Here is a 57671-nt window from a genome sequence, read left to right on the forward strand (position 1 = left end):
TCCCTATGCAACTGTCTTTGGATTACCGTTAGCGTTGTATGGATTTTTAGCTTACGTCAGCATGATCGGGTTTGCGATCTCGCCCTTGCTAGTCAATCCCGAAAAAGATAAAACGTTGCGCTCAAAACTCGAAAACTGGACAGGGTTGCTTCTATTTATGGGTGCAACGGCGATGGTAATTTTTAGCGGCTACTTAATGTATCTGATTGCATTCGAGATCAAAGCCGTTTGCGTTTACTGTGTGGGTTCTGCTTTACTATCATTTAGTTTGTTTGTGTTGTCGATCGTCGGTCGTGATTGGCAAGATCTAGGACAACTCTTTTTCAGTGGAATTGTCGTCGCAATGGTTGTCTTAATTGGAACGATGGGCGTTTATGCAGGAGTGAAGAATCCTGAAATTGCCGATCGTGCCATTCCTGGAGAAGCAGGTTTACCGATTACGACTTCATCGGGTGCGGCTGAACTGGCGTTAGCGACTCATCTCAAACAGGTGGGAGCGAAAATGTATGGCGCATTTTGGTGTCCTCACTGTCATGACCAGAAACAGCTTTTTGGCAAAGAAGCATTTAAACAGATTGATTACGTCGAATGCGATCCGAAAGGGAAAAATCCGCAGCCTGATGTTTGTCAAGCAGAAGGTGTGAAAGGATATCCAACCTGGAAAGTAAATGGTCAGACGGTTTCTGGAACACAATCTTTAGAAGAACTGGCACGGCTGTCAGGCTATCAAGGCGCACGGAATTTTCAGAACGTAAAGCCATCGCCTCAGTGAGAACATTGAATACTCTAAACACACCTCAAGCTCAGCAGCAAAAGATAAAACGCCTCTGGTGGGTGCTTGGGTTACGCAGTGGGCTTTTTCTGGTCGAACTAGGAACCGGACTTTGGAGCAATAGTCTTTCGCTGTTAGCAGGATCAGGGCATCTATTCTCAGATTTGATTACGCTAGGAGTCACGCTACTAGCGACTTGGTTCACACAACGCCGCACTGCAACCCAAACTGCAATCAGCCAAAATAGACGGCTCGAAGCTGGAATTGCTTTGCTCAATGGAGTGAGTTTAGCGATCGTTGCGATCCTTCTCGGACGAGAAGCGATCGAGCATTTACAAAGCCCTGAACCAGTACTGGGCTTACCATTACTCGGCGCAGCAGGACTAAGTTTGATCATCAACGGTTTGAGTGTTTATCTATTGCACAATGATCATCATCACGATCTGAATTTACGCGGTGTGTTCTTGCATGGGGTCGCGGATGCGGCAAGTTCCATCGGGGTAATGGTCGCAGCTTTAGCGGTGTATTTCTTCAATTGGGTTTGGGTCGATGCTGCGATCAGTTTACTTGTTGTCTTGCTAATTTGCCTTAGCACGATTTCTTTGGTAGGAGATAGTTTACGAGTTTTGAGGGGTCGCTCTTGATGGACGTTGCCGTCTACGTCGAATACTAGACCCAACCAGTAGACCCACAGCAATCAGACTCGTGAAATAAACTAATCCGGTCAATCGAACTTGAAGCGGGGGTGCGACTCCTTCAACGTCGATCGTTTGCTCAACTTGGAAAGGTTGGAACTTCCGAACCGCATCAGAACTAGGGGAAATTTCCACCTCGACTTTGTGCGGCGCACCATCAAAAAATTGCTGCTGCCAGCTAAATTGTCCAGCAGTTCGCCCTTCATAAGCAAAAGCAATCCAGTTATTTTCAAGTTGAGTTGCTGTCACCTTTAGCTTTACATCTGAGACAGGCTGCTTAGTTTGAGCATCAATGACATTCACTTGCAATCGAGCAGGCTGACCGACGATCGCGCTTTTGTCTCCAGTTAATCGCATCTCAAGTCCTTGAACTTGTTTGACGGCTGGAGCATCTGATTTCGGGGCAGATTCAGTCATGTGTGACATTGGCATCGACATCTCGGACTGAGCCATTTCTGCGCTGACGTTGACATATAGAAGCGCTGCGATCGCAACTATCACCGCTCCACTCAGCAATAATCGAACTCGCTGTGGCGCAATTTCTCCAGGCTGAATCGATTGCCGTCCACCGATAATCCAGCCACCGACTAAGCCAACTGCAAGTAAGACAGCAGCTAAAATCGCGAAATTCCGGTACTTAATCCAGTTCTCAGGAATCGAGAGCGTTAGAGTTTGCTGAAAAGGGGTGAAAGCATTGGTGCTTTGTGGAGTCACATCGACCAATAATTGGTAAGTTCCGCGAATTGGAAAGGTCTGCTGAAGCTGCAATTTGCCTTGAGGCGAGATCGCATCAATGTCGAGTAGCTTTGTGCCTTCCACGATCGGGAAGTCGGTTGTAAACCAGGGAGTTTTAGACGGTGTGAGAATCTGTACGCGGATTTTGGCATTGGTCAAAGGTTGCCCCGCTGCATCAACCGCTTCAAGCGTCAGACGTGCAGGCGGTTCGTTGATCTCTGCTTCTGCCTCAAATGGAACGAGTTGATTGAGTGGCGGATCAGTCGTGAGGCGAATCGTCGATCGTGGAGTTTGAGAAAATCCCATCACTCCATAGAACATCAAACTCATTAGGCAGATCGCGCTAATGAACGCAGAAAGCTTTAATTTTGGCATTACGACCTCACAAGTGTTATTAGTGACAAGAAACCATCAACGTGTGATGTCGAAGCGAATGTACCTTGTCGTGAGCCGCTGGATAAGTCGTAAAGTAAATCGTCCAGAGAATTAAAGCACAGAGCGAAACGTAAAGCGTCGATTGTACGGGCGTAGAAAGCGTGAAACGAACAGCTTGTTGAGAAAAAGACGGATTCGATCGAGTAATCATTCTGTACCTCGCAGATGAATAGGAACCTTGAGAAATCGGCGGGCATCCTGGCTGATCAATCTGAAATTGACTTACAGTTGCGGGACAGCGTTGGACTTGCACCAAACTTTCCCCTTTACTTCTGACGGCTGCTTCCCATCAGAACCGATCGTGTTTGTCACTTTACCGCGTTTTTGACGATCGCCTCGCTTTTTTAACCATTTTTACGGTGGACGATTGCGATCGCTCCTATCTCTCTCAAAGGGCAAGCCGCCATCTCCATCATTCAACTCTTTAGAAGCATGAAACTCGATCGCGCTGTACTTATATTTTCAAGCAGTGCCGTTAAAAAATGAAAGAAAAATGAAAGGCTTTGACTTGAGATGGTACTGTTAAAAAATGAAAGAAAAATGAAAGGCTCAATTTATGTCACTTTCTGAACATCGCCCTAGTTTGCCAGAGGTGCATCGCAGCATTCCAGTTCCAAACGCTAAAGGTTTTTGGCGTAAATTATTAGCCTTTGCGGGACCAGGGTATCTCGTTTCCGTTGGCTATATGGACCCTGGCAACTGGGCAACTGACATCGCAGGCGGTTCAAAATTTGGCTACACGCTGTTGAGCGTCGTTTTACTCTCAAACTTGATGGCGATTTTGCTGCAATCGCTTTGTGTGCGGTTAGGAGTCGCAACGGGAAAGGATTTAGCTCAAGCGTGTCGAGACTACTTTTCTCCTCGAATCAGCTTTGTTCTCTGGGTGTTGTGTGAGATTGCGATCGCGGCCTGCGATTTAGCCGAATTGCTTGGAAGTGCGATCGCGCTTCAACTTCTATTTGGATTGCCTTTGCTTTGGGGCGTATGTATCACGGCATTCGATGTTTTGGCGCTGCTCTTCCTACAAGGCAAAGGCTTTCGATATGTGGAAGGGTTAATTATTCTATTAGTTGCAACCGTTGGGATTTGCTTCGGTGCAGAAATTCTGTTTTCTCGTCCTGATGTCGGTGGAATCTTACAAGGCTATATGCCAAATCGTGAAATTCTGCGGAATCCTCAAATGCTTTATTTAGCGGTCGGGATTCTTGGCGCTACGGTAATGCCACACAATTTGTATCTTCATTCTTCGATCGTTCAAACCCGCAATTGGCAATCGACTCCAAAGAAGCGTTGGGAAGCCATTAAGTTTGGAACCATTGATTCAACCGTTGCCCTTTCGTTTGCGTTGTTCATCAATAGCGCGATTTTGATTGTTGCTGCCGCAACCTTTCACAGTTCTGGAAATCAGGATGTTGCAGAAATTCAAGATGCCTACCAACTTCTTTCACCGTTATTAGGGGTCAGTGCTGCGAGTGCTATTTTTGGGGTTGCATTACTGGCTTCTGGACAAAGTTCGACTTTGACTGCAACGCTGGCGGGTCAGATCGTGATGGAAGGCTTTCTACAAATCAAGCTGCCACCGTGGGTACGCCGTTTAGCCACTCGCTTGATTGCGATTATTCCAGCTTTGATCGCGATCGTCTTTTTCGGTGAACAGAGTACTGGCGGATTATTAGTTTTTAGCCAAGTCATTCTCAGTTTACAGCTATCGTTTGCGGTGATTCCGCTGGTGATGTTTACCAGCGATCGCAAACTAATGGGCGAGTTTGTCAATCCGCGTTGGCTTAAAGTTACAGCCTGGGCAGTTGCAATTCTAATTGCCGGATTAAACGCTTGGTTATTGATTCAAACCGTAGCGAACTGGATACAGTAATCTTTGTGGTAATTGCTACCTCAGTAGGGTTTCACGCGAATCATTTAAGTTTTAACCAGCCGGAATCAATATTTCATCCTGATTTCATCTTCGAGTGAAACGATAGAAGTAAGCTTCTCGATTGAACTGAGCGATCTGAATTACAGTCTTAATTTATGGGATGTGAGTGCAGGTTACGCCTAATTCAAACAGAATTTTACTCTGATGAAATATGAAAATTGCCTGTGTATCTATCTATGACCCCAAGCGGGAGAAAGATTTTGGCGTTTACACCCATCACTGGATTCCAACGCTCGAATCGCAGTTTGAATCCGTTGACTACATTCACAACTTCAGGCATCCGCTGACCTATCCGACGATCGTTGCGAGAGCAGTCTACTATAAAAAACTGTTAAAGAAGTACTACAGCCCTCGTACTGATGCGATTTTGGTTCGGGATCAAGGACGACAACTTAGCCGCAAACTCTCGAAACTGAACATCGACGCAGTTCTGAGTTTAGAAAGTCCAGCGGCACAACCGATCGCCTACGTTGACACAGACAAGCCGATCGTCTTTTGGGAGTCTGGCACATTTGCGGCACTGGTCGATTTCTACCCGTACTACCGCAGAAGTACCATGTGCGATCGAACCTTCGAGGATGGTCTAGCAAACGAGAAATCTGCCCTCGAACGCTGTCGGTTGGCGGTGTATCATTCCGAATGGGCAGCACAAAGCGCGATTCAAACTTACGGCATTGATCCCCAAAAGATCAGAATTGTTGCACCTGGCGGGAATTTTGAATCGAATTTCTCGATCGACGATGTAGATGCCGTAATTAATGCAAGACCGAGCGATCGCTGTAAGCTCCTCTTCCTTGGAGTCGATTGGGAGCGCAAAGGTGGAGCTTTAGCCGTACAGGTTGCACAACAGCTAAATGATGCAGGACTGCCAACTGAGTTATCGATCGTTGGTTGCGATCCCCCAGCAGATGAACCCATCCCCGACTTTGTAAAGCCACTCGGATTTATCTACAAGTGGAGTCCAGAAGGGCGTGAGAAGATGGTGAAACTACTATCTGAGTCACATTTTCTGATCTTGCCGACGATCGCAGATTGTTTCCCACTCGTATTTGGCGAAGTGAGCGCATTCGGACTACCCTCACTCAGCACAAAAGTTGGCGGCGTTCCCTATGCTATCAAAGACGATTGGAATGGGAAAACCTTTGCGCTAGAAGCCAACGCGGATGAGTACTGTGCTTACATCATGAACTTATTCATGAACTATCAAGCTTATAAGGAGTTAGCACGATCGACCTTTCAGGAACATGAGACTCGCCTGAATTGGCGAGTCGCAACGAAAATGGTGAAGCAACTGATATCAGAGCTTGTCTAACCGATCAGTTTCATCGGAATTAGCCAGTTCTGATGTTTGAGAAATAGAATCATCGCAATGCTCAGAATCCAGCCGAGTAGGGTTAGTTGAAGGGGGCGATCGCTCAGTAGAATCTCTTCGGGTCGCTCTGCTTGGTCTTCTGAGCGAGGTTCACTCAGGTATTGATAGCGGAACACGCCATACAGCACAAACGGAACAGTTAAGAGCATCCAAGCCGTTGTTGCCCCGCGCACTTGCTGTCCTGAACTCCAGAGCGTGTAAGCCATTACAGTCCCAACAGTAACTAAATTCTCCATCCGTTTGAGTAAATCGATCGAATAAAATTGCAGCACTGATCGCGTCTGTCGGGTTGATTTTCGCAGTTCTGCTTTACGTTTTTCAATTGCCAGAAACAGCGCTAACATTCCGGTGCAGATCAAGAACCAAGGAGAGAGAATAACGAAAGTACTCGCGGCTCCAGCAAATGCGCGAAGGATGAACCCACCTGCGATCGCAAAAATATCGAGAATCACAACGCGCTTGAGTTTGAGATTGTACGCAACTTGAAGCAAAGCATAAGCCACAATCGCACCTCCCAAGCCTCGACTATGCGACCAGCCGATAATCAACGAAATTGAGATCAATACGATCGCGCTTAAGACCGCCAATGGAACCGAAACAAATCCTGATGCTATCGGGCGATGACGTTTAACTGGATGCAGTCGATCCGCTTTGATGTCAATCACATCATTGAGCAAGTAGAAGCTACTAGAGACACAGCAGAAGAGAATGAAAGCGAGAGAGCTTCCTGCGACCGCATCAACTTGCACCCGAAACGCAAACAATGGAGCCGCAAATACAATCAGATTCTTTGTCCATTGGCGAGGGCGTAAAGCTGTGAGAAAAGCAGTCCCCCAAGCAAGAGAATAGACTTTCATAAGTTACTTTGAAACGTGACGATAAAGGTAACGGGGATAGTCGAGTGTGTAGTGTTTGGGTAGCGTTCTTAGTGCTTGAAAGCGGGTTCCGAGATCTGCTTCTAGCTTGTAGTTCTGCTGTAAAAAGCTCAGCCGCCCGTCTTGCTCTAAAGGAAGATTGTGAAGTAAGTAAGCCTTTCCTTTCGGTTGCACCACAGATTGAAGCAACTTTTCTAGAGGTGGATGTTTTGTTGGGTCTGAGTTTTTTCCTCGTACCAAGTCATCCAATGGAACCCAATGCAATGAAGGTGAGAATACTTTCTGGTCTTGAAGCTGCCCAATCCACGGCGCGTAGACTGTTCCGGGTAGCGTCTTGAGATAGCTCACAAAGTCTTGATAGACAGTTTGACTTTGCCCAGACACGATAACAGACATCGGATTGTAAGCAAACAAAGCAAATGAGAGAGCGATCGCAAAAAAGTGCAGCCCGAATTGTTTCAATCGCGGCATCATGCGATCAAGTGCCATCACTCCGACCACAATGAACCAAGTTCCCATCGGAATGTAGACGTTATTGTTAGAACCTGGTGTCATGGTTGCTAGAATTCCGCTCAGTCCTGCGATCGGGAACATAAAGTACCAAATGTTATGCCGGAGTTTCTGAACTTGGGTGAGAACGACGATCAAACTCACTCCTGCCAAGACTGGATAAGAGAATAGAATCAGCTTGAGAAAACGAATCACTTCCCAATACTGAATTTCGACCCATTGACGCGGAACTGTCCAAGTAAAGTAGTGAAAGCGGCTACCCAAGACCCAATCAGGCATTGCAGCATAAAGTCCTGCTCCCAGTCCACCTGAAATCATCCAATAAGCCCAAGCCTTTCTGAAACCACTGCGCCAAGTCAAGAAAATCAGCGCTGCGATCGCAAAAATCGCTCCCTGTTGCTTAAACCAGAATGCAGCAACAAACATTAACATCGCAAAGCATTCGATCATCCAGTTTCTGGATCGATCAATCAGGTAGCAACCCAGTAAAATCGAGAACAACAGCAGCGATTCTGCATGAGCATTATCGAGATAGGTATCCATCACGCGGTATGCTGCTGCAAACAGTCCTACCGCAATCATTCCCCACCAATTTGACTGAATTTGCCGACGAACTGCTAAGAAAATAACAATGCCTGCACCTGCCATTCCTAGAATTGCAACAAGCCGCATGGTAAACAGATTTGCACCAAAGACGATCGCAAACGGAACGGTCAACACATAAGAAAGCGGATTATAAGCTAATGCAACAAAATCAGATGAGGGTTCTGGATAGAGAGGAAGTCCTTGCATTAGTCGCTGGAGATGCTGAACTCGCAGCAGTTCCATTGCTTCGAGATTCAACGGAAAATTGATGTGATTGAACCACAAGAAGACAATGAACAGAATTTGCGCGATTGCATATCCAGCCAATATTGCGCGGATCAAATTCGTGGAAATTGAGTATCCTGCTTTCTTACTAAAAAGGTAAACAAGCGCGGCGATCGCTATCAGAATTAATAAATTAGAGCGAATAGCACTATCCGGTGTAGGTATGCTACCAAGCGAAAGATAGGGAATCATCAGTTTCTCAAGTCGATCGTAAATTCAGTCAGATGAATATCTGAACTGTTGACTGATTCACGAAACCGAGCCTACTCAACGAAAATCAGAAAAACTGTAAGGAGCGTACTATCTTGAGCCGTTTAATTTAAGCATAATCGATCAAAATGAAATCATGATGAAATTAATTTCAAACATGGTTTTAGCTGCGTAAATTTCTAAGTGGGAATTGAACTGTAAATCGGCTACCTCGACCTAATTGGCTTTGAACTTGAATCTTTCCGTGATGCGCTTCTACAATGGCTTGCGCGATCGCCAGTCCCAGTCCTGCACCGCCTGTATGCCGAGAGCGATCCGAACTGACGCGGTAAAAGCGATCGAACACACGCGCCTGATTTTCTGCATCAATTCCAATTCCCGTGTCTTGCACTTGAATCAGTGCATTCTGATCTTCAGTCAATAATCGAACTGTTACTGTTCCTTCTGAAGGAGTGTACTGAATCGCGTTTGTGATTAAGTTCGTGACAAGCCGATAAAGCTGCTCCTCGTCGCCCATTATCTTCACGATTTGCTGGTCATTTAGTTCTAATTGCAATGTGACGCGAGCCGAGAGCGAAAGGGCTGCTAACTCTTCGACTAGATCCTGCACAATATCATTGAGACAGACGACCTGCCGCTTGATCGGAAAGACCTTGAGATCCATACGGGATAACATGAGTAAGTCTTGCACAAGTTGAGACAGCCTTGCGTTTTGCCGTTCGATCGTTTGAAGTGTTCCTTGTGCTTCAGATAAGCTCAGTGGCGTTGCACCCAGTGTTGCTTCGACATTCGCCTGAATTGCTGCAAGCGGTGTTCTCAATTCATGAGCAGCATCGGCGGTAAACTGTTGAATTTGTTGATAAGAGTCATACACCGGACGCATGGCGATTCCTGCAAGTCCCCAGCTTGCTGCACCAATCACCAGAATCGCGATCGGCATTCCGAACAAAAAGAAGATTTTGAGGGATTGAAGATGCTCATCATAACCTTCGAGCGATCGCCCTAGCTGCAAATATCCCCAAGGCTGTCCGCTTGCTGTTTTTAATAACAGCGAAACCTGATGATAGCGCTGTCCCTGGTTATCGACTACCGTTCGCCAAGGCTGGGTTTGAACTTGAGGTGTGACTTGCGGGGGTGTGTTAACGGTTCCCAAGCGTTGCAACGAGAGATCAAGAAACTGAACATAGTATAAATCTTGGGTACTCACGCCTAACACATGAACGTGCGATGACGGCGGTGGCGTTTTGCATAATGTTTGACGGCGGCATAGACCTGGCAAAATCTGCTCTACATGATCGCTGAGTTCTCCAGGCTTGTCTAAAACTGGCTCTAAACTATCATGCAGCGTTCCAGCTAATGTTTCGATTTCACCGTCGATCGCTTTCCAATGTGCCTGTGCTAAATGTAAGTAGACCGCGATCCCGCACCCGCCCAAAATCAGCCCCATCACGCCCGCATACCAGGTTGCCAGCTTCAGACGAGTTCGATTAAACAGTTGACTGCGGTGCATGAGATTGAACGAGTACTGGTCAAATCATAGCTTGATTCTGATGTGAAGGTTGCGAATACGATAATCAGGGTTGAAGACAAAGCTGGAGTTTCACTTCAAAGCTCATGCAGGAGAAAAAGCGTGAAACCTTGGAACATTGGGCTTCACGCTGCATATGGTACATTGCTAGAACTGCACAAGCACCTGAAACAGCCTAGCTGTTCCTAATCTCGATGCTATCAACGCAAAATGAAATTACGATGAAATAGTGCTGGCTTAGAATGAACAGTAAAGACATAATTCAACGTCTACAACAAACAAGATCGCTGTAGTAACTGGAATACCACTCGACTGTTTTTGCGAGTCCCTGATCTAGAGAAATTTTCGGCTGCCATCCGAGCTTTTGGGCTGAAGCTTCAATATTGGCGGTGCGAACTTGTTCCATGGGTCGATCGGGCAATGCTCCAAACAAAGGGCGAATGCTAGGATCAACTAACTGATTGATGCGCTGCACAACGCTAGAAATAGATGTTAACGTCCCCGATCCCAATTCAAACACTTCGCCTTCTACTCCTGGAGTCTGTGCTGCTGCGATCAGACCTTCAACGACATCCTCGACATAAATCCAATCGATCTGACGTTGACCGCTACCGATCTGCGGGGCTTCTCCCTTGAGTAAAGAAAGTGTGACGTGGGGAATCAACTTCTTAAAATCCATTTGTGCTGGACCGTATACCAGAAACGGGCGCGTTCTGACGATCGGTAACTGATACAAATGCTGAAACATTTGAGCATAAGCACTGCTTGCCCATTTTGCTGCCGCGTAAGGTGAAGACGGAATTGAGTCTTCGCCTGCGTCTGGTTCTTCTAATGACCCCACTAGCACAATTCGCCGACCCCCAAATTCAGCCATCAGTGTCAGCAAGTTTACCGTACTGACTAAGTTCCCCTGCAACGTTGAGACGACTGTATCAATGCCGCGTGTTCCAGTGACATGACCTGCTAAATGAAAAATCACATCGGGTTTAACCTGAATGATGATTCGCCGCATATCATCAAAGCTAGCAACGTCTCCCTGCAACCATTGAATAATTGAGTCAGACTCTCGCTGAACACGGGAAACGCCATAGATTTCGGTTTGGTATTGTTGAAGCTTTTGGCAGAGATGATGACCGATAAAACCACTTGCTCCAGTCACTAGAACCTTTGCACCTGAGAAAGGAATCGATAAAGCAGACATAGGAAGACTTAAAATTTTGTTTTTGGAATTAATACACGATCGATAAAGAAGATAAAAGCATGATCGGCTCGATTCAGAGTCTCTGAAATACGATCGCAACTAAGCTAACTCCGAGTTGTTCCCATAGTTCTTAGTTTAGAAGGTCAAGATGAAAACTAGATGAAATTTAGAAAGTAAAAGGATTCACGATTTTGCTTGTATATAAAACAGCTACAAGCGAAGTCACTTTCACTGCATCAGTCCAAATAAGTAAAAATTAGCGCTTGATCAAACGTTAATTTTGCACAGCAATATTTAAACGATAGCCAAGTCCATAAACAGTCTCGATCGCATCATTCACGCCTTGATCTGCCAACTTACGACGCAGTAACCGCATTTGGGCGGCAACGACATTGCTCGCAGATTCTGAATTTACTGTCCACAGATGATTCCGAATTTGCTCAGTGTTCACAATCTGATTCGCGTGTTTCATCAAATATTCCAGTAGCTGAAATTCCTTCGCGGTCAGAATCACTTTTGTCGCACTCGTTTGTGGATGTAATACTAAGCTAGATGAACCGTAATCGAGCATGAGAGAACCGACTTGAAGATTTTGGGGTTGAAACTGAGGCGATCGACGTTGTAGGGCGCGTAATCGGGCAAGCAGTTCGACCATGCCAAAGGGTTTGACCAGGTAATCATCGGCTCCCGCATCGAGTCCGGTGACGCGATCGTTCAAACTATCCCGCGCCGTTAACATCAATACGGGAAGCGAACTGCCTTCCGCGCGAAGCCGTTTACATAGCTCAATTCCAGACAGTCCCGGCAGCATCCAATCAATCACGGCAACCGTATACTGTGTTTGGGGCTGCGTCAGATAGCTCCAAGCTTCCTTGCCGTCTTGTATCCAATCGACGATGTAGCGATTTCGAGTGAGCGTTTTCTCGATCGCACGTCCTAAATCGGGTTCATCTTCAACCAGCAGAATCCGCATCGCCTTAATTATTTGTAGGTTTGAATTCGCGCTGTGCCTAGAGGAATTTCTTCAGCCGTCCCCACTGTTTTACCATAGATTGAAAATTGCCAAGCACGTCCGATTAAATCAGAAGTTCTAACGTTGTTCAGGTCGATTTCGAGTGTTTCTCCAGCGGCGACAGGTGGGTTAAACGCGATCGTGACTCCTTTCTCACTCGATGAGGAATTTGCATTAATTGCTTTTCCAGTAGCATCGGTCACTGTGGCTTGACCAAACCGAATTTGTGCGGGTGCATTCTCAGGAACTTCTACACGGATTTCAGATAAAGGAACGTTTCTGACTTGAACACCGATATGATAAGTTGCACGGGTAACTTTAACTCGATTCGGATAGGCAGCACTATGAATCACAGTCTTTTCTTTTGAGATCGGTATTTGTGCTAGTGCAGAGGAAATAGTAGCGGTCAGCAATACTGTGACTGCCGATATTAGAGTGAATCGTTGCATCTGTGTTCTCCTAACTCGATCGTAGAAACTCGAAGGCTTCTGTTTTCTAACATGGCACTTGAAAATGAAATGAGGATGAAATGAAGAGATGTGAGAGTCCGATTTGTAAAGAAAAAGCCTGAATTCGTGCATTCAGGCGTAACTTCGGGCAATACCACCTCTGCCAAGTTGCGTCACTTCACGGCATCTAGACAAATTACTACTAACTACTGCGCTCTTCTCTGACAAGCTAGCAAGGCTGCAAACGCTCTTTGTGCCATCGCTCCAGCCGTAACAGGTTTAAGCTGACACGCTTCGCGGGCGGATTCTGTGACTGTCGATCGCTGTTCCACTAAAATTTGCGAACTGTTCGAGCTAGGCGGTTGAGGCGCAGGCAGTTCTCCGTCTCGATTATGCTGTTGAATGACTTCCAATCGTCGCGTCGCTGCTTCTCCAGTAGTTCCATTCTGGGGGACAGGCTCTTTCGCGTAAGCCGCAGAACTCACCGAAGCGATCGCTAAAGCAAACGCAGTTCTAAAAATCAATGCTTTCATCACCATACCCCAAAATAATTGTGTCTAAAGTAGCAGTGCTTAGATCGTGTTTATCACTTTGCTACTAATTGTTTTAGTCCTATTGTTATGCTGACAGGTAATGATGAAACTACGATGAAAAGGATCAGAGATTTTGTCTTCCCAAAAAAGCTGTTGGTAACAAGAATTATGTTTTACCTAAATCGTGGACGTTGCTTTATTCACTCTAAAGTTGAAAATAGTTGTCGTATGCTAAATCGCTGGCTCAATTTACCAGAATGGAACATTGGCATTTTCTCATTTCTGCTGAATTTCGTTTGGGAAATTCAACAAATGCCGTTTTATCAAATTCCGGCTGAGTTCTCTCATTCAGAGATGATCAACAACTGTACGCTTGCGACCGTTGGGGATATTGGGATTTCGGTCGCAGCTTTTTGGGCAGTTGCAGCGATCGCAAAATCCCGTCAGTGGTTTCATCAACCGAGTCGCTGGCAGATTAGCGGCTTTATCCTAGTCGGTGTTGTAATTACGCTTATCTTTGAAGCTTTGGCAACCGGAGTGCTTAACAAATGGCAATATAGTACTCTGATGCCGACACTTCCATTCCTGGGAACTGGACTGCTGCCGCTACTTCAGTGGGCGCTACTTCCGCCGATCGTAATCTGGTTTGTCAAGCGTCAGCTTTCTAATGTTAGACGTGGACGCTTGAGCAAAATTCCCACTTAGCCTGATTTCATTCTCTAAATGACAAAGTGTTCGGCTTGTAAAATTTGATAGAGACTAATTTTTGGCTCAACTAGGCAGGTATGACCACTGTGCGGCAGGACAACCACCTGAGCGGTAGGGAAAATCTTGCTCAGGCGCTGAGCTTCTGAAACAGACGGCAGCAATCGATCTGCCTGACTCGCAATCAGCAAAACAGGATGAGAGAAACAACGGAGGTGAGATTCATCGATCCGGAACTCGCTTAATTGCGATAGACGGTACTCAGCCGTTTTCTTTGGCGCAGATTGGGCGGCTTTCCAGAGAATTTGCAGCCTTGCAAGCGGAATGCGGGTCAGCGCAGAGGTTAGCCACAGAATGACGATTGGAGAAAGCTTATAAAGCACTGGCGGTATCCAAGCCAGCAGTCGCGAACTTCGATTCAGCCAGACGACTCGATGAAACGAAGAAGCAGAGTTGACCAAAATCAACCGTTTGAAGAGGTAGGGAGCGCGTTCGATCAATTTCAAGGCAAGACACCCTCCTAATGATTCACCACAGAGATAAACGGTCTGTTGCAATGATTTTTCTAGCTCGACTTGAATTAATGCGATCGTGCTTTCTGTCAGTTGCTCCCAGGTCATGAAATTGTTCGGTGGAATCACGAGACACCGAACATCGAAGTCTGCCTCCAAGCTTTTGGTTTCGAGGGAAAGTAACTCTTTGCCCGTCTCATCCATTCCAGGCAAAAATACCATCAATGGAAGGTTTGGGCTTGAGCGATGAGGAATCAGGAAATGGAGATCACTGCTAAATTCAATCATCTAGTTTTGATATTACTCAAGTCAGGGCGATCGAAAAAGCTTCGTCTTTGATGCGGTTTGCAGCATTAAGAAACCTTACACCTACAGCAGAAGTTGACACCCGCAAATCAAAAACACCTGCAAAGTTAGCATTCCGATGAAAGTGTCACTCTACAGATGTTTTGGGAACAGATAGATCTAGTCATCGTTGCCCTACTGCTTAAAGGTATAGCGAGCGTTTACTTTTTCGCTACCAATCTCAGACTGAACGGCTACTTTATATTCCCCTGCCGCAACGGTGGGCAATTTGGCGGTGTAATGCTTTCCATCCGCATCGTAAGACATTGGGACAGATTGCTGACTGCCATCAGGAAGTTGCACTTGTGCCGTGACTTTTGCATTCGGAATTGTCTCGTGATTATCTCCCTTCTGCACATAAAGGTCGAGGTGAGTGGCATCTGCCTGTTTCTCTGGCATCAGTTCTAGATGGTAAGCACCGGACTCAACAACAATTCCGCCTGCGGATTTATTCTCAGGCTTGGCGGCTGTAGGTGATTGCGCTGCGGGTGAACTTGCAACAGGGCTGTTTGCTGGCGCACTCGCTTGATTGCCGCCACACGCACCGAGAAAGAGCAGGCTTGCACTACCTGTCACGAGTAAAAGGGATTTGAGCGTTTTCATTGTTATCTCCTGAATTGTTTTAGTGTTCTATAGCATTGAGATTAGAAATACGATCGTCGATCGGGTCAATCCTGTCAGACTGCTTTGGAATCATATATTTTCCAAACAGTGAGTACAAAGCAGGTAGCACGAGCAGTGTCAATGCAGTAGACGTAAATAATCCGCCCAGTACAACCACAGCTAAGGGCTGCAAAATTTCCTTGCCTGCCCCAGATCCAATCACTAGTGGAACCATGCCTAATGCTGATGCCAAGGCGGTTAATAGAATCGCAACTAACCGCTCCATTGAGCCTTCGACAATCACTTGTTTTAGCGGAATGCCTTGAGCTAACTGCTGGTTGTAGTTATCGACTAGCAATAATCCATTTCGAGTTGCCACACCAAACAGGGTAATAAAACCTACCATTGATGCAACCGAAATGATGCCACCGCTAATCGCAACCGAAATCACGCCTCCGATCAGCGCGAGTGGTAAGTTAACCATAATCATGATGGTTGCCGGAATCGATTTTACAGCAAAATACAGCAAAACTGAAATGACTGCAAAAGCTGCGAGTCCAGCGATGATTAAAGTTTGAGTTGCTTTTTCCTGGGCTTGGAACTGTCCCCCAAATTCGACGTAGTAACCGCTTGGTAATTTAACTTGTTTAACGCGATCGCGCACTTCTTGAATCACTGAACCTAAATCTCGCCCGGACACATTCGCCGAAACTACAATCAAGCGCGAAACGTTCTCTCGATTAATCGTACTCGGACCTTCACCATAAACGACTTTGGCAACTTGAGAAAGCGGAATCTTTTGATTGTTAGGGGTATCAACTAGCAAGTTACCAATCACATCCAAGCTGTTCCGATATTGCGCTTGCAACCAAACAACTAAGTTAAAGGTTTGCTGTTTCTCTAGGACTTGTGAAACAGTACGCCCGTTTAATCCCGTCTCGATCGTTTCTGCCAGTTCTCCGATGCTCAAACCATAGCGAGCGGCAGCCTCTCGATCGAACTGAATTTGTATCTGTTTAACGGGCACTTGTGGTTCAAGCTGTAAATCAACTAAGCCCGGAATCCCATTCATAGCCGATTGAACTTGCTGCCCGATCGTGCGAAGTTGTTCGAGTTCAGCGCCATAGATTTTGACAGCGATCGCGCTTCTCACCCCCGATAAAATGTCGTCCATTCGGTGAGAAATAAAGCCACCGATGTTCATCACGACTCCTGGAATCTTTTCGCCTTCTTTTCGCAATGCTTCAATCACTTTGTCTCGTTCTTTCGCACCTTCTTCGCTAATCTCGACATCCATCTCACCAAAGTTCACGCCTGCGACATCGGGATCACCTTGAGCAAAGCCAGACCGGAACTGCATTGACTCAATTCGCTTGTCATTCTTGAACACTTCTTGAAAATCCAAAGCTGCCTGATCTGTTGCTTCTAAGGATTCTCCAGGAAACAGAATAACTGAGTTCACTAACTGACGATCTTGAAATTCTGGGAGAAAGACTTTGCCCAAATTCGGGAGGATAACGAGCGATGCAATAAACCCTGCGATCGCTGCCGTGAGAATGACTTTAGGACAGCGAATCGAGAATCTTAAAGCAGGGCGATAAATCTGATGGACTTTGCGTTCAAGCCAAGTTTCAGCACTGGGTAAACGACGATTCGCAAGTAAAAGCGCACATAAAGCGGGTGTTAGCGTTAATGCGACAACCGTCGATGCCAAAATCGATAAAAGATAAGCGAGTCCCATCGGTGCAAAAATTCGCCCTTCAACGCCAGATAATGCAAAGATCGGCGCGAAGATCACGACAATGATAATGGTTGCGAATAGCACACTGGTTCGCACTTCGATCGAGCCATCAAACACAACCTGCAATGCTGGTTTAGGATTTTCTGCAAGCTGATTCTCTCGCAACCGACGATACACGTTTTCCATATCCACGATCGCATCGTCAACGACTGAGCCGATCGCAACGACTAATCCCCCTAATGTCATTGTATTAATCCCCTGTCCTGTCCAGTTCAGCGCGATCATGCCAACTAACAATGAGACAGGCAATGCACTCAAGCTGATAATCACGGTGCGCCAGTTCATCAAAAATGCAATCAACACAACCGAAACGATGATCACCCCTTCTCGTAGTGCAGCAACAACATTCTCGATCGACAATCCAATGAACAAGTTCTGATCAAACGTCTTAAAAAATTTCACATCCGGCGGCAGTCCCCCTTTGAGATCTTCCATTGCGGCATCGACGGCTTTCACAACAGTGGGCGTATCTGCATTCGGTTGTTTCGTTACGGTTAGAATGACCGATCTCTGACCGCGAAATAGTCCATCGCCTCGTCTCAGTGCGGCTCCAATCTTCACTTCTGCAACTTGTTCAAGTAAGATTGGTGTTCCGTTCAGCGATTTGATCACCGATCGCTTAAGCGGTTCGATCGATTCAATACGTCCAATCCCCCGCACTAAGAATTCCTGATCTGGCGTTGTTAAAAAGCCACCTGGAACATTCACGTTTGCATTCTGAGCCGCTTTCACTACATCATTGAGCGACACATTAAACGCTTTTAGCTTATCGGGATTAATCAGTACTTGATACTGTCGTTCGTCCCCTCCATAAATAAAAGCGTTACTGACTCCCGGAACTGCTAGTAATCGGTTTTTGATATCCCATCCTACTAAGCGTGTCACCTCCATCAACGGCGTTGTGTCTGAAGTGAAGGCATATTTTACTGTCCAGCCCAAAGGTGAACTCACAGGCAAAATTTCTGGCTGATTTACCCCTTGCGGCAAAATGCTCTGTGTTCGCCCTAGTCGTTCGGTGACTAGCTGCCGCGCTCGATAAACATCCGTGTCCCAACTGAAAACCGCTTTGACTGAGGAGATTCCGACGGCAGATGCGGATCGTAAAGAAACCAGTCCAGGCGTTCCATTAATCGCGCTTTCGATCGGGCGAGTGACAAGTGATTCGACTTCTTCGGGTGCGAGTCCGGCAGCTTCGGTTTGAATTTCGACTTGGGGTGGAGCAAACGCCGGAAATACATCTAAGGGCATCTGCGTCATCACTCGCAGTCCCCAAAGGGAGAGGAGAATTGCGGCAAGGACAACCAACCACCGTTGCGCGATCGACCCTCTAACAATCGAATTGAGCATCGGCGAACCACTCCCTAGAAAAATCGTGCTTGTATCCACCCATAACTCATGATCTCAGGAGAATATGAAACAGAGATGAAACCGGGCGCATCTATGAATTGAGAGATTACAAGCGTTTCGATCAGTCTCAACAGCATGACTTGGTGAAATGTTGCACTAGATTATGTAACGGCTCTTGATTGCGCTAGAAATTGGTGAAGCACGGGCGAAGAGTTTGCACTTCGCCAAACCATTGCCAGCTCGACATCGAGCGTTTGGCCTTCAAGCGGTTTGTAGACGACCCCGGCTCGTTGCAAAGTCTGGAGCGAAGCTGGAACAAGCGCAACCCCTAATTCCGCTGCCACTAAGCTAAGGATCGTTTGCATCTGAATCGCTTCTTGAGTGACTTGGGGCATAAATCCTACTTGCTGACATAACCGGATAATCTGATCATGAAAGCCGCTTCCTAGATGACGTGGAGATAAGATGAAGGACTCCTCGGCAAGTGATGCTAATGACAGTTGGGTTTGAGTCGCAAGCGGATGTACCTCTGGCAAGACCGCCACGAACGATTCTTGTAAAACCGTTTCCACGCTGAGTTCAGCATCATTGATGGGCGGACAGAGAAAGCCAATCTGAATGCGATCGTCGTGCAGTGCTTCAAGTTGCTCGCTCGTGGTCATTTCATGCAGCAGCAACCGAACATCAGGAAACTGACGGCGAAATGACCGCACGACATCAGGTAGTAGGCTACATGTGGCAGATCCCACAAATCCGATCGCTAACCGACCCACTTCACCGCGACTGGCACGCTGGGCAACCTCGATCGCTTGCTCAGATTGCACGAGAATCTGTCGTGCCTGCTGTAAGAAGGCTTGTCCTGCTTCAGTCAGTCGAACGGTTCGCTTCGTTCGATACAGCAACTCGACACCGAGTTCTTGTTCGAGTTGACGAATTTGTTGACTGAGCGGCGGCTGAGCGATTTGGAGTCGTTGGGCGGCGTGACCAAAATGAAGTTCCTCAGCGACCGCCACGAAGTACCGCAAGTGTCGAAGTTCCATTGCTGATTAATAGGTTTTAAGTCTTAGTCTAAGACAAAAATCGTATTGGACATATTTATTGGAGCTGCTTAACGTGGAAAGTAAGTTACAGAATCACAGTTGCGCTTTAACTGTATTGGAGGAAACAAATGAACTTAGATAAAAATCGCGTCGCTTCTAAAGTTTGGTTAATTACCGGATGTTCAACAGGGTTCGGACGTGCCTTGGCAGAAGCGGTGTTGAAGCAGGGCGACTTCCTGCTGGCGACTGCTCGCAAACCAGAGCAACTTCACGCTTTGATTAAGCACTATCCAGAAACCGCAAAGGCGATTCGGCTGGATGTCACAGCATCTCAAGACATCCAAGCAGCAGTTGATGCCGCAATCGCTACCTTTGGTCGAATTGATGTGCTAGTCAACAATGCGGGTCATGGATTGATTGCCGCACTTGAAGAAGTTAGCGATGATCAGATTCACCAATTTTTTGAAACCAACTTCTTTGGGGCACTCCGTCTGATGCGAGCGGTCTTGCCTGTGATGCGTCAGCAAGGCAGCGGTCACATTGTGAATCTGTCCTCCACAGCAGGATTCGTCGGATTCGGTGGAAGCAGCCTCTACTGTGGTGCTAAATTTGCTCTGGAAGGTACGTCTGAAGCTCTAGCTAGAGAGGTTGAATCCTTTGGAATCAGAGTTACCTTAATTGAACCTGGAGCATTTCGCACCGATTTTAACGGACGTTCTCTGGCAGCAGCCGAACACTCCATTGATGCCTATGCTGGGGTAAGCGGTGCGTCATTGCAGTGGTTCAAGAAGATGGATGGTCAGCAAACTGGCAATCCAACGAAAGCGGCGCAAGCGATCATTCAAGCTGTGGAAAGTCCTCGTCCTCCAATGCGACTGGCATTAGGCATAGATGCCATGAAGCTGATTCAGGAGAAACTAGAGCAGGTGAAAACGGATTTGGAGGCTTGGCAGGGGGTAACTGTCAGTACTGATTACACAGATAGCAGCAGTGAGGTCATCATTGGTGTAGCTAAGCTCTGAGCTAATTATTCGATCATTACGGTGCATTCTTTGTACTCCCCTGATCAGCAGATCACCCCGTCATCGCTTCGCATAAGCAACTAAGGAAACGCCCAAGACAACGAACACGACTCCGGCAATTCGAGTTGGACTGGCAGCATATTTCGTCAGATCGATAGCTTCGCTACGCGGGTACGCGCTCGCACCGTAATGATCGAGAAACAGAGCCGCAATCATCTGACCTACAATCGTTAACCCTAATGCAAATGCCACTCCAATTCTCGGTGTCGCGAAAATCGTTGACCAAACGTACAACGTGCCCAAGCACCCACCCATTCACATCCGCCATGAGGTTTGGGCTAGAGCAGTGGTTGCAGGAAATGAGTACCACGACAGCAAGCAAATGACAAGCGAGGCTGCTCTGCCATAGCAGCTTGACCAACAAATTAGCAAGTGCAGCATAGATAGTTGCAGAACTCGTTTGAAAGAACCGTTGCACCATTTGAGGATGCTGTGATACCACACTCATCATTAATCGATTAAACTGAATCACCTCTGAGCAACTGATGAAATCGAGAAACATCATGCCAAACTCTGAATCAATGTCAGAGGGATTACACAGAAGTTAGTTCTGATGAGGATTATGATCAGTATCTAAAATCTCTACTTGAGGCTGGATTGCGCTTGACTTCGAGCCACTACCGTTGGAATGAAAGTAAATTTCAGCCTCATGAGGAGTTGCATTTTCTACAGCAGGCTGAAGCCGACGCTGACGACGCGACGACCAGACCGTACCTGCCCAGAAGGTTCCTACTGCGATCGCACCCCCCGCAGGTAAGATTAGCCACCAAGGTAAAGAATTTGAGGCTTGAGCGGTTGTAGTAGGCGTTTCGCTGTGTCCTGCGTCCGCCTTGGTATCTCCTCGTAAGGATTGCGTGTACAGTTGCGGAGCGCGTTGTGTTACAACCTTATCTCCATCGAATAACCCGTTCGTGACTTCAACAAAGTCGCTAGATTCTCGTCCAAGTGTGACATCTGTGGCTTGAAAAGCATTGCCATTCTGCACAAAGACAATTTTCTTTTTATCGTTGGTTTCGACGATCGCTGATTTCGGAACGGCTAACACAGACACCGGAGTACGATCGGTCAGTACTTCGATCTCCGCAAACATTCCCGGCTTTAACGCGCCATCTGCGTTGTCTAGTTCCACTTTCACAGGCACAACACGAGTTTCACCTTGTACGGTTGAACCGACCACGCTAATTCGCCCATTGAAACTGCGATCGGCTAACCCATTGACTTTAACTCGCACAGACTGCCCGACTCGGATCTGATTCAGATCTTTTTCGTAGATGTTGCCGGATGCTTGCACACTGCTGCCATTGACGATCGTTAAAATTCTCTTTCCCGCATCCTGTCCCGATTCTCCGGGAGTCGCTTCTCGATCGGCAATCGCACCGGAAATCGGAGCCGTAATCGTAATCGTGCCATCTTCGTTAGCGTTGGCTCCGAGTTGGCGCAGACGAGTTTCATAAGCCTGTCCGCTCAGTTGCACCCTTGATCGTGCCACCTCTAATGCGGATTGCGCCCGCTTTAATTGTGCCTGAGCTTCCGATACAGCTAAGCGACTTTCTGCCTTTGATAAATTGGCGCGAGCTTCTGCCAGTTTCGTGCCCGATTCGAGCGCTGTCCGTCGCGGCAGTGCGCCTGTTTGAGCCAACTGCTGATCTTTAGTGGATGCTTCTTGAGCGAAATCAAACGCCGATTTTGCCTGTCGAACTTCTTGATCAGTGATGGTACGTTGTCGATCAAGGTTTTCTTGAGCCAGTTGTAAATCTGCCTCTGCTTGTTGAACTGCGCCAGTTGCCTCACTGCGTCGATCGAACGCTGTGGTTCTTAACTGAGCTAAATCTGGACTGGTCATCACTGCTAACGGTTGCCCTGCTGCGACGATATCACCGGGCTTAACGAGCAGCCGTAACAGGGTTCCACCCACTGGAGTTGTGACTTCAACTTGGCGATTTGGCAGCGTTTCGATTTGTCCAGTTGTTTTGATGCCAAATGCCAATCGCTGCCGCATCACAGATTCTACCTTGAAGCCGAGTCGCTGGGCTGTTGCTGCATCGACTTGAACGCTGCCTGATGATTGCGTTGATCCACCCTTAAATTCGTTACCGTGCCCACCATGCGCGAACACAAGCGCAGGACTTCCTACTAACGCTCCTAGTGTCAGCACTGTAGCCGAAAGACGGCGAATCGAGATGGAAACAGAAACAGCAAGACTCGGCATGATGAATCCCAACAGGTCATTAACTCTCTAGTGTGACAGCTAAATGTGAAACAGGAATGAAATCCGCTATTGGTTATACCAAGCTTTGCGCCACTGTTTCATCTGATCGATTTCGGCTTGTTGAGAAGAGATGATCGTGGTTGCTAGCTTCTGAATTTCAGGACGCTTCGACTTTTGTTTGGCATCGTTCGCCATGACGATCGCGCTTTCATGGTGCGGAATCATGGCGTTGATGAAGCGCAGGTCAAACTGATCATCGGCTGCCCCCAAATCCATGTTCATCATCATGCCGTTCATCTGATCCTGAGTCATTGGCATCATGCTTTTCGTCTTACTATCCCACGCCATCGGGGTGTTAGCGGCACTCGCGTACCAAGTTTTCCGCCACTGCTGCATTTGAGCAATCTCTTTGTCCTGATCCGCAATGATCGATTGAGCTAACTTCTTGACTTCAGGACGCTTCGATTTTTGTAATGCTTCTTGCGCCATTTTTACGGCTCCTTGGTGATGGGGAACCATTGCATCGATAAAGCGCAAATCAAAGTTCTCATCGGCTGCTCCTAAATCCATGTTCATCATCATGTTGCCATGCTGCATATTGCCATGATCCATCCCTGGCATTCCTGCCATTGGTGAACCCGTAGCAGTCGGATTTTGATCGGAGGTTGAATTTTGAGCAGAATTTGAGCAAGCTGACAGTCCTCCCATCGCAACGATCGCGCCGATTGAGAGTCCGAGTAATCCTGTTTTGAGTGTTGAGCGATTCATACTTGACCTACAAAATTGATTGATATCTTCATTTATTCTGAACTATCCAGCAGGCTGGAGAGTCAAGGGCAGTAGACCGCAGTTTGAGCGGATTTCTTGCCTTCGGTGTAGCACTAACCGCCCATTCATTCAAGACAGCATAGAAAAATGAAATCAAGATGAAACTGAGCTACGCCTAATGCTAGAAATCTTGAGTCTTTCATCAGAGGGAAGCTACCGCATTAATCTCTATCTAAGCTTAACCTGAAGATTTTAAGTTCAAGCTGAAGTACTATCATTGGAGGGAGATGATATGGCAGAGGTTGGATTATTTTACGGAACACAGACAGGCTATACGCAAACAGCAGCAGAAACAATTCAGCAAGCGTTTGGACAAGATGCGATCGATTTGTATGATATTTCTCGCGCAGAGCCAAGTGATTTTGAGAAGTATTCAGTCATTATCATTGGTTGCCCAACCTGGAATGTCGGTCAACTGCAAGACGACTGGGATAACTTTTTTGAGCAGTTAGATGAAATCGATTTCGGTGGAAAAAAGGTAGCTTACTTCGGTGAAGGCGATCAGGTTGGGTATGCCGATTCGTTTCAAGATGCGATGGGCATTTTAGAAGAAAAGATTTCTGAGCAAGGTGGCGAAACGGTCGGATACTGGTCAACCGAAGGCTACGACTTTACCGAATCGAAAGCGGTGCGGGATGGAAAGTTTGTTGGACTTGCCCTCGACGAAGATAATCAATCCGATTTGAGTGACGATCGGATCAAAACCTGGGTTGCTCAACTCAAACAAGAGCTTAATGCTTGATCCGATACTACAGTGGCTCGATCGATTCGGGGTTGCGATGCTTCACTCCCGTTAGCTTGGATTCTATCGATTTCACCACGATGTACAAAATAGGAACAACAAATAAACTCAAAAACGTTGCCACAAACATTCCGCCAAATACTGCTGTACCGAGTGATCGGCGGCTGGCGGCTCCAGCCCCAGTCGCTATCAACCTACTGTGTATACACATCTCGATTGAAACTCCATCCCGCAAAAAAGGAGTCAAACTGCTGTAGTCCTCGCAGCATCGTTACAATTCCTGGAGGACGCTGACTGCTATAGCCCGTCCATCCCCCTAACCGGGCAATGCACCAAGCAGCCCAAGCTAGGGTCTGGGGCGGATGCGGATTTTGCTGTTTGCGAGTGCGTCCTTGCAAGGTGCATGCTAGCTGGACTAAACACTGTTGTTGGTCAAGGGGGAAAACAACAGCAGCAGGCTGAGTAGCATCGTCGCGTCCTTCCACTAACTGAAGAACCCGCACGGATGCTGAGAGGGCTAAAACACAGAGCGCTTGAATCGCTTGAGCGGATTCGAGTTGAGTGGCTTCAATATCGAGTCCAGTTTGCTTGAGGATGGCAAATAACTGTTCAATGCGCCACCGCCATTGATACCATTTCAGGACTTGCAAGGCTTGTTCCAAGGTTTCGACGCTGTGAGTGGTCAGCAAGCACCAATGCAAGGGTTCGGTGCCCGCAGGAGGACTGACTTCTTGAGCATCCACCACACAAAGCGTGACTGAGGCAGGATACACCTCGCCGCTCAGGCGCTTCGGTCGCTGGATCCTGACTCGACCATAACGGACACTCATGAATGCTTCTCGTGCCGGACGTTTCAATCGCTTGTCTTCTGGCACAACAACCGGATAGCTGCCTTGCACGGATTGTTGTGCCACCTCGACCGAAAGTTTATTGCTCTTGTCCACGAGCGTTCGGTCTTGTCCGACTCGCACTAACAACTGCGCTCCCAACTGCGGCACATCAAACCATTCTTCATAAATGTCAGCTTCTCGGTCGCCGATGTAGGTGACTTGTACTGCTCCGCCAGACTCAAAATGCGGCTGACTACTGACCGCAGATTTAATCCATTTGTACGACTCCTTGGCTTCAATCGGCAATTGTTTGTAGCGTCGTTGTGTTTTATCTAGTCGCTCTACCTCACGATGCCAGATCTGCACCGCACTCAGTCCGAACGGAAATCCACTTTCGGCATCCACGGCTAAGGTCGGATGTAGCCAAAAGCCCAATCCATCGTTGTTCCCCACGCTCCCTAAGTTCTCTGGCTTGCACCGTCCTGCATGAGCCTGCAAATTGATCTCGCTACTGTCGCTGATTGCCAAGATATGCCGCCCTTCCACCTGAGTCTGGCAATGTCGTGCCAAACTCATGCTGAGTTCCGAAGCCGTCACCTCGTCGTTGTTCAGAAAGCGGTAGTATCCCATCTGCTCTGCCCAATTGCGACTAATCGCGCGAATACTCACCGATTGGTGCTGACAAATCGCTTCGTATAAGGCTGCCCCCTTTTTTCCAGGCGTTTATCCCCAAAAGCCGCGCCCTTGAGCGCTTGTGCGTGAATCAATATCGGATTGTCCATCACGGGTTTGACCTCCCATCACACTGCAACCAGTTTACAATCTACTTGTGTATACACGGTAGGTCGCTATCAACAAGGGATAGCTTCCGAGCAAGGTTGAGATAGCTGTCATCAAAATCGGGCGCAATCGTTCTTGAGCAGCTTCTACGACTGCCTGAACTAAAGAGCGCCCTTGCGATCGCAGTTGATTAGCAAATTCCACAATTAGAATTGAATTTTTGCTGGCAAGTCCGATCAGCATCACTAGCCCAACTTGGCAGTATACATCGTTATATAATCCTCTCGATGCTTGAGCCGACAGCGCACCGAGAACCGCAAGTGGCACAGACAGCATGATAATTAAAGGGTCAATAAAATTGTTGTACTGCGCTGCTAGTACAAGGAACACAAAGAAAATTCCTAAACCGAAAATGATTGGTGCTTGTCCTCCGGATTCGAGTTCTTCCAGCGAAATCCCCGACCATTCAAATCCCGTATCAGGTGGAAGAATTTCAGCCGCTAGTTTCTGCATGGCTTGAATGGCTTGCCCAGAACTAAATCCCGGTGCGGCTGTTCCGTTGATCTCAATTGATCGATGCAAGTTGTAGTGATTAATCGTTTGCGCTCCAGTCGTTGGAACAAGCGTGACTAAAGTTTTTAGTGGAATCATTTCACCTCGACGCGATCGCACGTACAGTTGCTCGATACTTTCTGGAGTCGATCGAAACTGCTGATCGGCTTGAACATACACACGATAGATTCGACCAAACGCATTAAAGTCATTCACATAGCGAGAGCCAATGTATGCTTGCAAAGTACTAAAAATTTCATCAACTGAGACTTGTAATGCTTCCGCTTTAGCGCGATCGACTTCTAATAAAAGTTGCGGTGCGTTAGCAGTATAGGTACTGAACACGGATTGTAGTCCAGGTGTCTGATTTGCTTTCTGAACTAACTGGGATTTGATTTGATCGAGCTTTTGGAGATCGGTGGTGGTGCGATCGCTGCGGTCTTGCAGTTGAAACACGAATCCGCCAACGCTGCCTAAACTTTGAATTGTGGGTGGATTAACCGCCAAAACCGGAGCTTGAGGAATTGACATCAATCCTGCTCTGACACGATTCAGAAGCCCGGAAACGCTCTGATCTGGGTTTTGTCGCTCATCCCAAGACTTAAGCGGTGCGAACATAAACCCACGATTTGGAGCATTTCCACTAAATCCCACGCCTCCGACTGCAAAAGTGGCTCGAACTTCTGGAACCTTGAGAAGTTGCTGTTCTGCTTGATCGACAATTTGCTTTGTATAGTTCAAAGAGGTTCCATCGGCTCCCTGAATCAGATTGATGAAGTAGCCTTGATCTTCTTCCGGTAGGAATGACTGAGGTAGTGATAGATAAAGCCAAGCTGTGACACCCAAAGATGCAGTAAAGACTACCATGACGATCGCTCTGATGCGCGTTAGTTTTTCTAACACCTGAGCATATCCTCGACGTGACCAGTCTAAAAACCCATTGAAACGAGCCGCAAGCCACCCTAACCAACCGCTCGGTCTAGGTTGTCGTCGGAGCAGCAATAAAGCAGAGAGCGCAGGCGTTAGCGTTAAAGCGTTGATGGTTGAAATCGTAACCGAAAACGCGATCGTCAATGCAAACTGCTTGTACAACTGACCTGTCACACCTGGGAAAAAGCCAACTGGAATAAAGACCGCCATCAAAACCAGCGAAGTTGCAATCACTGCCCCAAATAGTTCACGCATCGCCTCGATCGTCGCTCGAAACGGACTCAAATTTCTCTCCTGAATCAATCGAGTCACATCTTCAACGATGACGATCGCATCATCTACCACCATGCCAGTCGCAAGCGTTAATCCAAAGAGTGTCAGACTGTTGAGCGAGAAGTTAAAGGCTTTGACAAAAATGAATGTTCCGATCAGCGAAACTGGGATCACGATCGCCGTAATAATCGTGGTTCTCCAGTCTTGCAGGAACACGAAAATCACCAACACAACTAGAATAATTGCCTCAAATAAGCTTCTGACTACTTCCTGAAACGATGCTTCGATGAATAGAGAAGAATCATACGGAATATCGAAAGTCAGTCCAGGCGGAAAATTTTTAGAAAGCCGCTCCATCTCTGATTTGACTGCTGTGGCAATATTCAGAGCATTGCTGCCTGGAATCTGGATCACCTGATACCCAACAGAGACACGACCCCGATAGCTGGTAAATGAACTGTAGTTTTCGGCTCCAAGTTCAACGCGCCCAACATCCTTGAGCCGAACCAATGTTCCATCTGCCTCGGCTTTCAGCACAATTTCTTTAAACTCTGTCGGCTCTCTCAATCTACCGCTTGTTTGCAAGTCAATCTGATACAGTTGCTCGTTTGAAACAGGCGGCTGTCCAATGCTCCCAATCCCAAGCTGGATGTTTTGCTGATTCAGGGCATTAATCACATCTTGAGCTGTCAGATTTCGACTGGCAAGACGATTGGTATCGAGCCAAACGCGCATTGCATAACGTCGTTCACCGAAGGTTAGAATGTTGCCCACGCCCTTAATTCGTCGCAGAGCGTCTAGGATGTAAAGATCGGCATAGTTGCTGATAAAAGTGTCATTGTAGCGATCGCCTTCGCTGTAAAGTGCCATTGCGAGAACGATCGCTGTTGATTGCTTCGAGACGCTGACTCCAGTTTGCTGAACTACTTGTGGCAGTTGGGCTTGAACTTGCAGCACTCGATTCTGAACATCCGATGCCGCTACATCAATGTTATAGCCTTGCTGAAACGTGACTACGATCGTACTCGTTCCATCATTACTGCTCGTCGAAGCCATGTATCTCATGCCTTCAACGCCGTTAATTTGACGTTCTAAGATGGTTGTTACCGTGTCCTCGACGACTTGGGCATTTGCACCCGTATATCTTGCCGTTACTGTAATCTGAACGGGACTGATATCTGGATATTGCTCAACAGGTAGAGTAGGCAGGCTAACAAGTCCGACGACGACCATCACTAAAGCGGTGACGATCGCGAAAACAGGTCGCTTGATGAAAAAATCAGCAAACATACAGCTTATTCAGGTGAGTGGATAATTTAAGATTCAGGTGTAATTGGCATTCCATCCCTAAGCGCCAGCACACCAGACACAATGACTCTTTCTCCTGCACGCAAACCATCCAGAACTTGATAATCGTTACCCTCGATCGCGCCTAATTTCAAGAGTCGCTGTCGTGCCACAAAGCCAGATTGAGCAGGCTCAACGACATACACAAAAGCCTCTCCGCCTAACCGTGTTATGGCTGTTGTGGGAACAACGACACCCGGACGCTGACTTTGGATGATTCTCGCTCGAACAAACTGTTCAGTTCTCAAACGCCCATCAGGATTATCAATCAACGTTTTCACTAAAATCGATTGAGTTGTCCCTGTTGTATTCGGAGCAATGAAGAACACGCGACTCGTTCCCAAGCGCTGTCCGCGATTATCTACTAGCTCAACTAAATCTCCGATATTTACTTGAGAAACCTGCTCGGCTGGAATTGAGAAATTGACTTCTAGTGCAGTATTATCAACAATCGTCACGATCTGAGTCGAAGGATCGACTAGATCGCCAACCTTTGCGGGAATTTCTCCCACTGTTCCCTGAAAGGGCGCTGTGATTTGAAAGAACTGAAGCTGAACTTGCTGTTCCTGAGTGCGCGATCGCGCTTCTTGCACCCCTTTTTCTGCCTGAAGCACCGTTGCCTGCTGTGCTTGAGTTTGTTCTTCAACCGCGCCGAGACTTGCTCTCGCCACTTCTAGTCGATTGGCATACTGATCACGAGTTTGCTGTGAAATTGCGCCTGCTGCTGCTAACTGAGAATAACGGTTGTAGTCTTGTTGAGCCAGCTTCACATCAGATAGTTTCGATCGCTGTTCTGCTTCGAGCGATCGCAAGGTCGCTCTAGCTGTCGCCACTTCTGCCTGAGCCGATTCGGTTGCTGCACTATTACTGTTGACGGCTGCTTGTTGTTGAGCCGGATCAACTTGAGCTAAAACCGTTCCAGCGCTGACCTGCGCTCCTGGCGTAACAAGAATACGGGTGACTCGTCCTTGAATCTGGGGACGCAGCGTGACAGAACGACGCGATCGCAGATTGGCAATCAACTCCGATCGTTCTTGCAGCAGGCGCGATTGTAGGGTTAGAGTTTTAACAGGCATTGAAGGCGGCGGGGCAGTAGTTGGAACTGGCTCCCGCCTTGCCAGAACTTGCCAAACTCCTAAACCTCCGCCACCAAGCAACAATAATCCAAGCAGCCACCACATACGAGCGCGACGAGAGCGAGATACCTTTTCAGAGGGCGAATCTGTGGCTGAAAAGTTAGATGAATCCATGATTTGATTGTTCGATAAACAGCTTGCTTTTGAAAAGCGATTGGATTACTCAGCAACTCGCACCACAAAAGGAACTGTGATCACTTGCCCACGACGTTGAAACTGCGCCCAAATTTTGTACAGTCCAGCGCGAGGAAAGCGAGTATGGGCACTAATTTGGGAGGTGCTAGAGTGAGAAGCGTGATCCGTCGAAGAATCTGCATGACTGGAGATCGAAGGCTCATGATGATCCATTGGATGAACGTGCAGAAACTCGCTGCCGTCCTCGCTGATGATAACGAAATGAGCGAGAGCGCCCAAATAGGGTTGAAGATCAGTCACGGGCTGATGAGTTTGCTCATCTTCAACCGCAAAATCGAGCATGATTGCTTCACCTGCGCGTAATGGTTGGTTCGCTGTCAGGGTGAATCGCAAGCCGTTCACGCTTTTAGTCAGGATGTCATCTTCAATCAGTGCGATCGCTGCTCGTGCTTCTCCAGCAATGTGTAGGTTCAGTTGATCTACAATTTGATCAGAATTAATCGGCGTGTAATCCGCATAAAGCCGATATTGTCCTGCTTGCGGAAAAGTGTAGACAAGACGAAACCGACCCTCTGCTTCTTGCTCTGGATGTAAATGATAGAACTCGCTGAGATCTTCAGAAACAACGAGCAAATGAATCGCTTGCTCATGCACAATCTTTAGATCCTGTGCAATTTCCCCATTCGAGTTCCGAATTGTGAATGCCAGTTCTACGGGTTCACCTGCTTGAATGTGAATAGGCTTAGATTCAAACTCAATGTAATAAGCGAGTCGCTGAATCTCGATCGTTGCATTGTGATGTACGGTCATGACTCTAATCCTCCAACAATGACTTTAATTTCCTGAAGTTTCTTTGATAAGACAACGAAGCTTACTGTGCTTGATTTGGCTTGCTTTCTTGCACCTGTACAACGGCGGGCGACAATGTTTCCAAAGCTCTCATCGGCTGAATATTCGCCTCTGACAATGAAGAGAAGGTCAACATTCCGCCCATTACCGCCATGATCGCGTTCTCAGCAAAGCTCACGACACCCAACGGTGCTTTAGAATTGCCACCCACACAAGCACAATTCAATGCCAGCTTATCGATGTAAACTGCTTTGAACACTGAAACTGCTCCGCTAACCCCGACAACTAATGAGCTAATGCCAGTCGCCAACGGTGCAACACCAGACAGAAATCCAAGTCCGATCAACAACTCAGCAAACGGGTAGATCTTTCCGTAAGGCTTAAAGCGCTTGGTGACGAGATCATACTTCTCGAAACTCTCAGAAAACGAATTCAGATCCATCAGCTTAAGAGAAGCTAGCATCGAGAGTGAAAAACCCATAAATCCAGGAATTCCAAGCGATGTTGCTAGTGCTATTAATCCAGCCGTTGAGAAGACTGCGGCGACTGGTGTGTAAGAATATTCAGCTTTTTCAGCTTCGACTTTCAGCCGTTCTGCGAGATCGGTATAGCCTCCGATTCGATCTGAACCAAAGAAAATCTGAGGTGTCGTTGCAACCCCATGTTTTGCTTTAAATTGATCGACTTCTTCACGCGATCGCAGTTTCACATCCTCAAATTCGATGCCTTGCTCTTGAAGTAGCTTGATCGCTCGAAGCCCCCAAGGGCACTCATGCTCAGGCATTGACATCCGATAAATCTTGACATTCCTTGCGTTCGTTTCCGCTGTTTTACTGTTCAGCATCGTCATGACAAATCTCTCAAAAATAGTTAGGGAGTAGTATTGAAAGCTTCAGAGAATGATCGCGGTTTCCGATCTGCAAATGTGTGATGCTTCAAAGCGCCGTACACTTGCAGAACCAAGATTCTTTTCTCAACTGCTTATTACTGTAAAGTGTCTGGTCAACTGGAGAGTCAAGGGGTATTTCAAAGAATTTTGAAACAGTAGCGATCGCCTTTTTTGTAGCCTTTCAGTAATTTCAAGCCACATTCTTACGGGTAAAATTGCGCTCTACCCATCGATAGGTAGAGAAACGAGATTTGTCATTTACTTCTTTTCTTTGAACAGTTAGTTAGACGAGATTGATTTCAGTGGCAGAAAGGTGGAATCAAAAGCAGACGGGACGGAGAGTTTGTTGAACTTGCCCTCGACAGAGATACTCAATCAGACTTGAGCGGCGATCGTATTAAAGCCTGGGTTACTCAGCTAGAGCAAAAACTTGGAGGATGAGCAGTACGGATTTGGGTTAAGACCCAGAGCAATGTGATGAGTTGTTTTAACGCATAGTGAAAAACTCTTCTCCTAGCGAGGGATGAATGCCGATCGCTTGATCAAAGTGCTTCTTGGTGACTCCTGCTTTCATCGCAGGCGCAACCATTTGAATAATCTCACTTGCATATTCACCCACCATGTGAGCGCCTAAAACTCGGTCGGAGTGCTGATCAATCACAAGTTTGAGCAATGCTTCTTGCTTTGATTCCCCGATGAGATTAAATAACGGTTGAAACGTTTTGCGGTAGCATCGAACCGCATTCCCAAACTTCTCGCGGGCTTGCGTTTCGCTCAATCCGATTGTTGCGGCTTCAGGTTTTGTCGAGATGACAGCAGGAATATTCTTGTAGCTAACAGCACAAGTCTGATTACCAAATTCGGTATCAGCAAATGCACGCCCGGATGCGATCGCAACCGGAGTCCAATGTGGGCGGAGGGTACAGTCTCCAACAGCGAAAATATTGGGCTGCGAGGTGCAACTATATCCATCAACAGCAATTGCGCCTCGATCGAGGTCAATATTAATCTGCTCTAAGTTGAGTTCATCTAAGTTAGGCGTGCGCTCCTCAATCCAAACAACCGTCGTCGCAGAAATCTTATCTACTTCACCAGAGAGACTAATATTGATACAGGACTGTTCGCGCTCAAGTTTTTGCACTTGCGATCGACATAGAATCTGAAACCCAAGCGGGTCTATCGCCTGAATTATGCAGAGGTAGAATCTAAGTGCCAGCAAACGAGATAGCGTAACCTCGTGCGGTTCTCGTTGCTTGAAAGGCTGATGGGTTTAAGAAAAGAGGATTCTACATTACGTTTGCTCTAACTTAAAATTCATCCAAATTTTATTTACTTAAACCTGAAATAAAGCATTCACTTCTCTTTAAGGGCATCCTATCAAGTAATGTTTCGAGAAAGTGAAACGAGATGAATCGTACTTGGCTCAGTTTGGGATTGATGGGGATGGGGTTGATAGTCAGTGTCGATCTCAGTTCGGCTCAAACCGTCGTACCGGATAGAACACTGAATACGATCGTCAATACTTCAAACAATCGTGACTTCACCATCACCAATGGCACCGCAGCAGGCAGCAACCTTTTCCATAGCTTCCGCGAATTCTCGATTCCAACAGGCGGTTCTGCCACTTTTGATCTGGTTAACACGCCTAATATTTCCACGATTCTTAGTCGAGTAACTGGTAGCAATGTTTCTAGCATTGATGGACTAATCAAAACCAGTAACAGCATCAATCCAGTGAGTTTATTTCTCCTCAATCCCAATGGCATCCTCTTTGGGACAAATGCTCGACTCGACATCGGTGGATCGTTCATTGGCACAACTGCTACCAGTGTCAAGTTTGTCGATGGTGCAGAGTTTGCAGCAGATCCGAGTATTGCACCGCTCTTGACGATGAGTGTGCCGATCGGTCTGCAAATGGGGCGAAATCCAGGTACGATCGCGGTTAACGGAACCGGACACACGCTGCAATTGCCAAGTACTTATGCACCCGTAATTAGAACCAGCCCACCCACATCAGGATTACAGGTCAAGCCGAATCGAACTCTGGCACTCGTCGGAGGCAATGTGACGCTAGATGGTGGCGTTCTGTCAGCCCCGCAGGGAAGGCTAGAGATCATCAGTGGTAGCAGTGGCAGCGTCAGCTTAGCACCCGTTGCTCAAGGCTGGGATTTGAATGCAGATTCCCTGCAAGCTGATCGAGATATTTCGCTCACGAATCGATCGTCGCTCGATGCAAGTGGAGCAGGCAACACGGCTCTTCAGCTTGTCGGCAAGACGATTCAGATTCGCAATGGCTCGATCGCACTCATGGTGACTCAGGGATCTCAACCGCCCGGCAGTTTTCAGATTAAAGCGTCCGAAGCCTTTCAACTCTCTGGACTAGATCGATCCGGCAGGTTTGGTAGCTATGTGATCAATGATGTCTTTGCTGGAACCGGGGCAGACATGACGATCGTGGCTCCTCAGATCAGGCTATCGGAGACAGCGATGGTTCACGCGAGAGCCTTTGGCAGAAGTCAAGCGGGGAATGTTGCAATCAAGGCATCTACGATTCAACTTGATGGACAAGCCGACACCAATCCGACAATCCGCACTAGACTTGCTGCTTCAACATTGGGTCAGAGCAATGCAGGAATCTTCACGATTTCAGCGGATCAACTCCTCGTTCTCAATAGTGCAATTATTTCATCTTCTAACCTTGGCAGCGGACGGGGTGGAGATATGCTCGTGGTTGCCAATACGGTCAAGGTTGATGGCTTTAGTCCACTCACTCGACAGCCTAGCCTATTGACTGTCGCTGCTTTAGGAGCAGGGAACGCAGGTAAATTGAGCATCAATACCCAAGAATTAAGCGTGACTCGTGGGGGCAATATCAACACCTCAACGCTGGCGAGCGGCAATGCTGGCAGCTTGGAGATCACTGCGACTCGCTCGATCGAAGTGAGTGGGGGGGTGCCGTCTTTGAGCGGCGAGGCCGAGGTGAGTGTAATCGCGTCGGCGGCAAGTGTGGTTTCTCCCGAAATTCAACGAGTCCTGGCATTGCCACCGATCCCAAGTGGTGCAGCGGGCAGTCTGACCCTCAACACGCCATCGTTGAGCATCCTAGATGGCGCGACGGTCAAGGTTGATAACCAGGGGTTAGGAAACGCTGGGACTTTGAACATCAATGCGAACTCTATCTACTTGAACGGAGGCAGCACGATCGCAGCGGTGACAGCGGTCGGCGATGGCGGCAACCTCTCCCTAACGGCTCAAACACTCTTACTGCGCGATCGCGCTTCGATTACGGCAACAGCAGGCGGAGCAGGCAACGGCGGCAATATTACGATTCAGTCTCCGATCGTGCTGGGATTAGGAAACAGTGACATTGTTGCGAATGCGGACAGGGGGCAAGGGGGCAATATNGCCATCACGACTCAAGGTATCTTTGGCTTGCAGAACCGCGATCGCCTCACACCCGCCAGCGACATCACCGCCAGTTCCNAATTTGGCATTAANGGAACTGTTCAAGTCAACAATGTTGGCGTTGACCCCAACGCTGGCTTAGTCGAACTCTCAGACACCCTGATTGATCAAACCCAACAACTGACAGCAGGATGTTCCTCGAATCAAGGCAGCAGTTTTGTGATGACGGGACGCGGGGGCATCCCAATGAATCCGCTTGACCAAACAGCAGGTCGCCATCGCACTTGGACAGATCTGCGTTCTCTCTCTCTAAGCAATCAATCTGTCAGGGCTGAATCAACTTTACCATTAGTGGAAGCCACGACTTGGAAACGCGATCTCAGTGGGAGAGTTCAACTGATTGCAGAAAGCCCTATACCATCGACGCAGACTGCGACTTGTGCAGGAGGTGATCGCTAGGAGGAAGTGAGATCGTAACAGGGCGGGGGCACTCTACAGAACCCTTTCTCTTGAAATAGAAAGCTGTGAATCGTGCAGTCATTGGTCTAGGTTTGGTCTGCTTTAGTGCTGGTATGTCTAGTAGCTGAGTCAGAAGCGGTTGCATCGATCTCAGGATAAGGTTCTCAACGCCTAGCATAACTCATGCGATAGACCCCCAAGCTTTGAAAGTTCGGCTTGAATCGTCGATCGCAGATCATCATCGTAGTCCGAAAGAATTTGTGTTTCTGTCGTAATCAGCGTAACTTTAGGAATCAAAGCGTTCATAATGCCTGCTGCTTTCACGGCGATATGATTGCTGCCAACGATCACGAGATGATCGGGTCGATCACTGAGGTCTAGCAGTTCGCGAGTCGTAATCGCATTCTCAATTCCGGGCAGATCTGGCTTAACCGCATTTCCGCCCACAGCGATCAGAATTTTATTGGCTGTCACTCGGCGATCGCCAATTTCTAACGTGTGAGCATCCAAAAACCGAGCTTGTCCATCGATCAGTTCCGCTTCTGCTTTTTGTAGATGCTCGATGTGGACTTGGCTCAGATGCTGAATGTGCTGCTCTTTAGCTTTCATGAACTGAGACCAATCAAACTGACACGAGACATTACCCCAACCATACTCATCAGCGCTCTGAAAGAATTGCAAAAAGCTAGCAGCATAGGTCATCAGTTTTTCAGGAATACAACCGTGAACGACACAAGTTCCACCGACTTGACCACGTTCGACGATCGCGACTCTAGCGCCATAGCTAGCAGCTCGCTCCGATGCAGCTAGACCACCCGGACCCGCTCCAATCACAATCAAGTCATAATCAAAATTCATGGTATCTGCTAATCCATTGTGAAGAGAACGATTACTGCTGAACCTTAGCTACGATAGCTTCGTCATTACGATCGTAGCGAGTGCTTTCATAGCATTCAATCCAGCATAGAAAAATGAGATAGCTGTGAAATGAGGGTCTATCGCGGGGTAGGACGTGTCTACCTATCGATAGAGAGACGCGATCGTAGTTTAGGTCTTCTAGATTAAAACCGAGATTGCACACAGCAAACTTAGAAATTAAACAGGAGACACATTCAGATGCCACACCAAAACTATCAATCGATTCTCGATGCGGCAATTCATTGTGCTTACGAATGTGAACATTGTGCAGATGCCTGTTTAGGCGCGATGCCTGACTGTGCGCGGGTCTGTACCGATTGCGCTCAAATCTGCTGGGCTTCGGCATCTTATATGAGCCGTGGATCTCGCTTCATTCCTCAAGTTGTTCGCGCCTGCATTGAAATTTGTGATGCTTGTGCGGCGGAATGTGAAAAGTACCCAGACAATTCTCACTGTCAAAAATGTGCCCAAGCTTGCCGCCAAGCTTCTGCGGAGTATAAGAAAGTGGCAAGCGTCGCAGGAATTGCCTAGCATATTGCTCAAACTGTCCTACTCAAAGAGGTTGCCTTTCATTTGATAGATAGGCAACCTTTTCTTACTACGGTGAAGTTTGTTCTAGGTGACGTTGATTAGCATTGTTAATCCCCCTGCACCCTGCGTCTCAACATTATCATTAGTGGCATGGTGAGCAATGTGGCAATGCAGTAACCATTTTCCCTTCTCCCGCGCCGTCCAAATTACGTCATACCGCTCACCTGGTGCAACATTGATCGTGTCTTTCTCGATCTGGGCAGCGACTGGAACCGGATTCCCATCGGTTGCTACAATTCTGAAAGGTCCACCATGAATGTGCATCGGATGGATAAACGCATTGTTCGACCCGATGAAGCGGAAGCGAATCTTTTCGCCGACTTTAGCATTGACTGTTTCGGTAGAAGGATAGGCTTTGCCATTGATGGTAAAAAAGTTGGGGAGTAAACCCTCCATCGGCATTGCGGGGAAAGTGTAGCCTTGTTTCACTGTCCATTCTTGCAGTTGAACCGTTACATCTTGATCGAAGGCGGGAGTATTCGCTTTCTTCGGTTCAATAATCAACGCGCCGTACATTCCTAGCGTTTGTTGTCGATCGACATCTTTATGCGAGTGGTAGAAATAAGTACCTGATTGCTTGACCGTGAATTCGTAGGTGTAGCTTTCACCAGGCGCGATCGGTTTCTGAGTTACATCGGCAGGTCCATCCATATTATTTGGCACAATCATACCGTGCCAGTGAACCGTCGTTGGCTCAGACAGATTGTTTTTGACGATCATGCGAATACGATCGCCTTCTGTCACCTGAATTCGGGGACCAGGAACTTGACGATTAAAGGCATAGGCAGCCACTTGTGTTCCAGGTAAGATGTTCCACTTAATTAGAGAGACATCTAGATTAAAAACCTTGACACCATTCTCTAGCTTAGGTTCTAGTACCTGGTCGCCTCGTGCATCCGCAGGAGCGGTGTAGGCAATCTTGGTTAAATCGACGGCTGCCATGTCTGCCATTGCTTTCATGCTCGTATCAGCAGTCATGATCATTCCAGGTGGCATGACGAAGCCATTCATTTGAGAAACGCTACTCATCGGCGCAGCAGGTAGGGATGAAACGGGTGCAGGAGCAGTTGTCCCGTTCATATTCATTCCCGGCATGGATTCATTGCCTTGACTCACTCCGGGCATTGTGGATTGAGGCACATTTTTAGCGCTCATGCTGAAATCACCGTAGAAAGCCGCGATTAGAATTCCGATCGCAAGCGCGAACAAAGTCAAAAGCATGACCGCAAAAATCTGCGATCGCGTCGCTTTTGGCTTCATACCCATTCCAGTATGTGAATTTGTAGATGACTGATTCGAGTGAACTTTCATTTATCTTCCTTCCCTATCAGACATATCAAGCTCAGATGCGGGGTGAATCGCTTTATCGGTAGAAGCATTCGGTGCAGGTATCTCACCAGAAGTTGTAGCAATCCGGTTTCGTTCAGTAGCCAAACTATGACCGCCCTTACCCAAAGCTCTGACTGTTCCCATGCCATGTTTTAGACCAACAGCAACCAGCCACAGATTGACCGGAAAAGCGACAACCAAGCCAACCAATGTTGCCAATGACATCACGCCCCAAAAGCGAAGAGAGGTCGCTTCCATTGCCGTCATGTCGCGACTCATCAGAATCACCATCACCGGAATCATGCCCGCCATGACCGCGTTCATGGAAAGCCATTCAGGAGTGAAAGACCGTCGAACAGCTTTCAGGTACGAACCACCGAGCATATCTTTCATAAACAAGGCTTGAAAAATCAATAGCCCGAACGCAAAGCCGAACACATATTCAGAAATGACATCCAGCCACATCGGTAGCCCCAAAGCTGCGGTGATCGCAGCCGCGACAATAATTCCTGTTGCATCTCCTGCCATGCAGTGAATGGTTGATCCGAGTGTTTGCTTCCACAAGGGTCGAACAAACGCTTCGTGTTCTCCGGGGGCTGGCTCTTGGCAGGACAAGATGTACAAGGCTGCCCCAACGACTCCGGTGTAGAGTGTCACTAATATCCATCCCCATTTCATCACGGTAAGTTCAGGATTGCGAGTGAGGGCATCCCAAGCAACGTAAATGACCGCGATCGCGCTCAGACTAAACCAAACTAGCAAAACCCGATCGATCAGCATCGCGTTTTGAGGCTGTGGTGCGATCGAAGGTGTCATTTCAGGCATCTTCATTCCAGGCATACTGGAATCCGTCGGAGATTGAGCAATGAAGCGATGAGGGCTGGGTGAGCTTTGACTTGATCCCAGTTTGGGAGTGAGAAAGACAACTGCGATCGCGGCTGTGAACAAAACTATCCACAAAGCGAGTTTAGAACGCATACTTACCTTGCTACAGTGGAAATTGAGATTCAGCAGCAAAAACGATTCTTTGAAACTTGATTGCTGATCAAAAGACTTCTACAAATTTAAAGCTGCTATTACTATCCTGATACACGAAGATGAAATAAGAATGAAGTGTTTCGATTGAATCAGGAAGATTTTAAGGACATATCAGATGAACATGAAATCAGCATGAAATGACGTTCCATCGATAGTCTTGATCTTTCACAGAAAATTTTACTTCAGATGCTAGAGGCGACCTTACCAGCAACTCTCTACCGTTAAAGCCAAGAACGAAACTACAGTTCTTTGAACTTTACATTCTAGGAGTTTCATTATGACTGCAACCCAATCCCATCAATCCCAACTCGAATCCTGTATCGAAGCGTGCCTTGATTGTTTACGCGAGTGCGAAACCTGTGCAACTGCCTGCCTCGATAGCGACATGGTGCAAATGATGGCTCAGTGCATCAAGACCTGTCGCGACTGTGCGGATACTTGCGATATTTGCGCTCGGTTTATGGCTCGCAATTCTGATCTTCATGCTCAACTCTGTGGCGTTTGTGCTGAAGCTTGCGATCGCTGTGCGGCTGAATGTGACAAACACGATCACGACCACTGTAAGCGATGCGCTGAAGCTTGTCGCCGTTGCGCTGAAGCTTGTCGCCAAATGGCTGCAGCAATGGCTTAATTGAATTGGAGCGGCTCGATCGAGGCTGTCTCTGAGGCGTAGGGATAGCCTCTTCTCATTCTGTAGGAATACTTTGAGGCAATCGCTTGACTCTCCAGCCCACTAGAGGGTTCAAGATAGAGACAGTTCACTTCTCGCCTCAAGGAAGATTAAACAATGTCTTTTCAGTTTACGGTTCCCAATATGGCTTGTTCAGCTTGCAGCGACACGATTACCACTGCAATTAAAGCGATCGACCCCACAGCACAAGTCAGTGCTGACCCAAAAACAAAGCAAGTTAGCGTCGAAACCCAAGCTTCAGAAGACACCATTAAAGAAGCTGTCACGAACGCAGGCTATACCGTTGCATAGGTTTATCTATCATGGAAACAAACACGCTGAAATTGCAGGGGATGAGTTGCGCTTCGTGTGCCCGCAGCGTTGAAGATGCGATTCGTTTGGTTCCGGGTGTAGCAGAGGTTAGCGTCAACTTCGGAGCCGAACAAGCATCGATACAATTCGATCCCGATCGCACGAATTTAGAGCAGATTCAAAGCGCGATCGTCGAGGCGGGATACGGTTCTTACTCGCTGCAAGACCAAGAATTCATCACCGATGAATCCGATGCCGAGAAAACAGCCCGATTGCGAGAGTTTAGGCATCTTAGAACCAAAGTCATCGTTGCAGGGGTGATTAGCGCGATTCTAGTATTTGGCTCATTACCAATGATGCTTGGATTTCCGATTCTATTCATTCCTACATGGCTGCACAATGCTTGGTTTCAATTGATTCTTTCCACTCCGATCATGTTCTGGGCAGGTCGAGAATTCTTCATTAATGCTTGGAAAGCTCTCAAGCGACACACCGCAACGATGGATACGTTAGTGGCGCTTGGGACGGGAGCCGCTTATCTATACTCACTTGTCGCAACGCTGATTCCAAGCTTCTTTCTGTCGCAAGGACTCAACCCAGATGTTTACTATGAAGCCGCAAATGTGATCATTACGCTGATTTTGCTAGGTCGATTACTCGAAATGCGGGCGCGGGGACAAACTTCTGAGGCGATTCGGAAACTGATTGGATTGCAAGCGCGAGATGCCCGTATTGTTCGCAACGGGCAGGAACTTGAAGTTCCGATTCAGGATGTCCGTATTGGTGACATTGTGATCGTGCGTCCGGGGGAAAAAATTCCGGTAGATGGTGAGATCGTTCAAGGCAGTTCGCAGATTGATGAATCGATGGTGACGGGTGAAAGCGTCCCGACGAAAAAGCAACTCGGTGATGAGGTAATTGGAGCCACGATCAATAAAACAGGAAGCTTTCGATTTCGAGCCACACGAGTCGGGAAAGACACGGTTCTGGCTCAGATTGTTCAATTGGTACAGCAAGCTCAAGGATCAAAAGCACCGATTCAGCGATTAGCGGATCAAGTCACTGGATGGTTTGTTCCGGTGGTGATTGCGATCGCAATTCTCACTTTTCTCATCTGGTTTAATGTCATGGGAAATGTGACTTTAGCTCTAATCACAACCGTTGGCGTTCTCATCATTGCTTGTCCTTGTGCGCTTGGACTTGCGACTCCAACCTCGGTCATGGTTGGAACTGGCAAAGGTGCAGAGAATGGCATTCTAATCAAAGGAGCCGAAAGCTTAGAGTTAGCGCATCAGATCGAAACGATCGTACTCGACAAAACTGGAACCCTCACCGAAGGCAAACCTACCGTGACCGATTTTATTAGCACAGTGGGTTCTGAGAATGAACTGAAGTTATTGCGGTTAGCGGCATCGATCGAGCGCATTTCTGAGCATCCATTAGCTGAAGCGGTCGTGCGGTATGCCCAAGCTCAGGAAGTAATTTTAAGTGATGTTCAGAACTTTGAAGCTGTTGCAGGGAGTGGCGTTGAAGGAATGGTTTCTAATCATCTGGTTCAGATCGGTACGCAGCGATGGTTAAACGAACTTAGAATTGATACTGCTGAGATCGAATCTGAGAAAAACCGATTAGAGGCACTGGGAAAAACGGTGATTCTGATTGCGATCGATCATCAACTACAAGGTTTAATGGGCATTTCTGACGCGCTGAAACCGTCTTCAGCCCAAGCCGTTCGCGCTCTGCAACGATTGGGACTTGAAGTGGTGATGCTGACCGGAGACAACCAGCAGACCGCAAACGCGATCGCGCAACAAGTCGGGATTCAAACCGTGATTGCTGAAGTCAGACCTGAGCAAAAAGCAGCGACGATCTCAGCCATTCAGAGCGGTCAGATTGGCAAAACATCCACGACTCGAACAAAGTCACGCCGACACGCAAAATCGAAAATCGTAGCAATGGTCGGCGATGGGATTAATGACGCGCCTGCATTGGCGCAAGCGGATGTCGGTATTGCGATCGGGACTGGAACCGATGTTGCGATCGCAGCGAGTGACATCACTTTAATCTCTGGTGATTTGCAAAGCATTGTGACTGCAATTCAACTGAGTCGCGCCACCATTCGCAACATTCGGCAAAATTTGTTCTTTGCCTTTATCTACAACACGGTGGGAATTCCGATCGCCGCAGGCATTCTCTTCCCCGTCTTTGGTTGGCTCCTCAATCCCATCATTGCAGGAGGTGCAATGGCGCTCAGTTCAGTTTCTGTGCTGACTAATGCACTGCGGCTGCGAAATTTCAAACCGAAAGCAACGGCATAAGGAGGCATCATGATCCGAAAACATTGGATGATTGGAAGTCTAGCGGGATTTGGATTGTTACTGGGTGTTTCTAGCGCAGCAATGGCACAAACACCTCACGATCAAATGCAACCGTCTGAACCGACAACTAGCTTTCGCCGCATTGATCAACCGCTGTGGTTGAAGGGTGCTGTCACGGCTGGAGGGATCGGATTAATTGGGGTAGAGCTTTGGTGGTTTTTGTTTAGTAAATCTAAGTCCCGTAAAGCAGACACTAATCAGGGAATTCAACAGGCGACGATTACGGTTGATGGTGGCTACGAGCCGAATCGAGTCGTGGTTGCGGTCGGGCAACCTGTGCGATTGAGCTTCGATCGACGTGATCCCTCTAGCTGTCTCGAAGCGGTGCGAATGCCTGATTTTCACATTGCCAAAGATTTACCGCTCAATCAAGTGACGGCGATCGAGTTTACGCCAACGGAACCCGGAGAATATGAGTTCACCTGCGGGATGAATATGTTTCGTGGCACGATCGAAGTCCAGGGTGATTCCCAACCTGTCGAATCAACTCAAACTTTAGTTTCTCAGCGGAGTTAATCATGGTTGTTCAAGATGAGCCGAAACTGATTGGCGTGATTTCAAAGGAAAGCGGGCTTCCGGTAAAAACCATTCGATACTATGAAGAACTTGGACTTCTGAAGACAATCGGACGAACTGAAGGAGGCTATCGATTGTTTCGCTCGGATACACTCTCTCGATTACATTTCATCAAACGCGCTCAAAGTCTTGGATTAAGTTTGTCCGAGATCAAAGCCTTTTTAGAGGTTCGCGAGACAGGCGATCTCCCCTGTGTTCATGTTAGACAGACCCTTCAGGAAAAGCTGAGTGATATCGATCGACAAATTTTAGAACTGCAACGATTGAAGCTTGAACTCACAGAGCTATTAAGCGATCCGACGGCTCAACCAATTGTGACTGAAACAATGATTTGTCCCATCCTTGAATCGATCTAATTCTGGCTTTACAGCGAGGATAAGTAGCAATGACAGTCTGGCTTCTCAATCAGCGATTCGACCAGGGCATTCAACGAGACTGCGGCTAGTAATCCACCGCCCAAGGTTCCTTCGATCGTGATGTAAGGAATGTCTGTTTTCATCAGTCGTCGCTTAGCAGCAGGCGCATGACTGAACCCGATCGGCATTCCAATCACCAGCGCAGGCTGAATTTGTTCCTGTTCAATCAACTCGCAAATCGACATCAATACCGAAGGTGCGTAACCAATCACTAAGATACAGCCTTTGGGAAGGTGCTGTAGGCGCTCTTTCCAATGTTCATTGTCCCAGAAGGCTTGCTCTGCCTCTACCGCGCTATTGATATGTAAATCAGCAATCAACGTCTCAACCGGACAATCCAAGTGCGCGAGACGAGTTTGATCCAGCGCAGAAACGACGGGCAGAATATCCCCGACGATCGTACAGTTCGCTTTGAGGGCATCACGAGCCGCAGCGATCGCATCTCGACTCCGACGCACAAACTGAATCAAACTCACATCCCCACATGCCAGCACGAGCTTAGACAGCAGATCAACCTCAATCTCTGAGCGGTCAGATAGATCCGGCAACAATCGTTGTAGAGATTCTTGAAAGACTTCGGGATGGGACGTTGTTTCCACGTCGAGGTGATGCCAAAGCTTTTCCAGTTCTCCGAATCCGCCCTCAGCTTCTAATCGTCTTAATTGAGCCAGCGCCTCAGCCTGAATCATCTGACAGTCTTGATCTCGCCCCAATACGCCTTCTAATGCCGCAGCGGTTTGGCGCAATCGAGCTAACTGCTGAACGATCGTTTGATACTGCTGCTGTAATTGCAGGATTAGGGTCGGTTCAGTCGCGGATTCGTTCTGAGTGAGTTGCTGAATGTGAGCAAGCTGGAACCCTTGCTGTTTGAGTGCCACAATTTGTTTGAGTTGCTGAACGTCTCGCTGATTGTAGAGGCGGTAGTTGCTAGCGGAGCGTGAGGGTTGAGGCAGCAGACCTACGGTATGGTAGTGCCGCACCATTCGAGGAGTAATACCGCCCCCGACTGCCTCAGTTAATTCCTTGATGGTCAGATTCTGTATCTTCATGCTTTTGATTTTAGGCGAAAACCTTGACATTGACACTAATGTTAAGGTTTAGAGTGAGGATGTGGTTTGTCTCTACTAACACGGATGTTTTCTATCACTTCTCCTCGCGTTCCAACCCTACTTAAACAGCATCCTGATGCCGTTGCAGCTTTACTCTGTGGCGTTTTAGTTCTACTAGGCTGGCTTACCCTACAGTCGGGATGGCTCGGTCTTGCACTGCTGATCTTGCCTGCGGCTTATGTGATTGGTGGCTATGAAAGCGCTCGTGAAGGTCTCACAACTCTATTTGAAGAAAAAGAACTTGATGTTGATCTGCTGATGATTGTGGCAGCGTTAGGAGCAGCAGCATTGGGATTGTGGCGCAGAGAATATTCTTTTATTGTCGATGGTGCGGTTCTGATTCTGATCTTCTCGATTAGTGGTGCATTAGAAGGTTATGCGATGCAGCGTACTGAACGAAGCATCCGAGGGTTAATGAATTTGACGACAGACACGGCACGAGTTTGGCGCAATGGACGAGAAGAGGAAATTGCGATCGCGAATCTCCAAATCGGCAGTGAGATCATTGTGAAACCGGGCGAACTCGTTCCCACAGATGGCTTGATCGTAGAAGGATTCAGCGCTCTGAATCAAGCTCCGATTACTGGGGAATCGATGCCTGTGGAGAAGACGATCGGCGATGAAGTCTTTGCTGGAACCATTAATGGGAGTGGTGCATTACGGCTCAAACTGCACCAACCGCCGGAAAGTAGCTTGATTCAGCGCGTGATCCGCCTCGTTGAGCAAGCACAAACCGAAACGCCACCGTCTCAGCAATTCATCGAACGATTTGAGCGGGGATACGCTAAAGCGATCGTCATCCTCGGAATTCTATTTGCATTGCTTCCACCGTTCCTCTGGGGTTGGAGTTGGGAAACCACGATCTATCGCGCACTGATTTTTCTTGTGGTTGCCTCTCCCTGTGCATTAATGGCAGCTACAATGCCGACATTGCTTTCTGGAATTGCGAATGGGGCACGGCAGGGAATTTTATTCAAAAACGGCGCTCAACTAGAACTGATTGGACGAGTAAGCGCGATCGCGTTTGACAAAACCGGGACACTCACCACGGGAAAGCCCCAAGTCGTTCAAATCATGGCGGTTGATCAGGATAAAACGCAATTGCTCAAAGTCGCAGCCGCTTTAGAAAGTCTATCCGAACACCCGATCGGAGAAGCCGTCGTTCGATTCGCCCAGAAACAGCAGATTGACTGGCAGCGAGCAACGAATGTTCAGGCTCATACGGGATGGGGAATTACCGGAGAAATTGATCAACAATTGGCAATCGTAGGCAAGGCAGCTTTTGTCAGGGAACAGTCCATCGGTTGGTCAGACGCTTTGACCACATTCGTGCAGCAGTTAGAATCATCTGGAAAAACGGTGATATGGGTTGCTTATGCGGGAAAACCGCTGGGCGTGATTGCGATCGCGGATCAAATTCGTTCTGAAGCTCAAAGTACGATCGCTCGACTCAGACAGCTTGGAATTCGAGAAATTGTGATGTTGAGCGGAGACAACGATCGTACTGCCCGCAGTATTGCCGATGAACTCGGAATTGATCAGGTCTATTCCGAACTGCTGCCTGAGAACAAAGTCGATGTGATTCGATTATTGCAACGACAGTATGGCACGGTGGCAATGGTTGGAGATGGGATTAATGATGCGCCTGCTCTCGCTCAAGCCTCGATTGGCATTGCAATGGGAGCAGCAGGCAGTGATGTAGCACTAGAAACCGCAGATATTGTCTTGATGGCAGATCGGCTAGAACGCTTGATCGGTGCAATTCGTCTCGGTCGTCGCGCTCAGCGCATTGTGAAACAAAACATTGTGTTTGCACTGAGTTTTATTGTGCTGTTATTGGTGGCGAATTTTGTCAGCCATATCACTTTGCCTTTAGGCGTTGTTGGGCATGAGGGATCGACGGTGTTAGTGACGCTGAGTGGATTGAGACTGCTGAGAAATTAGCGATCGCAGTCGTCTCGATCTCAAGTCATTATTTTCAACTCGATGTAAGCCTTCTTAATTCTCAGAGTGCGATCAAGACAACGCTTTTTGACTGCGTACCAATAGTACTGGTTGACAGCTAATATTATATCAAAAAGATTTAATGAATTATTGCTGCCGTATTCGCATTCACTGGCATTACCGATTAAACTGGTGGTGAACTCACCACCATATCATTCAAAGAAAAATTGATGCCTAAAGCTATTGAAGTCAGATCAGATTTAGTTGTTTCAGGTTTTCATGCCCTGTCTGACCCTTTACGAATTAAAGTCCTAGAGTTACTGCGTCATCAAGAACTTTGCGTGTGTGATTTGTGCGAAGCTCTCGATGTGAGCCAGTCTAAGTTGTCGTTTCATCTGAAAGCGCTAAAAGAGGCGCAGCTTCTAAAAGCGCGACAAGAAGGGCGATGGATATACTACAGCCTCAATCTGCCACAGTTTGTCGTCTTAGAACAGTATCTTGCCGAGTTTCGCCGCTTTAGTTCTATTTTGCCGCCTCGATTGTGCAAAGAGGAGTAATCCATCAAGTTTTCTTTATATAAATTAACGAGAAAGTTACCTGAAATGCTTGAGTAAATCAATTTTATTTGAAATGATAGGTGTAGTACTCACTAAACCTCATGTGAGATTCACCATGACTTCCAACTTACTGACTCAGGCTAAAACGCTGCAAGCCAAGGCACTGATCGGTCTCAGTTTCGCAGCAGCATTTGGATTTGTCGGCTGTACCACTCAGAATCAAGCAACGCAACCGAATTCATTGCAACCAGCCGCAACCTCACAAGAAGTGGCGAACCCAGTCGTGCCTGCGGGTACTGGGATTCAAATCGATGGCTCTAGTACAGTCTTTCCGATTAGTGACGCGATCGCGAAAGCATTCAAGCAAACTCAGGGCGATAAAGCACCACAGATTGACGTTAAATTCTCTGGGACAACTGGGGGATTTAGAAAGTTTTGTGCGGGAGAAACTGATATCAACGATGCTTCGCGTCCGATTTTGAAAGAAGAAATGGAGGTGTGTGGGAAAAACGGGGTGCGCTATATCGAGCTACCCGTTGCGTATGATGCATTGACGATCGCAATCAACCCACAAAATACTTGGGCGAAGGACATTACGATCGAGGAATTGAAAAAAGCCTGGGAACCCTCAGCCCAAGGAAAAATCACAAACTGGAAACAGATTCGTGCTTCTTACCCGGATCGTCCGCTCAAACTTTATGGAGCAGGCAAAGACTCTGGAACATTCGATTATTTCAACGAAGTCACCAATGGTAAACCGAAAGAGAGCCGAACCGACTACACTGCGAGTGAAGACGACAATCAGCTAGTGGCAGGTGTGAGCCAAGACCCAAACGCGCTGGGTTATTTTGGCTTAGGCTACTACGAAGACCACCAAGACAAGCTCAAAGCCTTAGCCGTCGATTACGGTAAAGGCGCAGGAGCGATCGCGCCTTCACGAGCAACCGTGGAAAACACAACCTACCGACCGTTTTCGCGTCCGTTATTTATCTATGTGAATGCCACCTCGTCTCAACGCAAGCCTGAACTTCAAGCCTTTGTCCTTTTCTATATCCAGAATGCCAAGAAACTTGTTGAAAGCGTGAACTTCATTCCACTTCCCGATGAAGGCTATCGTCTCAGTGAGCTTCACTTCTATAGAGGTAAAGTTGGCACTGTGTTTGAAGGTAAGCCGCAACCGGATTTAACGATCAGTGAATTGCTGCGTAAGCAAGCTGTCTTCTGAAATTGCTGTATATCAAGCTTTTTAGACGCTAAGATTCACTAAGAAGGCGTTCCCATGCTTAAACCACCAAGACGGATTGCAGACATTTCAATTGTGGTACTGCTCTTGATTCCATTGATGTGGCTGCATCGCCAATGGAAAGTTCATCAAGTCGCAGCCTTGATCGAGACTTGGCTCAAGCAACAGCACGGATTCGCCTTTCGAGTTGTAAATTGTCCAATTCTCATTCCCCTCGCAACATCTACATTTGAATGTCAAGGAGAACTGAATTCCTCGACTCAGGTTTCCATTATTGTTCAACGTGATGCGAATGGCGGGTATCACTGGGAGATTCCAACATCCAAGCAGGTGCTTAATCTAAGTGAACTAGAGCATCAATTCCAGGATGAAATTTTTAAGCAGACGAAGACGCGACCCGTGATTCACTGTGGAGGACAATATCGCTTAAATGAAGTGGGCGATCGATTCATCTGCCAGATGATGAATCAACATCAAGAAAACATCATTTTAGTTCAGGTGGATGATCAAAATGATGTGACCTGGCAGATTGTAGAAGCTCAACCTGTAAGCCGCTCTGAAACGGTGTTAAAGTCTCACTCAGTCACCTCGCTTTCGCCAACGAGCGCAGATGCCTTTCTCAATCTGCCTGCTGCAACGCAAGGCTTTCACGATTAACTCAGCTTGAGTCACTCTTGAAGCACTCGCATCAAGTTCTTTCGAGTTATAAGTTTCCTCTCATTCTGAATAGTTTCTTAACTTCGGTGAATATATCAATTTTTATTGATATATTAAACAGGGGTTTGAATTTTCGACTCCATTGATTTACTTGGATCGGTTTCATGGCGACAACCACCGTAATTAAACGACTTTCCTTTCTCGATCGCTTTCTCACGCTCTGGATCTTCTTGGCAATGGCGATCGGGGTGGCATTAGGCTACTTCATTCCCAGCATCGAACAGTTTGTACATCAGTTCCAAGTCGGAACTACAAATATTTCGATCGCGATCGGTTTGATTTTGATGATGTATCCGCCGCTTGCCAAAGTGCGGTACGAAGAGCTAGGCGATGTTTTTCGCAACGGCAAGATCCTCGGATTGTCGCTGTTGCTCAATTGGGTCATTGGTCCGGTTCTGATGTTTGGGCTAGCAATCACATTCCTGAAAAGCTACCCCGAATATATGGTGGGTCTAATCCTAATTGGTTTAGCCCGTTGTATTGCGATGGTTGTGGTGTGGAGCGACCTAGCACGAGGTAATACCGAGTACACGGCTGGACTGGTTGCCTTTAACAGCATCTTTCAGGTGATTTTCTACAGCCCGTTTGCTTGGTTCTTTCTCACGGTGCTGCCGCCGCTATTTGGCTTACAGTCAAGTATCGTCAACATCAGCATTGCTGAGATTGCTCAAAGCGTGTTCATTTATTTAGGCATTCCGTTTCTAGCGGGATACTTCACTCGATTTTTCCTCGTCAGAGCGAAGAGTAGAAGCTGGTATCACGATGAATTTGTCCCAAAGATTAGCCCGATTACGCTGATTGCATTGTTGTTCACGATCGTTGTCATGTTCAGCTTGCAGGGCGAAAAGATTGTGCAAATTCCGCTGGATGTGGTGCGGATTGCGATTCCGCTGATCATCTACTTTGCGGTGATGTTTTTGGTTAGCTTCTACATGGCATGGCGACTGAAGGCAGACTATGCCAAATCTGCTAGCGTTGCCTTCACTGCCGCAGGAAATAACTTTGAATTAGCGATCGCAGTTGCCGTTGCGGTCTTTGGCATTAATTCTGGTGCAGCGTTTGCAGCAGTAGTCGGTCCCTTGGTCGAAGTGCCTGCATTAATTGGTCTTGTTAATTTAGCATTCTGGTTTGAGCGTCGCTACTTTAGAAGCGCTCGATCGAATGGACTGTAATCTTTAGGAGAGTATCAAGGATGAAGCGTGTGATGTTTGTTTGTAAAAAGAACTCTGCTCGTTCTCAGATGGCAGAAGGCTTTGCGAAGCATTTAGGAGCCGGAAAGATTGAGGTGACGAGTTCAGGACTCGAAGCGAGTCAAGTTAGACCGGAGGCGATCGCGACGATGAAAGACGCAGGGGTAGACATCAGCCGCCAAACCTCAAAAGCTCTCAGCGAATTCAGTCCTGAGGATTTTGATGTTGTAATTTCTCTATGTGGCTGTGGAATCAATTTGCCGCCCGAATGGGTGACACGCGAAGTGTTTGAAGACTGGCAGTTAGACGACCCAGCAGAGCAGCCGGAAATCTTTCCCAGAGTGCGAGACGAGGTGAAAGAGCGAGTCACTCGATTGATTGAATCCTTAGAAACTGCGCCTGTGGTGTGAGGCGATCGATGACAGAACATCAAACACAGCCGATCTTAGAGAATCTCTGGTGGGTGATTCCAGGTAAACTTGCCGGAGTCCGAAAACCAGCGCCAGAGGAAATCGCTGAACTCAAAGCGGCAGGAATTCGAGCGATCATTTCTGTGATGGACGATCCCTCAAATCTGGATTTATATCAGCAGGCAAAGATTCATCATCTTTGGTTGCCCATCACAGGCGGAACTGCACCGAGCCGAGACCAAATCGAGCAATTGCGGTACTTTGTCGCTCAACAGAATCGTCTGGGCAAGGCGGTTGCGATTCATTGCACCAGTGGCAGGCGGCGTACCGGAACACTGTTAGCGTCTTACTTGATCAGTGAAGGTTCGTCCTACGAAGATGCAATTCAGACGGTTCTACTGGCGAATCCTGATGTTGACCTGCGAGAAACTCAAACATCGTTCCTCCAAGCGTTGGCAAAAGGTGAAGTGCTATGACTCACCTACTGATTATCGGGGGCAGTGATGCCGGAATTAGTGCCGCATTACGATCCAGGGAGCTAGATACTGCGGTTGAAATTACGATCGTGCTTGCCGACAGCTTTCCCAACTACAGCATCTGTGGGCTGCCCTTTTATCTGAGCGGCGAAGTGTCTGACTGGCACAACTTAGCGCATCGCAAAGCCGAGGACATTGCCCGTCGAGGAATTCGCTTATTGATGAATCATTGGGCAGAAGCGATCGATCCGGCTCGAAAAATCGTGACAGTCAAAACACCAAACGGACAGCACCAAACGATGCCTTACGACAAACTGATCATCGGCACGGGTGGAACGTCTGTGAGTCCATCGATCTCAGGGCTAGATTTACCAGGCGTTTACCCGTTGCGCTGGATGACAGACAGTTTCGCAGTGCAAAAGCATTTGACTGAGCAAGCTCCGCAACACGCTGTCATCGTCTTGTGTCATTGTTCAGGACGACCTACTATTAAACTTCAAAATTTCACCTTGAGCGAGTGTGCTAGGAATGATGTTCACACCCGCTGTCTCATACCCAGTTTGGAGGCACAACATGGCTGAAATCCCGATCGCCTGTAGCTTGAACCGAGATGATCTCAGTAAGCGCCAGAATGAACTCAATACCCTTCGACAATTAGTGCGTGAGATGCGTCAAATGCCAAATGGATTTTCCTTGTGCTTTGATGGCTCAACCGAGAACTTAATGACGATCGCTTGTGTCATTGCACAAGAGCGTTTGTGTTGTCCTTTTCTCCAGTTTCAGTTGATTGCAGAAAAGGGAATGGGTTCACTTTGGCTCGAAGTCACTAGCTCGAATGATTCTGCTCAGTTCTTGCTAATGATGTTTGGGTTTGATGACAAAGCAAGTAGCAGTTCATCCTACATCTCCAATGAATGCTCAACTTGCAGGCTCAATCAGGGATAATTCTGGGAGTAAAGCAAAGGGCGGTACATAGATGATCCAATCCATATTGTTTTTCGTTCTGGCTGGACTCCTTGAAATTGGCGGCGGTTATCTGGTTTGGCTCTCGTTACGAGAAGGAAAGAGCGTTTGGTTCGCTGTAGCTGGATTCATTGTCCTTGGTTTATATGGGGTTATTCCAACACTGCAACCGACTAACTTTGGACGCACTTATGCAGCTTACGGCGGTGTTTTCGTCGTGCTATCTATTCTGTGGGGATGGTTCGTCGATCGGATCAAACCTGATAAGTTTGATATTCTAGGAGGCTGGGTCGTATTACTAGGCGTTTTAATTGTGATGTATGCCCCTAGAAACCGAATGTAACGAGAGCAACTGTCGTGAATCACGCTTTGCAACATTACAATTAATGATGCAAGGCTGGCTATCAAGCTTCCAATAAAAATCTTACAGTTTTTACCCGGTCAGTAACCCTGACGCACAATTAAGGAGTATCGTCGAATTTGGAGCCGTCTACCATGAACATAGTATTAGGTATCGCCTTTGTTGCGGCTGGATTAGCAGCTTTCTGGCAAGCCTACGAAGTGTTGTTCGATCGCGATTATTTATGGTCAGAAGAAGCAGACCGTTTACAAACTCAAGGAGAGCAACCCCGGCGAACCCCTGCTTGGGATCGAGAGCAGAAATATCAGTCGCTCTGGTGGATTACAGGCGGCGCTAGTAGTTTAGTGTTTGGAGTCCTATGCTTCGTGATTTTGCGTTAAGGGCTGTCGCGATCGACTCAATCGACACCTATGAAAAGCGACAGTTTTGAATGCCTGGAATGTCGAAGACAATCTTATCGAACAAAATTGGCAACCCCAAACAGTCAAGATAAGTATCACAAACCTCACACCTCCAAGCAGAGCAAGAGTCTAAAGGTTGCCCATTCACTAAGCAAATTCCAACAGCAACCACCTCAGCACTACACCAAGGGCACAAACCTATAATTGGTTTCGCGTCTTTTGCCGACATACTAAACTCCGACTCAGATTGCTAGAGATGCTTCAAAATGGCATGATGAGGCGGAAAGATCAAGGCTTTAGTTCCGAACGCTTTTTAAGCTAAGGAGATGCAATTCATTCACTTCGACGAGTGATGACTAAGCGCCTCCGATCGATTGACTCACAATACTCGCGGCTTGCTTTGCAGTTGCTTCTTTGCGTTCACTATAGCGATCAGTTAAGTGATCTACCTTGTCACGTAACAATAGCGTGAATTTATAGAGTTCTTCCATCACATCGACAACGCGATCGCGGTAAGCCGAGTCCTTCATCGTGCCATCTTCATTAAATTCCTGATACGCCTTGGCAACTGAAGACTGATTTGGAATCGTGAACATCCGCATCCAGCGACCCAGAACCCGCAGTGTGTTCACCGCATTGAATGACTGCGATCCTCCACAGACCTGCATTACCGCTAGGGTTTTTCCTTGAGTGGGTCGAACTGCCCCAATGCTCAATGGAACCCAATCAATCTGCATCTTGAGTAATCCACTCACATTGCCGTGCATTTCTGGACTCGACCACACCTGCCCTTCTGACCACTGCACCAATTCGCGTAATTCTTGTACTTTTGGATGCGTATCCGGAACGCTGCTAGGGAGCGGTAAATCGCGAGGGTGAAAGAACCTGACTTCTGCGCCCATTTCTTCGATGATTCGTGCCGCTTCTTCTGCCAATAAGCGACTGTACGATCGCTCTCTCAATGAACCATAAAGAAATAGAATTCTGGGCTTATGATCAAAACTCATACGGCTATCCTCTCGAAATCATTTCGCGGCAACTGTTCGACTGCTTTTCGCACCAAACATCGGGGTCTGCTTTACAACAGTCCTCTGTTAAGAATGCCAGCAATGCCTCAGTGCCCTTCCAGTCGATCGCGTAAAACACCTGTCGCTGCACTCGCCAAGAGCAAACTAATCCCGCTCGTTCCATCTGTGCCAAATGCCGAGACATTGTAGAAGGATTCGCGTCTAGCTGTGACGCAATTTCTCCCGCAGGTAGCCCTTTTGGTCCGGTGCGAACGAGGAGACGGTACAACGATAGTCGCGTCTCTTGCGCTAAAGCTGAGAGCGCGTCAATGGCATCTTTCATTTCCATGATTTGACAATAGCACAATTGCAAAAATATGCAAATGTCTCAATTCTGCTTAAGTGAATTGTTTGGGCGATCGCTCATCAAGCTCTCAGATTGTTGCTCTAAAAGCTATAAGCGAATGAATACGCCTTTTCATTTCCCAATTGCGGCTGCGTTGGATGAAGCATTGCCGAGAGTTCCAATTCATCGACAGGTGTTTCTCAAGACAGCCAAGCACGTCACTCGTTCAAATGTATTCTTTGCATCCATCTACAGCTACTTTGAGAATTCCGATCGCGCATTAAGAATATAGGATTGAGTCAGAGAATCGCGTCAATTTATCCGATGTCTAGTCCGCTTCTCGCCACAAAATTCTATGTTCCGCCAACGAGATCGCTTCTTGTGAAGCGTGAGTCTTTGATTGCGCGGTTGAATCAAGGCATCGATCACAGATTAGTTTTAATTTCTGCTCCCGCAGGCTTTGGTAAAACAACCCTACTGAGCGAGTGGCAACAGCAAACAACCCTGCAAGTCAGTTGGTTATCGCTCGATAGAAGTGATAACGACTCCACACGGTTTTGGACTTATGTGATCGCGGCACTACAAAAAGTGTTTCCGAATCTTGGAGCCAGCACGCTTGCACTACTGCATTCGCTTGATAAGCTTTCGTTTGAAGCCTTTCTCATTCCGCTGATTAATGAGATGACCGAGCTAGCGGATGAAGCGATGCTGATTTTGGATGATTATCACGTCATTACTGATCGTTCGATCCATGATGGGCTTGCCTTTCTAATCGATCATCTTCCGCCCCAACTGCATATCGTGATCGCAAGTCGGGTTGATCCGCCGCTGCCACTCCCACGACTGCGGGTACGCAATCGACTGTTTGAACTGCGATCGACAGATTTGAGCTTTACCCAAACTGAAGCCGTTTCATTGCTCACGAACATCACAAAGCTACCCTTATCCGAAGCGCAGGCTGCAACAATTCAGGCACAAACAGAAGGATGGGCTGCGGGATTGCAACTTGCTGCTCTATCACTACGCTACACCGATAATCCAGAAACCTTCGTTGCCTCCTTGAAAGGAACTCAGCGCCACATTTTGGATTATCTTGCTGAGGAAGTGTTAGAACAACAGCCGCCCCATCTACAAACGTTTCTCTTGCGAACTTCTGTGCTAGACCGAGTCTGTGGTTCTCTCGCTGAAGCGGTTGTCGATGAAACCACAATGAATGGAGCAGAAACATTAGAGCAGCTAGAACGGCGAAATTTGTTCATCGTGCCACTCGACCCCGATCGCACCTGGTATCGATATCATCATTTGTTTCAGGAAGTTTTGCGTCACTTTCTTGATCGGGCTGAACCGAATCAAATCACAGAATATCATCGTCGAGCCGCCCGATGGTTTTACCAGAATGAATCGGTGACGGAAGCCCTTCAGCATAGTGTGATGGCTGAAGATTCTGATTGGACAACAGACTTAATTGAGCAAGAGGCGCAACTGCCGAATCCCCGAATTGAACCCCCTGCGGTGTTAGCGGCTCTAGAAGCATTACCGTCTCAAATGGTCTGGTCTCGTCCTTGGTTGCTGCTCGCGAATGCGTGGGCATTATACTCTTCGTCGCAATTTCAAGCCGCAGCATTCGCCGTTCAAACCATTGAACAGTTGCTTCAACAGCAGCATACGTTATTTGTAAACTCAGAAAAGCTGCGAGGACTGGTCACGGCTTTCAAAGGGATGCAGGCTCGACATCAGGGGGCGACTGCTGAAGCAACAACACTCATGGAGCAAGCTTTACAACAACTTCCACAAGACGACTCCTGGCTCAGATCGATGATTTTACTCAATCTTGGGGTGACTTACTTCGTGGCAGACAATTTTATTGCAGCTCAAAGACTGCTGCCTGAAGTCGCGAGAATTGGACAAGCGAGAGGACTGGCAGATCCCGCGATCGCAGGTTTGTATCTACAAGCTCAATTTCTAGCATTACGCGGGCGCATTGATGAAGCGATCGCACTGTGTCAACAAGGCTTGGAACTAGCGAAGAATCGAGGCTGGTTAGCAACTTATGCTGGAGTGCTCGTTCAAGTTGCACTGGCGGATTTGCTGCGAGAACAAAACCAACTAGAAGCCGCCGCACAGCATTTAGTTGAAAGTCTCGATCGTGGCATTCAAAATCGTCAACCGGGCATTATGATGGGCTACATCACGCTAGCACGAGTTCGTCAGGCTCAAGGAGATTCACAGGCAGCACAAGCCGCGATTCGAGCCGCCAAACAGTGTCAAACTTGGCTATGGGCAACGATGCTCTCGGTGTCTGCCTGTCAAGCAAGGTTAGATTTAGCCCAAGGAAATTTGGACGATGCAGTGCGGTGGGCAGAAGCGAGCGGTCTGGATGTAGAGGATGAATTACGCTACAGTTTCACCAATCAGCATCCCTGCGGCTCTGAACTTGATTACTTGACCTTGGCAAGAGTACTCATTGCTTGTGGCAGAAATTCATTGGAGTTGGCGATGCGACTACTCACTCGCCTGTATGACTTTACCAAGGCAGACGGACGCACGGCGCGAATGATGGAAGTGTTGATGCTACAAGCTTTAGTTTGGCAAGCGCGGGGAGATCGCGATCGTGCTTTAGAACCGCTGCAACGATCGCTCGATCTGCCACGAACGGGTGACTATATTCGATTGTTTATAGATGAAGGTAAACCGATGCTGAACTTACTTCGTGCTGCGGCTTCAAAAAACATTCATGCTGCATTTGTGAATCGATTGATCGATGCTTTTGGTCAGCCTGAGAAACAGTTG

At 47.5% G+C, this 57671-nt stretch carries 56 protein-coding genes, 1 pseudogene and 1 riboswitch (1 of these 58 running past the window's edge); of the genes and pseudogenes, 27 read left to right on the forward strand and 30 right to left on the reverse strand.

The window, feature by feature from the left end; translation table 11 throughout:
• Both NIES2104_RS27340 and NIES2104_RS27345 read left to right on the forward strand, forming a co-directional pair.
• Positions 1-772: vitamin K epoxide reductase family protein (locus NIES2104_RS27340; protein WP_059002105.1), on the forward strand; the 772-nt coding region annotated here is incomplete at its 5' end.
• Complete coding sequence (locus NIES2104_RS27345; protein ID WP_225895327.1) at positions 769-1416, forward strand: cation diffusion facilitator family transporter; 648 nt, start codon at positions 769-771, stop codon at positions 1414-1416. The genes NIES2104_RS27340 and NIES2104_RS27345, both read left to right, overlap by 4 nt.
• Here NIES2104_RS27345 and NIES2104_RS27350 read toward each other — a convergent pair.
• Together NIES2104_RS27350 and NIES2104_RS27355 are read right to left on the reverse strand one after the other, a co-directional pair.
• On the reverse strand, positions 1390-2577 hold the full coding sequence (locus NIES2104_RS27350; RefSeq protein ID WP_059002106.1) for a hypothetical protein: 1188 nt from the start codon (positions 2575-2577) through the stop codon (positions 1390-1392). The two genes, NIES2104_RS27345 and NIES2104_RS27350, sit on opposite strands and share 27 nt — an antisense overlap.
• A gap of 19 nt (positions 2578-2596) precedes the next feature.
• Positions 2597-2788 carry a CbtB-domain containing protein gene (locus NIES2104_RS27355; RefSeq protein ID WP_059002356.1) on the reverse strand — a complete coding sequence of 64 codons (192 nt, stop codon included), beginning with the start codon at positions 2786-2788 and terminating at the stop codon, positions 2597-2599.
• Positions 2789-2807: 19 nt separating this feature from the next.
• A riboswitch (cobalamin riboswitch) is annotated at positions 2808-2952 on the reverse strand.
• 241 nt (positions 2953-3193) lie between these two features.
• Between NIES2104_RS27355 and NIES2104_RS27360 the strand changes: the two genes are divergently transcribed.
• Together NIES2104_RS27360 and NIES2104_RS27365 are read left to right on the forward strand one after the other, a co-directional pair.
• Positions 3194-4510: an Nramp family divalent metal transporter gene (locus NIES2104_RS27360; protein ID WP_059002107.1), complete on the forward strand. Its 1317-nt coding sequence runs from the start codon at positions 3194-3196 to the stop codon at positions 4508-4510.
• Between the two features lie 211 nt (positions 4511-4721).
• Positions 4722-5882: a glycosyltransferase family 4 protein gene (locus NIES2104_RS27365; RefSeq protein ID WP_059002108.1), complete on the forward strand. Its 1161-nt coding sequence runs from the start codon at positions 4722-4724 to the stop codon at positions 5880-5882.
• Here NIES2104_RS27365 and NIES2104_RS27370 read toward each other — a convergent pair.
• The 7 genes from NIES2104_RS27370 to NIES2104_RS27400 form a co-directional block, all read right to left on the reverse strand.
• A complete protein-coding gene (locus tag NIES2104_RS27370) occupies positions 5879-6799 on the reverse strand; it encodes a decaprenyl-phosphate phosphoribosyltransferase (RefSeq protein WP_059002109.1) in 921 nt (306 codons plus the stop codon). The genes NIES2104_RS27365 and NIES2104_RS27370 overlap by 4 nt on opposite strands.
• 3 nt (positions 6800-6802) lie before the next feature.
• Complete coding sequence (locus NIES2104_RS27375; RefSeq protein ID WP_059002110.1) at positions 6803-8389, reverse strand: glycosyltransferase family 39 protein; 1587 nt, start codon at positions 8387-8389, stop codon at positions 6803-6805.
• A gap of 181 nt (positions 8390-8570) precedes the next feature.
• Entirely contained in the window at positions 8571-9917 is a 1347-nt protein-coding gene (gene rppB, locus NIES2104_RS27380; protein ID WP_059002111.1) for a two-component system sensor histidine kinase RppB, read from the reverse strand.
• A gap of 280 nt (positions 9918-10197) precedes the next feature.
• Entirely contained in the window at positions 10198-11136 is a 939-nt protein-coding gene (locus NIES2104_RS27385) for an NAD(P)-dependent oxidoreductase (RefSeq protein ID WP_082690151.1), read from the reverse strand.
• 274 nt (positions 11137-11410) lie between these two features.
• The gene (rppA, locus tag NIES2104_RS27390; protein WP_059002112.1) at positions 11411-12109 is read right to left on the reverse strand and encodes a two-component system response regulator RppA; all 699 of its coding nucleotides are present in this window, start codon (positions 12107-12109) and stop codon (positions 11411-11413) included.
• Positions 12110-12117: 8 nt separating this feature from the next.
• Entirely contained in the window at positions 12118-12597 is a 480-nt protein-coding gene (locus tag NIES2104_RS27395; RefSeq protein ID WP_059002113.1) for a DUF2808 domain-containing protein, read from the reverse strand.
• Positions 12598-12803: 206 nt separating this feature from the next.
• Complete coding sequence (locus NIES2104_RS27400) at positions 12804-13130, reverse strand: hypothetical protein (protein WP_156427115.1); 327 nt, start codon at positions 13128-13130, stop codon at positions 12804-12806.
• Positions 13131-13358: 228 nt separating this feature from the next.
• Here NIES2104_RS27400 and NIES2104_RS27405 point away from each other — a divergent pair, with 228 nt between their 5' ends.
• Entirely contained in the window at positions 13359-13835 is a 477-nt protein-coding gene (locus tag NIES2104_RS27405) for a hypothetical protein (RefSeq protein ID WP_059002115.1), read from the forward strand.
• A gap of 14 nt (positions 13836-13849) precedes the next feature.
• Here NIES2104_RS27405 and NIES2104_RS27410 read toward each other — a convergent pair whose 3' ends face one another.
• The 4 genes from NIES2104_RS27410 to NIES2104_RS27425 form a co-directional block, all read right to left on the reverse strand.
• Positions 13850-14635, reverse strand: coding sequence for an alpha/beta fold hydrolase (locus NIES2104_RS27410; RefSeq protein WP_059002116.1), 786 nt, complete (start codon positions 14633-14635; stop codon positions 13850-13852).
• A gap of 192 nt (positions 14636-14827) precedes the next feature.
• Entirely contained in the window at positions 14828-15295 is a 468-nt protein-coding gene (locus NIES2104_RS27415) for a hypothetical protein (RefSeq protein WP_059002117.1), read from the reverse strand.
• Between the two features lie 19 nt (positions 15296-15314).
• Positions 15315-18443: an efflux RND transporter permease subunit gene (locus tag NIES2104_RS27420; protein WP_059002358.1), complete on the reverse strand. Its 3129-nt coding sequence runs from the start codon at positions 18441-18443 to the stop codon at positions 15315-15317.
• A 161-nt stretch (positions 18444-18604) separates the two neighbouring features.
• Positions 18605-19483 (reverse strand): LysR family transcriptional regulator, encoded by an 879-nt coding sequence (locus NIES2104_RS27425; protein ID WP_059002118.1) that lies wholly within the window; start codon positions 19481-19483, stop codon positions 18605-18607.
• A 128-nt stretch (positions 19484-19611) separates the two neighbouring features.
• Here NIES2104_RS27425 and NIES2104_RS27430 point away from each other — a divergent pair, with 128 nt between their 5' ends.
• Positions 19612-20505 (forward strand): oxidoreductase, encoded by an 894-nt coding sequence (locus NIES2104_RS27430; RefSeq protein WP_059002119.1) that lies wholly within the window; start codon positions 19612-19614, stop codon positions 20503-20505.
• A gap of 60 nt (positions 20506-20565) precedes the next feature.
• Here the strand turns inward: NIES2104_RS27430 and NIES2104_RS33125 are convergent, their stop codons facing one another.
• The 4 genes and pseudogenes from NIES2104_RS33125 to NIES2104_RS27445 form a co-directional block, all read right to left on the reverse strand.
• The gene (locus NIES2104_RS33125) at positions 20566-20820 is read right to left on the reverse strand and encodes a DMT family transporter (RefSeq protein ID WP_225895328.1); all 255 of its coding nucleotides are present in this window, start codon (positions 20818-20820) and stop codon (positions 20566-20568) included.
• 106 nt (positions 20821-20926) lie between these two features.
• Positions 20927-21070, reverse strand: a pseudogene (locus tag NIES2104_RS33845) (TetR/AcrR family transcriptional regulator C-terminal domain-containing protein); the annotation flags it as partial.
• Positions 21071-21109: 39 nt separating this feature from the next.
• Complete coding sequence (locus NIES2104_RS27440) at positions 21110-22774, reverse strand: efflux RND transporter periplasmic adaptor subunit (RefSeq protein ID WP_059002120.1); 1665 nt, start codon at positions 22772-22774, stop codon at positions 21110-21112.
• Positions 22775-22840: 66 nt separating this feature from the next.
• Positions 22841-23542, reverse strand: a complete 702-nt coding sequence (locus NIES2104_RS27445) for a DUF305 domain-containing protein (protein WP_059002121.1) — start codon at positions 23540-23542, stop codon at positions 22841-22843.
• A gap of 292 nt (positions 23543-23834) precedes the next feature.
• Between NIES2104_RS27445 and fldA the strand changes: the two genes are divergently transcribed.
• Complete coding sequence (gene fldA / locus NIES2104_RS27450; protein ID WP_059002122.1) at positions 23835-24344, forward strand: flavodoxin FldA; 510 nt, start codon at positions 23835-23837, stop codon at positions 24342-24344.
• A 7-nt stretch (positions 24345-24351) separates the two neighbouring features.
• Here fldA and NIES2104_RS32025 read toward each other — a convergent pair whose 3' ends face one another.
• The 7 genes from NIES2104_RS32025 to NIES2104_RS27480 form a co-directional block, all read right to left on the reverse strand.
• Entirely contained in the window at positions 24352-24555 is a 204-nt protein-coding gene (locus NIES2104_RS32025; RefSeq protein ID WP_263971064.1) for an efflux RND transporter permease subunit, read from the reverse strand.
• Entirely contained in the window at positions 24539-25804 is a 1266-nt protein-coding gene (locus tag NIES2104_RS27455) for an IS4 family transposase (protein ID WP_059002359.1), read from the reverse strand. The genes NIES2104_RS32025 and NIES2104_RS27455 overlap by 17 nt, the downstream gene beginning before the upstream one ends.
• A 186-nt stretch (positions 25805-25990) precedes the next feature.
• Positions 25991-28999 (reverse strand): efflux RND transporter permease subunit, encoded by a 3009-nt coding sequence (locus NIES2104_RS27460; protein ID WP_082690153.1) that lies wholly within the window; start codon positions 28997-28999, stop codon positions 25991-25993.
• Between the two features lie 26 nt (positions 29000-29025).
• A complete protein-coding gene (locus NIES2104_RS27465; RefSeq protein ID WP_059002123.1) occupies positions 29026-30306 on the reverse strand; it encodes an efflux RND transporter periplasmic adaptor subunit in 1281 nt (426 codons plus the stop codon).
• Between the two features lie 45 nt (positions 30307-30351).
• Positions 30352-31137, reverse strand: a complete 786-nt coding sequence (locus NIES2104_RS27470; RefSeq protein WP_059002124.1) for a hypothetical protein — start codon at positions 31135-31137, stop codon at positions 30352-30354.
• A gap of 61 nt (positions 31138-31198) precedes the next feature.
• On the reverse strand, positions 31199-32026 hold the full coding sequence (locus NIES2104_RS27475) for a glutaredoxin (protein WP_059002125.1): 828 nt from the start codon (positions 32024-32026) through the stop codon (positions 31199-31201).
• Between the two features lie 526 nt (positions 32027-32552).
• Complete coding sequence (locus tag NIES2104_RS27480; RefSeq protein WP_225895329.1) at positions 32553-33284, reverse strand: FAD-dependent oxidoreductase; 732 nt, start codon at positions 33282-33284, stop codon at positions 32553-32555.
• Positions 33285-33472: 188 nt separating this feature from the next.
• On the opposite strand from NIES2104_RS27480, the gene NIES2104_RS27485 reads away from it, so the two are divergent.
• Positions 33473-35929, forward strand: coding sequence for a filamentous hemagglutinin N-terminal domain-containing protein (locus NIES2104_RS27485; protein WP_059002126.1), 2457 nt, complete (start codon positions 33473-33475; stop codon positions 35927-35929).
• Positions 35930-36100: 171 nt separating this feature from the next.
• Here the strand turns inward: NIES2104_RS27485 and NIES2104_RS27490 are convergent, their stop codons facing one another.
• Positions 36101-36787: an FAD-dependent oxidoreductase gene (locus tag NIES2104_RS27490; protein ID WP_225895330.1), complete on the reverse strand. Its 687-nt coding sequence runs from the start codon at positions 36785-36787 to the stop codon at positions 36101-36103.
• A 258-nt stretch (positions 36788-37045) separates the two neighbouring features.
• On the opposite strand from NIES2104_RS27490, the gene NIES2104_RS27495 reads away from it, so the two are divergent.
• The gene (locus tag NIES2104_RS27495; protein ID WP_059002127.1) at positions 37046-37378 is read left to right on the forward strand and encodes a four-helix bundle copper-binding protein; all 333 of its coding nucleotides are present in this window, start codon (positions 37046-37048) and stop codon (positions 37376-37378) included.
• A gap of 84 nt (positions 37379-37462) precedes the next feature.
• Here NIES2104_RS27495 and NIES2104_RS27500 read toward each other — a convergent pair whose 3' ends face one another.
• Both NIES2104_RS27500 and NIES2104_RS27505 read right to left on the reverse strand, forming a co-directional pair.
• Positions 37463-38749, reverse strand: a complete 1287-nt coding sequence (locus NIES2104_RS27500; protein WP_059002128.1) for a multicopper oxidase family protein — start codon at positions 38747-38749, stop codon at positions 37463-37465.
• Positions 38750-39745, reverse strand: a complete 996-nt coding sequence (locus tag NIES2104_RS27505; protein ID WP_225895331.1) for a DUF4396 domain-containing protein — start codon at positions 39743-39745, stop codon at positions 38750-38752.
• 337 nt (positions 39746-40082) lie between these two features.
• Here NIES2104_RS27505 and NIES2104_RS31075 point away from each other — a divergent pair, with 337 nt between their 5' ends.
• From NIES2104_RS31075 to NIES2104_RS27525, 5 genes are all read left to right on the forward strand, one after another.
• Positions 40083-40436, forward strand: coding sequence for a four-helix bundle copper-binding protein (locus NIES2104_RS31075; protein WP_072218256.1), 354 nt, complete (start codon positions 40083-40085; stop codon positions 40434-40436).
• 156 nt (positions 40437-40592) lie between these two features.
• Positions 40593-40787, forward strand: a complete 195-nt coding sequence (locus NIES2104_RS27510; RefSeq protein ID WP_059002129.1) for a heavy-metal-associated domain-containing protein — start codon at positions 40593-40595, stop codon at positions 40785-40787.
• Between the two features lie 11 nt (positions 40788-40798).
• Positions 40799-43105 (forward strand): heavy metal translocating P-type ATPase, encoded by a 2307-nt coding sequence (locus tag NIES2104_RS27515; protein ID WP_072218257.1) that lies wholly within the window; start codon positions 40799-40801, stop codon positions 43103-43105.
• Positions 43106-43114: 9 nt separating this feature from the next.
• Positions 43115-43681 (forward strand): cupredoxin domain-containing protein, encoded by a 567-nt coding sequence (locus NIES2104_RS27520; RefSeq protein ID WP_192843668.1) that lies wholly within the window; start codon positions 43115-43117, stop codon positions 43679-43681.
• A 2-nt stretch (positions 43682-43683) separates the two neighbouring features.
• Entirely contained in the window at positions 43684-44097 is a 414-nt protein-coding gene (locus tag NIES2104_RS27525; protein ID WP_059002131.1) for a heavy metal-responsive transcriptional regulator, read from the forward strand.
• Positions 44098-44105: 8 nt separating this feature from the next.
• Here NIES2104_RS27525 and NIES2104_RS27530 read toward each other — a convergent pair whose 3' ends face one another.
• Positions 44106-45206: a precorrin-8X methylmutase gene (locus NIES2104_RS27530; protein WP_059002132.1), complete on the reverse strand. Its 1101-nt coding sequence runs from the start codon at positions 45204-45206 to the stop codon at positions 44106-44108.
• Positions 45207-45290: 84 nt separating this feature from the next.
• On the opposite strand from NIES2104_RS27530, the gene NIES2104_RS27535 reads away from it, so the two are divergent.
• The 11 genes from NIES2104_RS27535 (at position 45291) to NIES2104_RS27585 (ending at position 53507) form a co-directional block, all read left to right on the forward strand.
• Entirely contained in the window at positions 45291-47210 is a 1920-nt protein-coding gene (locus NIES2104_RS27535; protein WP_059002133.1) for a heavy metal translocating P-type ATPase, read from the forward strand.
• A gap of 230 nt (positions 47211-47440) precedes the next feature.
• A complete protein-coding gene (locus NIES2104_RS27540) occupies positions 47441-47767 on the forward strand; it encodes a helix-turn-helix transcriptional regulator (protein WP_059002134.1) in 327 nt (108 codons plus the stop codon).
• A 115-nt stretch (positions 47768-47882) separates the two neighbouring features.
• On the forward strand, positions 47883-48992 hold the full coding sequence (locus tag NIES2104_RS27545; RefSeq protein ID WP_156427117.1) for a PstS family phosphate ABC transporter substrate-binding protein: 1110 nt from the start codon (positions 47883-47885) through the stop codon (positions 48990-48992).
• Positions 48993-49046: 54 nt separating this feature from the next.
• Positions 49047-49667: a hypothetical protein gene (locus NIES2104_RS27550; RefSeq protein ID WP_059002135.1), complete on the forward strand. Its 621-nt coding sequence runs from the start codon at positions 49047-49049 to the stop codon at positions 49665-49667.
• Positions 49668-49831: 164 nt separating this feature from the next.
• Complete coding sequence (gene arsB / locus NIES2104_RS27555; protein WP_059002136.1) at positions 49832-50899, forward strand: ACR3 family arsenite efflux transporter; 1068 nt, start codon at positions 49832-49834, stop codon at positions 50897-50899.
• A 20-nt stretch (positions 50900-50919) separates the two neighbouring features.
• Complete coding sequence (gene arsC / locus NIES2104_RS27560; protein WP_059002137.1) at positions 50920-51327, forward strand: arsenate reductase, glutathione/glutaredoxin type; 408 nt, start codon at positions 50920-50922, stop codon at positions 51325-51327.
• 8 nt (positions 51328-51335) lie between these two features.
• The gene (locus NIES2104_RS27565) at positions 51336-51803 is read left to right on the forward strand and encodes a dual specificity protein phosphatase family protein (protein WP_059002138.1); all 468 of its coding nucleotides are present in this window, start codon (positions 51336-51338) and stop codon (positions 51801-51803) included.
• Entirely contained in the window at positions 51800-52384 is a 585-nt protein-coding gene (locus tag NIES2104_RS27570) for an FAD/NAD(P)-binding oxidoreductase (protein WP_059002139.1), read from the forward strand. The genes NIES2104_RS27565 and NIES2104_RS27570 overlap by 4 nt, the downstream gene beginning before the upstream one ends.
• On the forward strand, positions 52377-52748 hold the full coding sequence (locus tag NIES2104_RS27575; RefSeq protein ID WP_059002140.1) for a hypothetical protein: 372 nt from the start codon (positions 52377-52379) through the stop codon (positions 52746-52748). The genes NIES2104_RS27570 and NIES2104_RS27575 overlap by 8 nt, the downstream gene beginning before the upstream one ends.
• Before the next feature lie 31 nt (positions 52749-52779).
• The gene (locus tag NIES2104_RS27580) at positions 52780-53109 is read left to right on the forward strand and encodes a YnfA family protein (RefSeq protein ID WP_059002141.1); all 330 of its coding nucleotides are present in this window, start codon (positions 52780-52782) and stop codon (positions 53107-53109) included.
• Between the two features lie 152 nt (positions 53110-53261).
• Entirely contained in the window at positions 53262-53507 is a 246-nt protein-coding gene (locus NIES2104_RS27585; RefSeq protein ID WP_059002142.1) for a hypothetical protein, read from the forward strand.
• Between the two features lie 377 nt (positions 53508-53884).
• Here the strand turns inward: NIES2104_RS27585 and arsH are convergent, their stop codons facing one another.
• Together arsH and NIES2104_RS27595 are read right to left on the reverse strand one after the other, a co-directional pair.
• Positions 53885-54535: an arsenical resistance protein ArsH gene (arsH, locus tag NIES2104_RS27590; protein ID WP_059002143.1), complete on the reverse strand. Its 651-nt coding sequence runs from the start codon at positions 54533-54535 to the stop codon at positions 53885-53887.
• 4 nt (positions 54536-54539) lie between these two features.
• Positions 54540-54878 carry a helix-turn-helix transcriptional regulator gene (locus tag NIES2104_RS27595; protein WP_263971065.1) on the reverse strand — a complete coding sequence of 113 codons (339 nt, stop codon included), beginning with the start codon at positions 54876-54878 and terminating at the stop codon, positions 54540-54542.
• A 40-nt stretch (positions 54879-54918) separates the two neighbouring features.
• Here NIES2104_RS27595 and NIES2104_RS32030 point away from each other — a divergent pair, with 40 nt between their 5' ends.
• Both NIES2104_RS32030 and NIES2104_RS32520 read left to right on the forward strand, forming a co-directional pair.
• A complete protein-coding gene (locus NIES2104_RS32030; RefSeq protein ID WP_156427118.1) occupies positions 54919-55173 on the forward strand; it encodes a hypothetical protein in 255 nt (84 codons plus the stop codon).
• A gap of 32 nt (positions 55174-55205) precedes the next feature.
• Positions 55206-57671, forward strand: the 5' portion of a protein-coding gene (locus NIES2104_RS32520; protein WP_192843669.1) for a LuxR C-terminal-related transcriptional regulator. The gene runs 201 nt beyond the window's last position; only the first 2466 of its 2667 coding nucleotides appear in the window; the start codon lies at positions 55206-55208; its stop codon lies beyond the right edge, outside the window.

Source organism: Leptolyngbya sp. NIES-2104, assembly GCF_001485215.1.
In the GTDB taxonomy this organism is placed as follows: domain Bacteria; phylum Cyanobacteriota; class Cyanobacteriia; order Leptolyngbyales; family Leptolyngbyaceae; genus Leptolyngbya.

Bases quoted from the DNA above. Each gene is read 5' to 3' on its own strand.
- NIES2104_RS27350 (WP_059002106.1), bottom strand. From the start codon at position 2,577: ATGCCAAAATTAAAGCTTTCTGCGTTCATTAGCGCGATCTGCCTAATG.
- NIES2104_RS27355 (WP_059002356.1), bottom strand. From the start codon at position 2,788: ATGATTACTCGATCGAATCCGTCTTTTTCTCAACAAGCTGTTCGTTTC.
- NIES2104_RS27360 (WP_059002107.1), top strand. From the start codon at position 3,194: ATGTCACTTTCTGAACATCGCCCTAGTTTGCCAGAGGTGCATCGCAGC.
- NIES2104_RS27365 (WP_059002108.1), top strand. From the start codon at position 4,722: ATGAAAATTGCCTGTGTATCTATCTATGACCCCAAGCGGGAGAAAGAT.
- NIES2104_RS27370 (WP_059002109.1), bottom strand. From the start codon at position 6,799: ATGAAAGTCTATTCTCTTGCTTGGGGGACTGCTTTTCTCACAGCTTTA.
- NIES2104_RS27375 (WP_059002110.1), bottom strand. From the start codon at position 8,389: ATGATTCCCTATCTTTCGCTTGGTAGCATACCTACACCGGATAGTGCT.
- rppB (WP_059002111.1), bottom strand. From the start codon at position 9,917: ATGCACCGCAGTCAACTGTTTAATCGAACTCGTCTGAAGCTGGCAACC.
- NIES2104_RS27385 (WP_082690151.1), bottom strand. From the start codon at position 11,136: ATGTCTGCTTTATCGATTCCTTTCTCAGGTGCAAAGGTTCTAGTGACT.
- rppA (WP_059002112.1), bottom strand. From the start codon at position 12,109: ATGCGGATTCTGCTGGTTGAAGATGAACCCGATTTAGGACGTGCGATC.
- NIES2104_RS27395 (WP_059002113.1), bottom strand. From the start codon at position 12,597: ATGCAACGATTCACTCTAATATCGGCAGTCACAGTATTGCTGACCGCT.
- NIES2104_RS27400 (WP_156427115.1), bottom strand. From the start codon at position 13,130: ATGAAAGCATTGATTTTTAGAACTGCGTTTGCTTTAGCGATCGCTTCG.
- NIES2104_RS27405 (WP_059002115.1), top strand. From the start codon at position 13,359: ATGCTAAATCGCTGGCTCAATTTACCAGAATGGAACATTGGCATTTTC.
- NIES2104_RS27410 (WP_059002116.1), bottom strand. From the start codon at position 14,635: ATGATTGAATTTAGCAGTGATCTCCATTTCCTGATTCCTCATCGCTCA.
- NIES2104_RS27415 (WP_059002117.1), bottom strand. From the start codon at position 15,295: ATGAAAACGCTCAAATCCCTTTTACTCGTGACAGGTAGTGCAAGCCTG.
- NIES2104_RS27420 (WP_059002358.1), bottom strand. From the start codon at position 18,443: ATGCTCAATTCGATTGTTAGAGGGTCGATCGCGCAACGGTGGTTGGTT.
- NIES2104_RS27425 (WP_059002118.1), bottom strand. From the start codon at position 19,483: ATGGAACTTCGACACTTGCGGTACTTCGTGGCGGTCGCTGAGGAACTT.
- NIES2104_RS27430 (WP_059002119.1), top strand. From the start codon at position 19,612: ATGAACTTAGATAAAAATCGCGTCGCTTCTAAAGTTTGGTTAATTACC.
- NIES2104_RS33125 (WP_225895328.1), bottom strand. From the start codon at position 20,820: ATGGGTGGGTGCTTGGGCACGTTGTACGTTTGGTCAACGATTTTCGCG.
- NIES2104_RS27440 (WP_059002120.1), bottom strand. From the start codon at position 22,774: ATGCCGAGTCTTGCTGTTTCTGTTTCCATCTCGATTCGCCGTCTTTCG.
- NIES2104_RS27445 (WP_059002121.1), bottom strand. From the start codon at position 23,542: ATGAATCGCTCAACACTCAAAACAGGATTACTCGGACTCTCAATCGGC.
- fldA (WP_059002122.1), top strand. From the start codon at position 23,835: ATGGCAGAGGTTGGATTATTTTACGGAACACAGACAGGCTATACGCAA.
- NIES2104_RS32025 (WP_263971064.1), bottom strand. From the start codon at position 24,555: ATGTGTATACACAGTAGGTTGATAGCGACTGGGGCTGGAGCCGCCAGC.
- NIES2104_RS27455 (WP_059002359.1), bottom strand. From the start codon at position 25,804: ATGGGATACTACCGCTTTCTGAACAACGACGAGGTGACGGCTTCGGAA.
- NIES2104_RS27460 (WP_082690153.1), bottom strand. From the start codon at position 28,999: ATGTTTGCTGATTTTTTCATCAAGCGACCTGTTTTCGCGATCGTCACC.
- NIES2104_RS27465 (WP_059002123.1), bottom strand. From the start codon at position 30,306: ATGGATTCATCTAACTTTTCAGCCACAGATTCGCCCTCTGAAAAGGTA.
- NIES2104_RS27470 (WP_059002124.1), bottom strand. From the start codon at position 31,137: ATGACCGTACATCACAATGCAACGATCGAGATTCAGCGACTCGCTTAT.
- NIES2104_RS27475 (WP_059002125.1), bottom strand. From the start codon at position 32,026: ATGACGATGCTGAACAGTAAAACAGCGGAAACGAACGCAAGGAATGTC.
- NIES2104_RS27490 (WP_225895330.1), bottom strand. From the start codon at position 36,787: ATGAATTTTGATTATGACTTGATTGTGATTGGAGCGGGTCCGGGTGGT.
- NIES2104_RS27495 (WP_059002127.1), top strand. From the start codon at position 37,046: ATGCCACACCAAAACTATCAATCGATTCTCGATGCGGCAATTCATTGT.
- NIES2104_RS27500 (WP_059002128.1), bottom strand. From the start codon at position 38,749: ATGAAAGTTCACTCGAATCAGTCATCTACAAATTCACATACTGGAATG.
- NIES2104_RS27505 (WP_225895331.1), bottom strand. From the start codon at position 39,745: ATGCGTTCTAAACTCGCTTTGTGGATAGTTTTGTTCACAGCCGCGATC.
- NIES2104_RS31075 (WP_072218256.1), top strand. From the start codon at position 40,083: ATGACTGCAACCCAATCCCATCAATCCCAACTCGAATCCTGTATCGAA.
- NIES2104_RS27510 (WP_059002129.1), top strand. From the start codon at position 40,593: ATGTCTTTTCAGTTTACGGTTCCCAATATGGCTTGTTCAGCTTGCAGC.
- NIES2104_RS27515 (WP_072218257.1), top strand. From the start codon at position 40,799: ATGGAAACAAACACGCTGAAATTGCAGGGGATGAGTTGCGCTTCGTGT.
- NIES2104_RS27520 (WP_192843668.1), top strand. From the start codon at position 43,115: ATGATCCGAAAACATTGGATGATTGGAAGTCTAGCGGGATTTGGATTG.
- NIES2104_RS27525 (WP_059002131.1), top strand. From the start codon at position 43,684: ATGGTTGTTCAAGATGAGCCGAAACTGATTGGCGTGATTTCAAAGGAA.
- NIES2104_RS27530 (WP_059002132.1), bottom strand. From the start codon at position 45,206: ATGAAGATACAGAATCTGACCATCAAGGAATTAACTGAGGCAGTCGGG.
- NIES2104_RS27535 (WP_059002133.1), top strand. From the start codon at position 45,291: ATGTTTTCTATCACTTCTCCTCGCGTTCCAACCCTACTTAAACAGCAT.
- NIES2104_RS27540 (WP_059002134.1), top strand. From the start codon at position 47,441: ATGCCTAAAGCTATTGAAGTCAGATCAGATTTAGTTGTTTCAGGTTTT.
- NIES2104_RS27545 (WP_156427117.1), top strand. From the start codon at position 47,883: ATGACTTCCAACTTACTGACTCAGGCTAAAACGCTGCAAGCCAAGGCA.
- NIES2104_RS27550 (WP_059002135.1), top strand. From the start codon at position 49,047: ATGCTTAAACCACCAAGACGGATTGCAGACATTTCAATTGTGGTACTG.
- arsB (WP_059002136.1), top strand. From the start codon at position 49,832: ATGGCGACAACCACCGTAATTAAACGACTTTCCTTTCTCGATCGCTTT.
- arsC (WP_059002137.1), top strand. From the start codon at position 50,920: ATGAAGCGTGTGATGTTTGTTTGTAAAAAGAACTCTGCTCGTTCTCAG.
- NIES2104_RS27565 (WP_059002138.1), top strand. From the start codon at position 51,336: ATGACAGAACATCAAACACAGCCGATCTTAGAGAATCTCTGGTGGGTG.
- NIES2104_RS27570 (WP_059002139.1), top strand. From the start codon at position 51,800: ATGACTCACCTACTGATTATCGGGGGCAGTGATGCCGGAATTAGTGCC.
- NIES2104_RS27575 (WP_059002140.1), top strand. From the start codon at position 52,377: ATGGCTGAAATCCCGATCGCCTGTAGCTTGAACCGAGATGATCTCAGT.
- NIES2104_RS27580 (WP_059002141.1), top strand. From the start codon at position 52,780: ATGATCCAATCCATATTGTTTTTCGTTCTGGCTGGACTCCTTGAAATT.
- NIES2104_RS27585 (WP_059002142.1), top strand. From the start codon at position 53,262: ATGAACATAGTATTAGGTATCGCCTTTGTTGCGGCTGGATTAGCAGCT.
- arsH (WP_059002143.1), bottom strand. From the start codon at position 54,535: ATGAGTTTTGATCATAAGCCCAGAATTCTATTTCTTTATGGTTCATTG.
- NIES2104_RS27595 (WP_263971065.1), bottom strand. From the start codon at position 54,878: ATGAAAGATGCCATTGACGCGCTCTCAGCTTTAGCGCAAGAGACGCGA.
- NIES2104_RS32030 (WP_156427118.1), top strand. From the start codon at position 54,919: ATGTCTCAATTCTGCTTAAGTGAATTGTTTGGGCGATCGCTCATCAAG.